This is a genomic window from Photobacterium sp. GJ3, assembly GCF_018199995.1.
Taxonomy (GTDB): domain Bacteria; phylum Pseudomonadota; class Gammaproteobacteria; order Enterobacterales; family Vibrionaceae; genus Photobacterium.
Window position 1 is genome coordinate 3,167,043 of the sequence record NZ_CP073578.1, and the last position, 57,671, is coordinate 3,224,713.

Here is a 57,671-nt window from a genome sequence, read left to right on the forward strand (position 1 = left end):
CACAGCATCCAGATATTGCAGCAAACTGTCAGATGACAGCTCCGCTTCTTCGCCCGGCTGAAAACGAACACGCAACTCCTGCGCGTATTCATCAAAAATACTGTGTATAATCTCTTCCTTATTACGGAAATGGTAATACAAATTGCCGGGACTGATGCCCATATGGGCCGCAATGTGGTTAGTGGTCACCTTAGGTTCTCCACTGTCGTTAAAGAGCTCCAGTGCGGCATGGATAATTTTATCGCGGGTTTTCATAGGCCTCTCACTTGCATCACCTTTGGCAGTCAGGGTTTGTTCACTTTGTGGGCTCAAAATCAAGATCAACAAACCCCGATGATGTTATCATAACTATTGACGAATTATTGACGCGGTGGTGTGGCTCGTCTGCTAGTTTACAGACCTCAGACCACCGTGATTCTCAGACAGAAAACTGGAAGTGCCATGATTATTGTGACTGGTGGCGCCGGCATGATCGGCAGCAACATTGTAAAAGCGCTGAACGAACAGGGGTATAACGATATTCTTGTCGTCGATAACCTCAAAGACGGAACTAAATTCGCGAATCTGGTCGATTTAGACATTGCCGACTACATGGACAAAGAAGACTTCATCACCCAAATCATGGCCGGTGATGACTTCGGCCCGATTGAAGCCGTGTTCCATGAAGGCGCCTGCTCTGCAACCACAGAGTGGGATGGCAAATACATGATGCTCAATAACTACGAGTACTCGAAAGAGCTGCTGCACTTCTGTCTTGAGCGTGAAATTCCGTTTCTGTACGCATCCTCAGCAGCCACCTATGGCGGCCGCGACAAAGACTTCATTGAAGAAAAAGCCTATGAAGGTGCACTGAACGTTTACGGCTATTCCAAGCAGCTGTTCGACAACTATGTTCGCCGCCTGTGGCAAGATGCAGAAGCCCACGGCGAAACACTGTCGCAAATCACCGGTTTCCGTTACTTCAACGTCTACGGCCCGCGTGAGCAGCACAAAGGCAGCATGGCCTCTGTCGCATTCCATCTGAACGAACAATTGCTCAAAGGTGATCATCCGAAGCTGTTTGAAGGCTCAACCACCTTCAAACGTGACTTTGTGTACGTCGGCGATGTCTGCAAAGTGAACCTGTGGTTCTGGCAAAACGGCGTATCGGGGATTTTCAACTGCGGTACAGGCCGTGCAGAAAGCTTCCAGGCCGTTGCAGATGCTGTGATTCAGTACCACGGCAAAGGCGAAGTGGAAACCGTCCCGTTCCCGGAACATCTGAAAGGCCGTTATCAGACCTATACTCAGGCAGATCTCTCGAAAGTTCGGGCCGCCGGGTATACGGAGGCCTTCAAAACGGTCGCAGAAGGCGTTGCTGAATATATGGCGATTTTGAATCGTTAAACCCACCTTATTACATAAAATCATCATTGAGTAATTACCTGTGAAATTGTCGCGCACGATACAGCCACTGACCAATCAGGGATACCGACCAAGATTTCAGTGGTCTTTCTTACACCCGAAGCATTGGGGAACTTGGATCAGTATTGGCTTTTTAATGCTTTTTGCGCTCATTCCCTGGCAAGTCAGGGATCCAATTGCAGGTAAACTGGGTAAATTCGTTGGCCGACGCGCTAAAAAAGTTCGCCAGCGAGCCCAGGTCAATTTAACGCTGTGCTTTCCTGAGCAGAGTCCTGCGCAGCGGGAAGCCATGATTGATGACATGTTTGCTGTGGCGACTCAGGTGATTCTCGCAATGGGTGAACTCACGTTCAAAAGTAAATCTCACCTGCAGAATCGCACACTTGTTGTTGGCCGAGAACATCTCGATCGATTGATTGAAGAAGATCGCCCACTCATTATGCTGGTTCCACATGCATGGGCGATCGATTTTCCAGGAATATACTGGGCATCACTGGGCTTACCTATCGCCGCTTTAATGAAGCCGCAACACCGACAGCCGGTCTATGACTGGCTCATCAGCAAACAACGACTGCAATATGGTGGCGCGTGTTATACCCGCGAAGAAGGCCTGAAGCCTTATTTGAAAGCAATCAAACAAGGCTACATGGGCTATTATTTGCCTGATGAGGATTTTGGACCTGAGCAAAGCCAGTTCACAGATTTCTTTGCCACCAAAAAAGCCACGTTTGCGGGCCTTGGTAAAATTGTTCGGATGACAGGTGCTGCTGTTGTCCCAATGATGCCTGTATATAATGCTGAAACAGGTAAATTCGAAATTCATATTTCGCCAGCACTGGAAGATCTGCCGACAAACGATTTGCAACGAGATGCTGACATTCTGGCTCATTCATTAGAAAGTATGGTAGCGCCAAATCCTTCACAATATATGTGGAATTTGCGCCTATTAAAAACCCGTCCGGATAATGAACCCAATCCCTATCAGACATTGAAGATCGACGGAATTTAATGACCATGAAAGCCAAGATTGCACCACATTTTGGAGCCTTGATTGCGTTTCTCACCGCAGCGTATCCTGCCTCAATTCTGATGTTTGGTGGCGGTTATAAGCCTGTGCCCGTCATTCTTTTGGTACTGGCACTGCCTTTTCTATTCGGCATCAAATCAGAACTGGTCACTCGGGAAATTAAGCAGATCTTAATGGCTTTTAGTGCTTACTTTCTTGTGGTTGTCGCTTCTCTACTGATCTATGGCGGAAATATCAGTGAAGCAGATATTCCAAGCCGGACTATACTCACTCTCCCTATCCTGTTCCTCCTGCTCCGCTACCCGCCACGAAAAGAGTGGCTGTTAGCTGGCATCGGAATTGGCGCATTCACAGCCGGTATGGTTGCGGTATATCATATTGAAGTGCTTCACATGAGCCGAGCTTATACCGGCAGTGTTGTTAAAGGTTACATGCCCATCCAGTCGGGCAATACCGCAATGACCTTAGGTTTGTTGTCGCTCTTTGCCATGTTTTACTACTGGGGCAAAAAACAATATCTTCTTAGTCTGATGTTTCTGGCTGCAGCCTTATCTGGTATGGCGGGTTCCATCTTATCCGGATCCCGTGGCGGATGGCTTTTTGCTCCCATTGTCTTGTTCTATATTATTTATCAGTTCCGCCACTTGCTCTCAAAGCGATTATTCGCGCTGATTTCTGTCAGTTTATTGCTGATTGGTAGCGCTGTGCTGCCTGAAGTTGAAAATCGCATCAACCAGGCCTACGCCGATGTTGAACTCTATACACAAAAGGATAATAGCGGATCATCACTTGGTGCCCGGTTTGAGATGTGGAAAAGTGCTTGGTTGAGCCTCTCGGAGAAACCCGTATTTGGCCAGGGTTTTCCAGGACGTGATCTGGCTGAGAAACGTTACGTTGCGGAAGGTAAAGTTTCTAAAGTTGTGACGCATTACGGCCGAGCCCATAACCAGTACCTGGAAGAAGCATCAACAAAAGGATTGATCGGCATCACTGCACTCATTTTGTTATTTGCAGTCCCGCTGGCAATTTTCTTGCGCTATAGCCGCCTGTATCAAAAGCATGACAGTCAATGGATCTTTGCCCAGTGTGGTGTTATCCATGTCATTCTGGTCGCCAGTTACTGTTTAACACAGAACTTCCTGAACCATAACTCAGGTCTCATGTTTTACACTGTGTTTACGGCTATCTTTTTAGCTGGATGTCTATATAAAAATCCAGTTGTAGCGACGACAGACAGCAACCAAAACACTTCATCATTATTATAAAAGCACTGAGCAATGAAAATTCTGATTATCGGCCCTTCCTGGGTTGGCGACATGGTGATGTCCCAGTGTCTCTATACCAGCCTGAAACAGCAGCATCCTGACGCTGAAATCGATGTGCTGGCGCCTGCATGGTGCCGGCCGATTCTGGAGCGTATGCCGGAAATCCATCGTGCGCTGGAGATGCCCATCGGCCACGGTGAATTCAACCTGACCGGCCGCTACCGGATTGGTAAGTCCCTGCGTGAAGCGGGATACGATCAGGCATTCATCCTGCCAAATTCTGCGAAGTCTGCGCTGATCCCCCTGTTTGCCAAAATTCCGGCCCGGACCGGCTGGAAAGGGGAAAGCCGCTATGGCCTGCTGACCGATTTACGGAACAATAAGCGCGATTTTGGTCTGATGATCGAGCGCTACTGTGCGCTGGCTTATCCAAAAGCGGCAATGACCAGCAGCGCAGCGCTCCCTCAACTGCCAAAACCAGCCCTGAGCGTGGATAAAGCAAACCAGTCCGCAGCCATGGCTCGACTCTCTCTGAGCGCAGAGCGTCCGGTCATCGGACTTTGCCCCGGTGCTGAATTTGGTCCGGCAAAGCGCTGGCCGGACGCGTATTTTGCAGAAGTTGCACAGCACATGATTGAGCAGGGCAAGCAGGTGTGGCTGTTTGGTTCAGCGAAAGACCAGCCTGTAACGTCCGCAATCAGAAATGCCCTGCCTGCGGATCTGCAGATTCACTGTCACGATCTGGCGGGACAAACCAGCCTGATTGAAGCCGTTGATTTGCTGGCAGCCTGCGACACTGTCGTCAGCAATGACTCCGGACTGATGCATGTTTCTGCTGCGGTTGGCTGTAAAGTCGTTGCCATTTATGGCTCAACGTCACCAGACTACACACCGCCTCTGGCAGAGCAGGTGGCCATCGTTCACACTGACATTGAGTGTCGTCCGTGCTTCAAGCGTGAATGCCCTTATGGCCACCTGAAGTGTCTGAAGGAATTACCACCACAACGGGTGATCCAGGCCATCGAGGCGCTGTCGGATAATCATTGAATGGATGTGTGATGCCATTAAAACATCAACGAAATAACAGTAAACTTGCTTTTTACAGTCGCAACCTGCTGCGCTCAATGACCCCTAAAGTCATTTACCAGCGTCAGTTGCGCTACCTGCTGAACACTCTGGATCAATACGACAAACACTATATTGCATCCAGAGTGGATTATTACCTCAAACATCATGCTCCCTTCACCCTGCCCGAAGAAAAAACGGTTCAGATCAAGCGCTACCGGAAACAAGGCCAGAGTGCGTATTACTATGATTTAAAAGAATACCTGAACTATTTTGATAGCAAACATCACCTGGCCTACCGGTTCGGCGACGAGACCCATCTCGAGCCTTTTCCCTTTCTGGTGAAGGCGCGTCCGATTCAGGGGGACAATGCAAATGCGGTGCTCTTTAAACTCAATCAGGTCCGTCATTTCAACTTCATCACCGATACCTTGTCATTTCGGGAGAAAAAGAACACCGCCGTCTGGCGTGGTGCGGCTTACCAGCCTCACAGAATCGAGTTCGTACAACAGTATTATGACCACCCGCTGTGTGACATTGGCCAAACCAATCATAGCGAGCCCGCAAAACCTTGGGACAAGGGTTTCCTGTCGATTTCAGAGCAGCTTCAGCACAAATTTATTCTGTGTATTGAGGGCAATGATGTAGCAACCAACCTGAAATGGGCAATGTCGTCCAATTCACTCTGTCTCATGCCCAAACCCAAATTTGAAACCTGGTTCATGGAAGGCACCCTGAAAGCTGGTGTACATTACGTTGAATTAAAGGATGATTTTTCTGATCTGGAAGACAAAATCCGTGATTACAGCGAGCACCCGGAAGCGGCAGAAGCCATCATTGCCAATGCTCATGAACATGTCCACCAATTTCGCCATCCGGGTCGGGAAAAGCTGATTGGTCTGCTGGTCCTGAAAAAATACTTTGAGCTGTCCGGCCAGTGGCAACCGAAGTAAAAGAGAGAATCGATGCTACGTTTTGTCTACACCTGCCTGCTGATGCTGGCCGCACCTTTCCTGTTGGCTTCCCTGTATAAAAAGCGCCCTGGTGTTCCCCCAATCGGAAAACGCTGGCAGGAGCACTTTGGCATCAGTCCGAAAGTAAACGGCCACCAGCCGTTATGGATTCACGCCGTCTCTGTGGGTGAAACGCTGGCGGTGACACCACTGATCAAAGCCTTGAAAGAGCGCTATCCGGATTTACCCATCCTGCTGACGACAACGACAGCGACGGGGGCAGAACAGGCAGCAAAACTCAGCGACTGGGTCGAACATCGCTACATGCCTCTGGATTTTCCCTTCGCGTTACGTGCGTTTATCCGCACGCAGCAACCCCGCGCGCTCTGTATCATGGAAACAGAGCTTTGGCCGAACACACTGGCCGCTGCCAAAAGGGCCGGACTGCCGGTGACTGTGCTGAATGCGCGACTGTCTGAACGCTCTTGCCAGCGCTATGCCAAGGTCCAGCCCCTGTTCAATTTGCTGGCAAAACATTTGGATCAGGTGTTATGCCAGCATCAGGATGATGCCAATCGATTCAATCAATTAGGCGTACCAGACAGCGTGGTGCAGGTGACTGGCTCGATTAAATTTGATCTGTCTTTGCCCGACGGGCTCGAGCAGGCCAGTGAGATCCTCAGAGATGAACTGGGCAAGCAACGACCGGTCTGGATTGCGGCCAGCACCCACAGTGGCGAGGACGAACAAGTGCTGGACGCACACCGCCAGGTACTGTCTCAGCATCCGGATGCCTTACTGATTCTGGTTCCCCGCCATCCGGAACGATTCGATGCCGTGGAAGCACTCTGCATGCAACGCGGATTCACCACAGCACGCCGAACACACACACAAGAAGTGCTGAGCGAGCCGTCGGTCTATCTGGCTGACACCATGGGAGAAATGATGCTGCTGCTGGGTGCCTGTGATGTGGCATTTGTCGGGGGCAGCCTGATTGGCGATAAAGTCGGCGGACATAACCTGCTGGAACCGGCAGCGCTGGCAAAACCTGTCCTGAGTGGCCCGAGTTACTTTAACTTCACGGATATCACCACCCAGTTATTGCAGGCTGGTGGAGCAAACATTGTTGAGAACAGCGAGCAACTGGCCGAAGCCGTCACCCGGCTGCTTTCCGATCCCCAGGCACAATCAGACATGGGCCAGGCGGCGTTCAAGGTTGTCAAAAACAATCAGGGGGCGATTCAACGCACACTGGATGCATTGGCCGCAACCCTGACGTTCCCTCAACCTTAAGCCTTACTGATAACCAGCCAGCAGGGCTTGCCAGTCGACTTCCTGCCAGTGAATACCCGCCTTATCGACTTCTTTGACAAAAGAACGATGCAGGCGGGACAAATTCTCCGCTTTCCATGACTCACCCGCTTCAACAGCACATTTATCAAAATCAATCAGCCAGATCTGCGCCTGTGCATCCAACAGAATATTATGGGCATTCAGATCAGTGTGATTCACCAGGCTGTCGTGCATCTTGCGGATCATTGCCCCCACAGCCTGCCACTGTGTGTCGGTCAGCGGTCCCTGTTGCAGGCGATCAACCAGATCGGTCGCCTCCGGGACTTTCTCCGTCAGTAAATCGGCCCGGTAATAAGGGCCTGACCTGCACACACGGGCAGCGACCGGACGGGGAACCCGCACCCCTTGCGTGACCAGATGCTGAAGCAAATTGAACTCAGCCATGCTGCGGCAGGATGCCCAGTCAGAAAACCAGTATTGATCTTTCACCAGCTTGCCAAACAACCCACCGCGATAATAATGCCGCAACGCCATGTCCAGCCGCGCCCCCGGACAAACCAGGTAGTGCCACGCCCGCGCGCACTGCCAATGACCGCCTGCTGAGCCTGCCAGAAATCCGGTTCAAAACACTGCCAGGGGTCTTCTTGCAATAGGTCCGGGTCGAACATGACCCGACAGTTATCCTGCTCCCGTATTTCCATCTTTCTGTATCTCAAGCGGTTGAAAAGCGCTATTTTACAATTCCAGCGTCGCTAATGCATAATTCATTGGCATTTTCCGGCAGAACCTTTGAAAAGCAGGTGTCATGACTTTATTCACTTCCGCTCCCGAGTCTTTGTGTATCCTTCGCCTGTCGGCGATCGGGGATGTCTGTAATAGCATTGCCATGGCGCAGGCCATTCAGCGTCAATGGCCGGAAACCCGGCTCACCTGGATTTGCGGCAAAGTAGAAGCACGGCTGCTGAAAGGAATACCGGGGATCCGGGTGATCGTGTTTGATAAAAAACAGGGCTGGGCTGGCTACAAAGCCGTCTGGCAGGCACTGAAAGGCGAACGATTTGATGCCCTGCTCCACATGCAGACCGCCATTCGTGCCAGCATTGTCAGCCTGGGGATCCGGGCAACCTATAAACTGGGATTTGATGCCGAGCGCAGCAGCGATCTACAGCAGCTTTTCACCAATGTGAAAGTACCGTCTCCGCAATCCCCACACGTTCTGGACGGCTTCATGCAATTTGCCGCCACACTGGGTGTCACAGATCTGACCCCGTCCTGGGACATTCCGCTGTCGGAAGAGGATCAGCGCTGGGCAGATCAGCAAATCCATCAGGACAACACGCTGGTCATCACGCCTGCAGCCAGCAAAGGCTATAAAAACTGGACACCGGAAGGCTATGCAGCTCTCGCCTGTCATGCCCATGCACAAGGTTTTGCCGTGATCCTTGCAGGCAGCCCGGCCCAGATCGAAGTGGACCTGGGCAATGCCATCGAAGAACGACTGGATTTTCCGGTCAATAATCTGATCGGCCAAAGCAGCCTGAAACAGCTGCTGGCACTGCTCCGTCAGGCAGCATTGGTCTGTGCCCCCGATACCGGCCCGGCACATATGGCCGTCGCCGTTGGGACGCCAGTGCTGGGCTTGTATGCGCACCATAACCCCAAACGCACCGGGCCCTACCTGTCCCGCCCCTATGTCGTCAGTGTTTATGATGAATGCATTGAGGCCGAAACCGGACAACCCGTCAGCCAGTTGCCCTGGCGCAGCCGGGTGAAGGATGAACAGGCCATGCAGCGCATCTCAGCGGAGCAAGTCATTACCATGTTTGACCGCATTGTTCAGGAACATTGCGCGTCACCAAGCATGACCCCCGTAAAGCGATAAACTGATTCACAGAAATCGGCCGGGATTTTACTTTGAGTGACCCGGTCGGCATAATCACTGGCATATTCGTACCGCCATCTTATTGAATTGGACGCTGAATGACCGCCGACACCTCCCGCAGCACTCTGGGCGTGCTGATGATCATCAAAAATGAAGCCAAGCATCTGGCAGCCTGTCTGGATACCGTCGCAGGCTGGGTTGACGAAATTGTCATTGTCGACTCAGGCAGTACAGATGAATCCGAACAGATTGCGCGCCGCTACACCGATCAATTTTACGCTTATGAAGACTGGCCGGGATTTGGCCTGCAGCGTCAGCGTGCACAGAATCACATGACCACAGATTGGGTGCTGGTGCTGGATGCTGATGAGCGCGTCACACCTGAACTCAAAGCTGATATTCAGGCTGCATTGAAAGCCAATCCAACCAAAACAGCGTACCGGCTGAATCGTCTGAGCGACGCCTTCGGGAAAACCATTCGCCATTCCGGCTGGTCGCCAGACTGGGTCGTTCGCCTGTATCGTCGGGAAGAAGCCCGCTATAACGATGCACTGGTACACGAAAAAGTGCTGACCAATGGGCTGGAGATTCGTCCGCTGAAAGGCCGTTTGCTCCATGACACCTATGACAATCTGCACCATTATCTCAATAAAACCACCAAGTATCTGAAAGCCTGGACGGATGAGCGGGAAGGCCGAAAAAAAGCCGGCTTAGGCACCGCCCTGCTCCATGCGCTGGCCAGCTTCCTGAAAATGTATATTCTCAAACGCGGCTTTCTGGATGGTCGGCACGGGTTTATTCTGGCGTGGTTGACCATGCACACCACATTTATCAAATACATTGATCTCTGGCTGAGGGAATATCAGCAAAGGAATTCCAAATGAAAGCGTCACTGATCATCACCACATACAACTGGAAAGAAGCACTCAGTGTCGTCCTGGACAGTATCAGACAGCAAAGTGTCCTGCCGGGAGAAGTCATCATTGCCGATGACGGCTCCCGTGAAGATACCCAGGCGCTGATTGCAGCGGCGGCATCAGATTTTCCAGTTCCCCTGATCCACAGCTGGCAGCCCGATGATGGCTTCCGGGCAGCGGAAAGCCGAAACCGGGCCATGGCCAAAGCACAGTTTGAGTATCTCATCATCATTGATGGAGATATGGTTCTGCCTCAACACTTTGTCGCTGCGCATCTTCGTCACGCCAAACCCGGACAATTTATTCAGGGCGGTCGTGTGCTCCTGAACGAGGCTTGCAGCCAGAAAGTCATTGCATCGAAAAAACTGCCTTACTGGTTCGCGTCCGGGCTGAAAAATCGGCACAACACACTGCAATGCCCTAAGTTAAGCCGCGCTTTTTCCAGAATCTCCAATACGGATAAATCCACCCGGAGCTGCAATATGTCTTTCTGGCGGGCGGATATCCTGCGAATCAATGGGTTTAATAATGATTTTGTCGGCTGGGGACGCGAGGACAGCGAATTTGTCCATCGGCTGCTGAATCTGGGCCTGAACCGCTTATATCTGAAATTTTCAGGTGCTGGCTATCATTTGTACCATGCTGAAAATACAAGAGCCTCGCTGGCGAAAAACGACGAAATTCTGGAGAACACCGTCCGTCAGAAGCTGACCCGCTGCGACAATGGTATTGATAAATTTATGGATGAAAACGCATGACAACCCGAGTCATTTACCCCGGCACATTTGACCCGATCACCAACGGCCATCAGGATCTGATAGAACGCGCCGCAGCCATGTTCGACCAAGTCGTCGTGGGCATTGCCTTCAGTCCAAGCAAGAAGCCGTTGTTCGACCTGCAGGAGCGTGTAGATCTGGCGAAAGCCGTCACCAGCCACCTGAACAACGTCGACGTCGTTGGCTTTTCCGGGTTACTGGTCGATTTTGCCCGCGAACAGCAAGCCAACATTCTGGTGCGTGGCCTGCGCGCGGTTTCCGACTTCGAATACGAATTCCAGCTCGCGAACATGAACCGACGCCTGATGCCGGAGCTGGAAACCGTGTTCCTGACACCCGCCGAAGAGAACTCGTTTATCTCATCGACCATCGTCAAAGAAGTTGCCCTGCACAAAGGTCAGGTCGATCAGTTTGTCCACCCGACGGTGGCTCAGGCCCTGAAAGCCAAGCTCGCAAAATAAGTGAATGATGGCGGACAGGATGTCATCCGGCCGCCACTTTTCCGCCAGCCTTCTGCCCGTAATAATCCAGATACCACGCCACAAATTTTTGCACGCCTTCAGGCACACTCACTTGAGGGTGAAACCCGGTCGCTTCAAATAAATCTTGGGTATCTGCATAGGTTGCGTAAACATCACCCGGTTGCATCGGCAGGTATCGTTTCATGGCTTCACGACCCAGCGCCTGCTCCAGCGCCGTAATAAAGTCCATCAGTTGAACTGGCTGACCATGTCCGAGATTGTACACTCGATAAGGTGCAGCGCTGGTCGCTGGCGTGCCGTTTTCCACCCGCCAGTTCGGATCCTCCGTCGGAATGTGATCCTGTATGCGCACCACCCCTTCCACAATATCATCGATGTAAGTGAAGTCGCGCAGCATGTCTCCGTGGTTGAAGACATCAATCGGCTCTCCGGAAAGAATCGCCGACGTAAACTTAAACAAGGCCATATCCGGACGTCCCCAGGGGCCGTAGACGGTAAAGAAGCGTAGCCCTGTTGTCGGAATGCCATACAGATGAGAATAGGTGTGTGCCATCAGTTCATTGGCTTTTTTGGTCGCGGCGTATAAAGAAACCGGATGGTCGACGCTGTCGGATGTTGACAGCGGGAGCTTGCGGTTGAGCCCATAAACAGAGCTGGAGGAAGCATAGACCAGATGCTCAATCTGATGACGGCGGCAGCCTTCCAGAATGGTCAGATGGCCGTTGAGATTACTGTCGGCATACGCCATGGGGTTTTCAAGGGAATAACGAACACCGGCCTGTGCGGCCAAGTGGATCACCCGATCAAACCGATGCATCAAAAATAACCGGGCAATGGCTTCCCGGTCGGCCAGATCGCAATCAAGCACCAATAAACTCGGATGCGCAATTTGCTGCACCCTTGCCTGTTTCAACCGGACATCATAATAGTGATTGAAGTTATCAATCCCGACCACATCATGGCCCATCTGGCACAGACGCTGTGCCACCGCACTGCCAATAAAACCAGCCACACCCGTTATCAGATAACGCATGCTCACCCCCATTGGAGGCTGCGATGGCCTCCTTACCATTCCCCAAAGAATTCCGAAGTGAGGCCTGACTAATCTTATATTTATCTAAAAATGTTGGCACTCACTACAATAGACTGTAGCACGCTGCCCGATTTTGACCTCATTGAGTTCCGTACCACACCGGGGGCAAGGTTTGCCTGCCTTCCCGTACACTTGCAGCTCCTGTGCAAAATAACCGGGTTTGCCGTCACTTTGTTTAAAATCCTTCAGTGTGGTTCCGCCCTGCGTAATCGCCTGAGCAAGCACCTGTTTGATGTCTGCCACCAGCCGGGTCAGCCGCGCCGGAGATAATGAACCCGCCGGGGCCTGAGGATGGATCCCTGCAGCGAACAAAGATTCATTGGCATAGATGTTGCCCACCCCCACAACAACCTGATTGTCCATAATGAACTGCTTCACCACAGTCCGCTTCCCTTTGGCTTTATCAATCAGATAATCCGCATGAAAGACTTCACTCAGCGGCTCAGGTCCGAGCTTACTCAGCACCGGGTGTTCCGTGTCCCGCGCCTGCCACAGCCAGGCGCCAAAACGACGCGGATCGTTGTAACGCAACACTTCACCACTGGCGAGTAAAACATCCACATGATCGTGTTTGGCTGGCGGGATCTCTGTCGGCAAGATACGCAGGCTGCCCGACATCCCTAAGTGAATGATGGCAAAACCAGCATCGGTTTCCAGCAGCAGATATTTCGCACGGCGCTCAACCCCGCGAATCATCTGCCCTTCAAGTAATTTCAATTCTGCGGGGATCGGCCAGCGCAGGCTCGGATTCCGCACCGTCACCCGAGTCACGGTCTGACCCACGACATGCGGGGTGATCCCCATCCGGCTGACTTCAACTTCAGGTAATTCAGGCATGTTTTCTCAGACTTCTTGATTGAGGGGAAATACTTTAAAGCGACGGGAACAGATAATCCGGTGCAACGGTCACCGCCAGCCAGTCGCCCTGCCAGTTTTGCAGCAGCCAGAATTGTGGCAGCTGATAAACCGTCAGACGATAAGGTTCTTCATGATCAGCCAGCCAGACTTCAACACTGCGCGGCGCGGTCAATTGCTCACTGAGCTGATTGAAGGTGCCCGAATCAACTTGAGTCCCTGCCAACTCCGCCCAGTGCGAAACCAGAACTGCAGGATCGCCGTTCATGACAGGCTCTGCCTGCCATTGGCCAGCGCTTTGCGTGAAAGCAACATTGGGTAAGGCCAGCCGGGTCACCCGGGCATCCGGGGGAGCAGCCGCACCAGGCCAGCAGTATTCGCCGCTTGCGGTTCATGACCGGCCATCCGCTCTTTCAGCAATGGCGGTAACTGGATGATTGCAACAAAAAGCAACACCCCGATAATGATGATGTTATTCCATCCTTTCCGTGACAATTTCATGCCGTCCTCTCCGCAATACACGTCAGTGATGGTAGCCCGCTTGCGGGCGATAGCCAAGCCACCTCAAACGGCAGCCATAAAAAAACCCAGCCTTGGCTGGGTTTTTATCAAAAAGCAAAAGGAACCAATTACTTGATTTTTGCTTCTTTGTACATAACGTGCTTACGGACAACTGGATCAAATTTCTTGATCTCAAATTTGCCTGGCATGTTACGCTTGTTTTTGTCGGTAGTGTAGAAGTGACCGGTGCCGGCAGATGATACCAGACGGATCTTCTCACGAATGCCTTTAGCCATTGTTTAGAATCCTCTTAAACCTTCTCGCCGCGAGCACGCATTTCAGACAGAACGGTATCGATACCTTTCTTATCAATGATACGCATGCCTTTCGCAGAAAGGCGTAGTTTAACGAAGCGTTTTTCGCTTTCTACCCAGAAACGATGAGTTTGCAGGTTCGGCAGAAAACGACGCTTGGTGGCATTACGTGCGTGTGAACGGTTGTTACCCGTTACAGGACGCTTACCAGTTACTTGGCATACTCGGGACATTACTGTCTTCTCCAAATCGTTTCAGCTCGATATCAACCGCGATTAACCGAACGCAAGAAGCATTCCATCTAACCGAAGCTATCAAAGGTCGCGCATTATACTAAGTCAAAACCAGTTGCTCAAGTCCCGAGCAGATCCTTTCTTGTCTTTTTGATCAATTTCGGCCTACTTTATAGCCAACCTCGTTCAGCAAAAGAAACCACTTCACCATCACCAACAACGAAGTGATCGAGGATCCGAATGTCCACCAGGGCCAGCGCATCGCTGATCCTCCGCGTAATTCGCCGATCGGCCTGACTTGGCTCCGCCACGCCTGAGGGGTGATTATGCGCTAAAATCACCGCCGCTGCATTAAGTTCCAGCGATCTTTTTACCACTTCGCGCGGATAAACACTCGCGGCGTCAATGGTTCCCTCAAACATCACCTCCCCCTCAATAACCCGATGCTGATTATCCAGAAATAAAATATAAAAAACTTCCCGGTGGCGATCCCGAAGCACCTGGCTGAGATATCGGCGAGTCGCCTCCGGGCTGGTCATGGCTTCCCCTTTTTTCAGTTGCTCAGACAAATACCGTAAACTCATCTCCAGTACCGCCTGCAATTGCACATACTTGGCAGGCCCCAACCCTTTATGCAGGCAAAACGTTTTATGATCTGCGGCCAGCAAGGCCCGTAAGGAGCCGAATTCTTCCAGTAAACGTCCTGCCAGCTCCACCACATTCAGGCCGGGAAGCCCGGTCCGCAGAAAAATGGCCAGCAATTCGGCATCCGATAATGCGCCAGCACCGCGTTGTAACAGCTTTTCCCTCGGCCGCGCTTCCTGCGGCAAATGCTTCAAAACCATCCTGTCTTCACCTCATGTTTATTTTGCCTCAGCAGAATGGAGTCTCAGCCGCATGGCAAAGCACTCGCACCGAAAATGCGACACTCCTGACACGTCTGACATCATGTTTCACACCGCCAGACAGGGTCTGTCGAGCCACGCCCCGGCGAGAAGGTGAGTTCGGACACAGAAAGCGTCATTTTTCTGGTGACTTAAGCGATGAATCTCTTCGGCTTTGGTGATATCGTGTTGCCAGTTTTTTCAGGAATCAGGCAATCGGATGAAAACACTGGCAGGAAAAAAAATACTTCTGGGGATCAGCGGTGGCATTGCAGCCTATAAGTGCGCCGAGTTGACCCGGCGACTGATTGAACGCGGCGCTGAAGTCCGTATCGTCATGACCCCGGCCGCCAAAGAATTCATTACACCGCTCACCCTGCAAGCCGTGTCGGGACAGCCGGTTGCCGAAAGCCTGCTGGATCCGGCTGCAGAAGCGTCGATGGGACATATTGAATTGGCAAAATGGGCCGATTTAGTCCTGCTGGCACCTGCCACAGCCGATCTGATTGCCCGCTTGCGCGCTGGTATGGGCAATGACCTGCTGACCACGCTGTGCCTGGCCACCCATGCACCGATTGCCGTTGCACCGGCGATGAACCAGCAGATGTACCGCCAGCCAGCCACTCAGGAAAACCTGACCGCACTGGCCAACTGGGGTCATCACATCTGGGGCCCAGCCAGCGGTGAGCAAGCCTGTGGCGATGTCGGCCCGGGCCGGATGCTGGAACCCATGGCGCTGGTCCATGAAGTCGAACATTTTTTTCAGCCGGACGATCTGGCTGGCCTCCGTATCGCCGTCACCGCAGGCCCGACACGGGAAGCACTGGATCCGGTACGCTATCTGACCAATCACAGCTCAGGCAAAATGGGATTCGCCATTGCTGCCGCGGCGGCGGCACGGGGCGCTCAGGTGACCCTGATCAGCGGGCCGGTTTCCCTGCCAACCCCGGCAGGGGTCACCCGGATTGATGTCGAGAGCGCCGTGGAGATGCATCAGACGGCCATGACGCAGGCGACCTGTCACGATATCTTTATCGGTTGCGCTGCCGTTGCGGATTTCCGGGCAGCAGAAGTGGCTGCACAGAAAATGAAGAAACAATCCGGGAAAGACGAACTGATCCTGAAGCTGGTGAAGAATCCGGATATCATCGCCGATGTCGCTGCACTGACGGAACAACGGCCGTTCACGGTCGGATTCGCAGCCGAAACGCAGGATGTGGCCCACTACGCTCAGGATAAACTGCAACGGAAGAACCTTGATTTGATCTGTGCCAATGACGTTGCTCAGCAAGGCCATGGATTCAATAGTGAGACCAACGCCCTCCACCTGTATTGGAAGACAGGTGACAAGGCTTTGCCGCTCACAGATAAGGTTTCACTCGGACGCCAGTTAATCGGCGAAATCATCCACTGCTACCGACAACAATCCTGACCCCGGCCCATCCAACCGCCGGGGGGTGACCCCATACACCGCATCACAGGCTTTTTTGGCAGCCAGCTCTCAAGCTGACACTCTGGCTGCCGATAGAGATAACACTGCCGGATTCAGACACTTTCCATGCCCTGTTTGCATGGCTAAGATACTCAGGTTTTTCTGTCCGGACACAGTCTTACATCGAAAAGGAACGGTTATTCATGGCTGGCAATAAAAAAAACAACCGCCGCGAAGAAATCTTGCAGGCTTTGGCTGAAATGCTGGAATCTAACCAGGGCAGCCAACGCATTACCACCGCGAAACTGGCCGCTCAGGTCGGTGTTTCAGAAGCGGCCCTGTATCGCCACTTTCCCAGCAAGGCCCGTATGTTTGAAGGCCTGATTGAGTTTATTGAAGATTCAATTACCACACGCATCAACCGGATCCTGGATGACGAAAAAGACACCATGACCCGACTACGTATGGTGCTGCAACTGCTGCTGGTATTCGCAGAGCGCAACCCTGGCCTGACCCGGATTATGACCGGCCATGCCCTGATGTTTGAACAGGACCGGCTGCAATCGCGTATCAACCAACTATTTGAGCGGATTGAAACCCAGCTGCGCCAGATTCTGCGCGAGCGTAAACTCCGTGAAGGCCGTGGCTTCCCGATTGACGAAAATGTTCTGTCTGCCCAGCTGTTGGGTCAGGTCGAAGGCAGCTTTAACCGCTATGTGCGCTCCAGTTTCCGCCATAAGCCGAATGACAATTTCGATGCTTACTGGGATCTACTGACCAATCAGTTGAGCTAATACCAATCGCAGTCAATCACTGGTCATCCTAGCTTGTTCAAATGTTCGATCACTGCGTTAGATTTTTTGATTGTAGAATGACTACTGATCTAAAAAATCTGCCTTGTTCTCAAACATTTTTCCTGCGCTATTTTTGATCACTGACTGACTTTGATTGGTATAACTTTCTCTCTTCCCTTTTCAGCTCGACGACCCGATCACCAAACGATCAAAAAAGGCTGGCATCGCTGCCAGCCCTTCGTGGTTCGTGCTGAAAGGGATTAGATCCCGTATTCAGCCCGGTATGCTTTCACCGCTTCCAGATGGGTTTCCATGCCGTCCTGCGCTTCCAGATAGCTGACGACATCACCCAGCGACACAATGGAAATGACAGCACAGCCAAAATCGCGTTCCACTTCCTGAATTGCCGACAGCTCGCCCTTGCCTTTTTCCTGACGGTCAATGGCCACCAGCACACCGGCCAGATCCGCACCATGGGCCTGGATGATTTCCATCGACTCACGAATCGCCGTGCCTGCGGTGATCACATCATCGACCAGCATGATACGCCCTGCCAGCGGGCTGCCGACCAGATTGCCGCCTTCGCCATGATCCTTGGCTTCCTTCCGGTTAAAACAGTAAGGCGTATCAACCTCATGATGGTCTGCCAGCGCGACCGCCGTGGTGGTCGCAATCGGAATGCCTTTGTAGGCCGGGCCAAAGAGCACATCAAACGCGATGCCGGAATCCGCCAGCGCCGCCGCATAAAAGCGCCCCAGACGCGCCAGATCACGGCCGGTGTTGAACAGACCGGCATTGAAAAAGTACGGGCTCTTCCGGCCAGATTTCAGGGTGAACTCACCAAACTTCAGAACACCTTTTTCCAATGCAAATTCAATAAACTGGCGTTGATATGCTTTCATTGTTTCTCCTCAAGCGGTTAATCGCATCACCGGCCGGATTCAGTTTCCGGCCGGCAAACCTGCAGATCCATGGGCTACAGGCAAAAAAAAGCGGCTCCAACAGGAACCGCTCCAAAAACATTAACTTTCCAGCGATGCCTGCTGGACTTTGATGATCTCTGCAATGCCGTCTTTCGCCAACGACAGCATGGCCATCAATTCTTCGGTACTGAAGGCTTCCCCTTCGGCCGTGCCCTGAATCTCAATGATTTTGCCTTCCCGGTTCATGATCACATTCATGTCGGTTTCGGCATTGGAATCTTCGGCATAATCCAGATCGCAAACGGCAGTGCCTTCATAAATTCCCACCGAGACCGCAGCAATGGTGGTTTTCAGCGGGTTTTTCTTCAGCAGGCCTTTTTCCATCATCACCTGGATCGCATCGGTCAGCGCAACCATCGCACCGGTAATCGAAGCCGTGCGCGTTCCGCCATCCGCCTGAATCACATCACAGTCGACCGTGATCATCTGCTCGCCCAGCACTTCCAGATCAACCGCTGCACGCAGGCTGCGGGCAATCAGGCGCTGAATTTCCAGTGTGCGCCCACCCTGTTTCCCATTGGCCGCCTCACGACGATTCCGGGAATGTGTCGCACGGGGCAGCATGCCGTATTCTGCCGTGACCCAGCCCTGGCCTTTGCCTTTCAGCCAGCGCGGCACGCTTTCTTCAACACTGGCGGTACAAATCACCTTGGTGTCGCCGAATTCAACCAGCACCGAGCCTTCGGCATGGGCTGTGAAATGACGGGTAATGGTAATCGGGCGAACTTGACTGGCACTTCTTCCGCTTGGACGCATCGGGCTTCACCTTGGTTGCTATTATGAGCTGGAACCGGACCACCGGAGGGCGGCCTGACATTAACCGGCGATTATAGCCAGATCTCCCCGCCCTTGCATCCCCGAACTTGCCTTCCCGCTGCGGATCAATTTCCATTATTCGTACTGGCACGTATAATCAAGCCATCATTTCTTAAGGGCCGATAGCCAATGATTCACAGCATGACCGCCTATGCCCGTCGCGAAGTAAAAGGCGACTGGGGCAGCGCCGTTTGGGAAATCCGTTCGGTAAACCAACGATATCTGGAAACTTACCTGCGCCTGCCTGAGCAGTTCCGCAGCCTGGAACCTGTGCTGCGCGAGCGTTTTCGTCAGCGTCTGGCACGCGGCAAGGTGGAATGCAGCCTGCGCTTTGAAGCCAACCCGGCTGCCAGCACAGAACTGCGCATCAATGAATCTTTAGCCAAGCAGGTGATCAAAGCCGCCAGCTGGGTGAAAGAAGCCGCCGGTGAAGGCAATATCGGCCCGTTTCAGGTGCTGAACTGGCCGGGCGTGATGGAAACGCCGGAGCAGGATATGGACGCCATCAATCAGGAACTGCTGACCGCATTTGACGGTGCAGTCGACGACTTCATCGCGGCCCGTGCCAGCGAAGGCGCCAATATGAAAGACCTGATCGACCAGCGTCTGGATGCCATCACAGCAGAAGCCACCAAAGTGCGCGCGCTGATGCCGGAAGTGATGCAATGGCAACGCGAGCGGATTCTGAACCGTCTGGAAGAAGCCAAGATCGAGCTGGACGCGAACCGCGTAGAACAGGAACTGATCCTGCTGGCCCAGAAGAGCGATGTCGCTGAAGAGCTGGACCGTCTCGATTCCCATGTGAAAGAAACGCACAAAATTCTGAAAAAAGGCGGCGCCTGTGGCCGACGTCTGGACTTCATGATGCAGGAATTCAACCGCGAATCGAACACTCTCGCCTCTAAGTCCATCAACACAGAGATCACCGCCTCAGCCGTTGAACTCAAAGTGCTGATCGAACAGATGCGCGAGCAGATCCAGAATATTGAATAATTTTCTCTTGTTTTCCAAAGCTTTCCAATGTTCACCAAAGCCCTGATTTATCAGGGCTTTTTATTTCCATTCTGTTCTTGTACGTTTCAATCTGTTTCATCCAAGCGGTGAGTTAACTGGTGAGTAATGCCTCGCTATACTTGCATCAAATGGTGAGTATTAGGAGGCACAATGGCATCTATGACAGCAAAGCAGGTGGCCGCACTTGCAAAATCAGATGAACCAATTAGAAAGTCCGACGGAAAAGGACTCTACTTTGTCGTTCCAGATTCAGGAGCGCCCTATTGGGCCCTTCGATATAGTGGAAATGGCAAACGTAAACAAATGACTCTGGGGCAGTACCCTGGTATGTCATTGGCCGATGCAAGATCAGAAGTCGAAGTGTTTAAACGTGACTTAAGGCAAGGAGTAGATCCCCTCATTGCAAAACAGCGTCAAAAGTGGACTGGTATCATATCGGTCGATGTGAAGTGGTCAATGAAAATTGGCCACAGTTTTGTATTCTTGCCAGTACCTTCATTCTGACTCGTTTGGTGTTAGACCACCGTTGTACTGATGCGGCCTGACCTGGCTGTAATAGCCAATAATGTATTCGGTAATTTCAGTTTTAGCTTCACTGAAGCTCCTGTAGCCTATTTCAGGTATCCATTCGCTCTTGAAGCTTTTAAAGAACCGCTCCATAGGACTATTATCCCAGCAATTACCTCGACGACTTAGGCTCTGAGTGATTTGGAAACGCCAAAGCTGCTGGCGATATTTTCTGCTTGTATAATGACATCCCTGGTCTGAGTGAAACATCACGCCATTAGGGCGCCTTCTTGATTCGAACGCCATTGAAAGTGCTTTACATGTCAAAGCGCTGTCAGGCGACAATGACATTGCCCAGCCAATGGGCTTCCTGGAAAAAAGATCAATAACAACAGCTAAATAGCACCATCTGTTACCAGCCCACACGTACGTCACATCGCCACACCACACTTGATTAGGCTGAGTTACTGCAAATTGACGGTCAAGCCTGTTGGGAATTTCTAGGTGCTCTCGCTCTGCTTTTTTGTAAGCGTGTTTGGGGAGCTGGCAACTGGTCATATTCAACTTTTTCATGAAGTTACGTGCGCGATAGCGACTCAGATGTACTCATCTGGCCGTGACTATTTCCGCTATTGTGCGGGCGCCCGCTGAACCGCGACTATCATTGTGCACCTGCCGAATTTCAGCTATTAAGCGTACATCTTGGGTTAATAAGTCCTTTTTAGGGCGCTCAACCCAGTATTTAAAGCTGCTGCGATGGATCCCGAACACGTTGCAAAGCAGCTTGACTGAATGGCTCTTCTTAAGCTTCTCGACTATCGAGAATTGTTCAGGGAGTCCGACATTAAGAGAGCCGTAGCCTAATGGGATGGTCTGCTCCCCCCGAACTTCTTATGCTGAATGTAGGGCTGATGAAGGAGATATATGATGACCAACTCAAACGTGTACATTTATGGTATCGACCTGGGCAAAAACTGTTTTCACATGATTGCGATGGATAAGCAGGGACACATTCTCTCCAGACAAAAGCTAACTCGAAGCCAAATGAAAGAGTTTGTCATCAATACGCCGCCAACAACCGTGTGTTTTGAAGCATGCCCTGGCTCTCAGTATTGGGGGCGCATGTTTGCTGATGCTGGCTTTGAAGTGAAGATAATCCCGGCACAGTTTGTAAAACCTTACTTGAAATCAAATAAGAACGACTTCAATGACGCCGCTGCGATTGCCGAAGCTGGTAGTCGTGGCTCTATGCGCTGTGTGCCATTAAAAACTGATGAACAGCTTGCGTTGCAGGCAACACACCGAGTCCGACAGAGATTTATTACGGAACGAACAGCTGTTGTTAATCAGATGCGCGCACTTTTGTTGGAATACGGGATAACAGTACCTGTAGGACGGAAGGTATTTGAGCGAGCCCTTCCAAGTATTTTGGAAGATGCTGACAATGGATTGCCAGATTTCATGCGTGCGTTAGTTTTTCGTTTACGAGAACGCTGGCAGTACCTTGATGTTCAGATAGACGAGATGAGTGAATTATTGAAACAGGCGGCAATCGCGTCCGAACAATGCAAGTTGATAAGCACAGTACCCGGCATCGGCCCAATCGTATCAACGGCTTTGATTGCGGCTGTTGGCAGCGGAAACCAGTTCAAACGAGCAAGGGATATGTCAGCCTGGTTGGGGTTGGTACCGAAGCAATATTCGACCGGAGGAAAGTCTAACCTCGGGAGCATCAGTAAACGAGGTAACACCTACTTACGAACGTTGGTTGTCCAAGGAGCAAAAGCATTGAAAATTCACATGAATCGAGAGCAGTCTTCCCTTGGGAAGTGGATTGGCAGACTGGAGGCCTCACATCATCACCATGTGGTTCTTATTGCGCTGGCAAACAAACTCATTCGTATCTGCTGGAAGGTATTAACCTCTGGTCGAGAATATCAGGCATACCCGAGCACGGTATAAAGCATCCACTACAACAATAGCTATCCTATGTTTTGCGGAAGAAAACTGATGAAAGAAGCGTTCATCCCACATCACTGAAGCCTGGCTAAAAAAGCAGTCTATTGTGACTGAAAGCTTTATTAGGACGGTGATGTGCGGATCCCATCAAGGCCAGAGCACAAAGATTGCTCGCGAATAGGCCGGATACATTGACGCAAACGACTTCTGAAATCGAACTTCTCTTGCAATTCAGGAGCAGACCATACATTTTTCAAGATTTCCTTTTCTTCTTCAATGGTAACCGTTCACCAGTAGGTAATTGACTTTGGTCTACAGGCTCAGAACGTTTGGATATGGCTGACGCGCAGTGACCGCCTGTACGCTCTCTGTTAGTACAGACAAGCTTGATAGCCCACGTTTCTTGCAGGTTTCTACCAACGTGTGCATTCGGCCTCTGAACTTATCACCCGCATCTGAGGTGGTACCAAAGCTGATTTTGCGTTGAATGACGCTGCCACGTATTCGCCGTTCAGCTTCATTGTTGGTAAGCGGGATGGATTCATGTTTCAGGAACAGCCACAAGTTTTGCCGATGCTGCTCCAGCTTTTTACAGCGACCTTTATACCTTTGAACCACAATCGACCGGCCTTTCTCAAGCCAGTAGTCGAACGCTTTTTGAAGCCTGAGCATCCGACGGATGTATCGCTTATGGCACAGCTCATTCTCTTCGAAGCGATGACGCGTTCTGAAGATAGCGCAGGTGATAAGAGTCAGAGCCCGGCCAACTCTGGCGGAAAAACGTCCGCCACTGTAATCAGCGATTTGCTGCAGGTTTCGCTTAATATGGGACCAGCAGAGCTGGCGTTGGCCCTGTGGTATCTAGTTGTAACTCGGACACTGGTCACTGACGACAACACCGGAATATTCATCGCCCAGGATAACCTTCGCTGAGTGACTTGAACGTGAGTACAGGATTTTCTCGTAAACCAGGTCGTCACTGGTCGCCAGCCAGCACCAACGCAGGCTGGATTCATCGTTTCTCGGATGAGAGGTTTCATCGATATGTACCAGAGGTGCTTTTTGGATGCCGTCCCGAATAGCCTGATGTAGAGGAGTCAGCATTGAAGCAACTTTGGTTTGTGCTTCACTGATGGTTCCGATGGAGAATGTGGTGCCCAGTTGCTCTTTGAGCAGAGACTGGATTTTACGGACACTCAGGTGATACTGCCCGGCCAGAACGGCTGTATAGCTGAGCAGGTTTGGCCCCATGATGCCTTGCGGCGTTCCTTCCGGTAAGCGGGCTCTGTTCACTTTTTGGCAATGTTGGCATTGCCCTGAGTAAAGCTGGTATTCCGTAATATCTACGCAGGGCTTCGGTATTTCATGGACTTGGTGACGATAAAAGGGTTTCTTGTGATAAACCATCTCCGATTCACCACAGCAAGGGCAACAGGCATCAGGCCAGCACTCAACAACCGAGTCTGTTTCCTTCAGCGTTGAGAGTTGTCGTTGATGCCCTGTGTGACCCGGTTTAGCTCCTCTCGAATTGCGACCACCAGAGCTTTGAGCTTTTTTCGTTCAGCCCGTTCTTTGGGTCCATCGGATGAAGGCGGCTTTGAAGAATTGGAGCAACTGGTCTTGAGTTTATCTTCATATTCACGAAGCTGCGCCCACAACTCTTCAATGAGTGCGTTCGCTTCGTTGATATCTGAGGCAACAGGTGGGTGTGCTGCAAATTTGGATTTTTTCTTTTTCATGCTTTTAGCATGAAGCCTCAAAAGGATCACTCAACAGGCAAATGTAGATCCAGTGCTGTTAGTCACACTTTATAGGCTGTCAATGGGGGGACTGGTGAACGGTTACCTTCAATGCGTTGGATCTTTTTCTTCAGCGCCTTGATTTCGAGCTGTTCAGGTGTCATTGGTGTTCCAGTTGGTGCAATGCCGTTCCGCTCTTCTTTGAGTTGGCGAATCCATTTATCCTTGGTTGATTTGCCAACATTCATTGCTTCAGCTGCTTCTTTCACCGTGTAATTCTGGTCGAGGACTAGTTGTGCGGCCCCATGCTTGAATTCAGGACTAAATCTTCTTCTTGTTTGCTTGGTCATTGTGTCACCTGATAAGAGGTGATGATATCACCTCTTATCAGGTGGCCAAATTCACCGTACCACTACAATGACTGATATCTCTATAAGAGTCATTGATTTCTCGTATGGTAACCCCTCGTTCGGCTGGCATTCTGACTAACAATTTCTAATATTTGATTTAGCAATCTGAGGGTTGGCAAGTTTCCCTTGAACTGGGCATATAATTTATATAAATTATATAAATTATATGCCACAGATGACTCACTATGGATGATCAAACTATTTTCAATAAAATCCGGGAAGCCCTAGAACGTGCTCCAAGGAATCATTACACGCTCGAACTGCATCTTCAAATGCTGAAATATGCTGATGATCTTAACCACATAACCGCAAAGGAGTTCTGTGAAGGAGTTCGCATCAGAGAAAGTTTAGGGACGGAATTTTCTAAGATGCGTAATCTTACTCCAAGATTGAAAGCTGCTGGTTTAGTAACAGATCTAATTTAACCAGAATGAATAAAACAAAAAGGTAATCAGCATTAAATGAAGCTTTATTATAAAACTGAACTTGGAAAACTCTATCTAGGTGACTCTTTGGAGACACTGAACGAGGACGATATAAATAATTACAAAGGGAAGGTTAATTTAATAATTACTTCCCCACCGTTCCCATTAAATAATAAGAAGAAATACGGCAATGAGATTGGGGATGCTTATCGTGAATGGTTTAGAAAACTAACACCAATATTCAATCAGCTCCTCGCTGAGGATGGCTCACTTGTTATTGAGATTGGGAATGCTTGGGAGCCTGAGAGACCTGTTCAGTCTACTTTACACTTAGAGTGCCTTTTTGAAATGACTAAGCAGGAAAACTCCGAGTTACGACTAATCCAAGAGTTTATTTGTTATAACCCTGCCAAACTTCCCTCACCTGCTCAGTGGGTTACAGTAAATCGCTGGCGAACTGTTGACAGCTATACTCATGTTTGGTGGTTGGCAAAAACAGATTTTCCCAAAGCAGATAACCGTAAGGTCTTACGTCCTTATAGCAAAAGTATGAAAAAGCTTTTAGAACGCCAGAGCTACAATGCAGGCGTAAGACCTTCAGAACATAAAATTAGTGAAACAGGGTTTCTGAAAGACCATGGTGGCAGCATTTGCCATAACTTCTTTGAGATGGAACCTTTAGACGAGTCGCGAGAAGTTCGTCTACCACATAATGTAATGTCTTTCTCAAATGTGTCATCAAATGACTTCTTTACAAAGAAGTGCAAAGAGCTAGGTATTACACCTCACCCAGCAAGAATGAACAAAGGTATTGTAAACTTCTTTATAGAATTTCTAACTGATGAAAATGATATAGTTTTTGATCCCTTTGGCGGTAGTAATACATCTGGATTTTGTGCTGAGTTGAAAAATAGAAAATGGTTGTCTATTGAAGCGGACTGTAAGTACGCAGAACAATCAAAAATCAGATTTGAAGACCCTGACTTAAAAAGGAAATAATATGAATTTGAACGAAGCTTTATCGACGGATTTGTTAAAGGAAGGCAAAAACAAAGAACAGTTTGTTGGGCGCCCGTTCTATTTGTCATATGACATAGTGAGGTTGTTAGTCTGTGATGCTTGGAAGGCTCAGGTAAAAGGTATTCCAGCTGGTTGTTTCCTTCTAGCATTTTACGATGGTGAGGACGGTGTTGAAGAAGCTGTGCTATTGAGAGCTCTTTCACAGACAAAGTTACCGACTGATAACGATGTAATATCATCAATGATCGAATATTATAAAGATAATTTAGATATATCTGGTCGAGCTGGCAGTGTAAAAGGAGGAAAGCTAGATGAGTTCACGCGATACGAGTTTAGTTTTTCAGGGCTTGAATGTCGCGTTCTTGGCGTATTTTATCGAAACCAAAATGGGAAAATAGAGTTCGGCGCTGATCTTGAAAACTTCTATTCGGCTAACAATTATAGTGTTTACAAAGCAAGTGGTGATGTCCTTGAATTCATTGTAAATCAGAGGGATGATGATGGTTTAGCTGGTCAAGACTCTGATTTTAAAATTGGTAGTGTCAGATATTCTTCCAGCCGCAGGCACCAAACACAAGAACAAGATGTTGGTGTATGGGTAAATCCTAAAGACTTTTTAGGTAAGAGATCTGCGATGTTTGGTATGACTCGTACTGGTAAGTCTAATACCGTAAAGAAAATCATAGAAGCTACCGAGGAAATATCGGCAAAAGCCAAAACGGAACTTCTTACTGCCCCTGTTGATACATTGGAGTTTTCTGCTTCCGGTAGCCCTACATTCCCTGTCGGCCAAATTATATTTGATGTTAATGGTGAATACGCCAATGCTAATAGACAAGATTCGGGAACAGCTATTTATGATCTATATAAAAATAAAGTAGTTAGATATAGTGTTTTGGAGAAAGGTGATAATTTCAAGGTAATGAAGGTTAACTTCTTTAAAGATATTGAAAGTGGTTTTAGCCTGATATCTAGTTATCTTCAAGAGCAATCAATAGGTGGGGACTATGTTAATAACTTTACTGCAGCTAATTTTGAAACACCAGAAAGCACTAATGTAAATGGATCTGAATGGACTAGACACAATAGGTTAATTGCTGCATATAAATGCTGCCTGTATAGAGCTGGCTTCAAGGTTCCTCAGGGTTTAAAGGTAAAATTCACTGGAGCAGCTGAGATAAACAGCACTATTCTTGAGGAAAAAGTACTAGACCCAAAACAAGGCTTAACTCTGGAAGAGGCATGTACTTGGTTTGAAAGAGCTTGGGAACAATACGACGAATTAAGTTTTTTTAGGGATTATATAAACAAAAAAGGATATGAATGGGCAAATGATGACTTGAAGTCTATGATGGTTTTCTTATCTACATATAAATCACCAGGGAAAAAGAATCAAGTCAGTGGTTACAAAAAGATTCGTGTAAAGCAGCTGCACAATTTGCATACAATAAGTATGGATGAATCATTTGAAGTTGAAATTCCTAAGCTATTGCAAGAAGGTAAGATTGTTATTGTTGATTTGTCTCAGGGGGAACCTGTCGTACAAAGGCTTTTTTCGGAGAAAATATGCCGTTCCGTCTTTAATATTTCCATGGATAGATTTATAAAAAATCTTCCTAACAATTTCATTCAGTTTTACTTTGAAGAGGCCCATAACCTATTCCCCAAAAAGGATGATAAAGACCTCAGTCAAATATATAATAGGATCGCAAAGGAAGGAGCAAAACTTCACTTGGGAATGATATATGCGACACAAGAAGTGAGTTCAATTAGTTCTAATATTTTAAAAAACACACAAAATTGGTTTATCGCTCATCTTAATAATATTGATGAAACAAGAGAGTTAGAGAAATATTATGATTTCAAGGATTTTACACAATCATTAGTTCGCTTCTCTGCCACAAATGACAAGGGATTTGTGAGAATGAAAACCTACACAAACCCATTTATTGTTCCTGTTCAGATTGATAGATTCTTGGCGAATAGGGGAATGTGATGAGCTACAGTTCAAAGGGAAATCGTCCATTTGAATGGGCCAGTAAGTCACAACATTCTCATGTGATAAACGATCCGTATGTTCAGAGTTTGATGAAAAGATGTAAGTTTCCATCTACTAATGAGGAGGCAGAGAATGATGTTAGAGACTTTGCTTTTGATATAGAAACAGGTTCTTATCGCAATATAACAACTATTATTGCGGTAGATGGTGGATACTCTGAAGTAACAGTGCGAAAAAACTATCCCAGTTCTAAGGTTGCATTTTTTCAGTTTGGTGGTTTAGAGTTTAGTCTCGATGATTTGAAGCAATTGGGCGAGTCACCATTTATTCACCCAGAAAAAATGGAAAAATTTAAAAAGTTAGAACGTTTTAAGCTTGCAATACCAACAAAAGCAACCTCTTTAGACTCTTTATCAATGATCGACTCGGTAAGAATTCCATTAATTGAGTTCTTTAATGAGATTCGTGATGAAAAAAAATATATAGATACCTTAAAGTGGCTTGTCTTTCATGAGTTTAAGAATAAAGGTATTGGAAATGATGAGTCTTTGAAGAATATCACTTTTGGAAGCTTGCCAAAAAGAAATGATAAAGTATTTAAAGATATAGAAATAGAAAAGTCAGAGATTGACTCTAGTGGATATTTCGAATACGACGGTGAAAAGTTCAATCTTATTGACATACTAAGGTTTCATGAGGTTGTAGATGAAGAACTTGGTGCTAGTGGTATTTTAGGTTATCTAACAAATGTTATAGAGCACATAATTATAGTTCATTGCATCAAAGAAATTGTCACTAGAAAACCTTCTTTTTTGAGGCGCTTCCTCTTTATTAAAGATGGACCTCTTGGTTTCTTTGGTCAAACAGCTAAGTTGCATAAAGATATGAGGGAATTATGTAATATTTATACTCGGGAATATTCGTTAAAGTTGGTTGGGTTAGAAAAGTCAGGCTCTTTTGTTGAACATGCAGAGCATATATCTTCAGGAGAAAATGCTTGCCTTAAAAAGGGTCAAGTCCTACCGCTGTTTAATAATTATATTTATAAACATATTCTACCTGGACCATCTACAGAGGAAGAACTAGACAAACTTTCGCCATACGCATCAACATCATATTATAGTGGAAAGTTGATTTATCGTAGTCAAACAGATCGAACTTGGGTATTAACTATTCCAATACATGACAGTAACGAAGTAAAAGTATTGAATAGAAATTCGTTCTCAAATCTTGATGAAATTCTAAATGTAGTGGATTACTTAAAATGTGATATGTACGAGAATTCTATTGTGCCTATTGCTTTGGTAAATCAGCTAGTATCTCTCGCGAATCACCCTTCTTCCAAGATGTTGGAGAAATTTGCTATCCAATCTATGAGTGAGTAGATTTTCACATCTAATTAAAAATAGAGGCGTGCTATATACGGCGCCTCTATTTCAAACGAATTTACATTCATACTATAGTTTTATTCCTCTTTGATACATGTACGTAGCCACTATTACTTGATCTTGTTTTGTCCAAAAAGGGCAGTTTGGCGTGCCATTTATCCCTCTATTACCTGAGAAAATATTAGCTCAAAGAGAGTAGAGATAAATGAGGTGTAGTGGCACACTAAGTTTGGCCACCTGATAAGAGGTGATATCATCATCTCGCATAATTACAGGTGACAAAATGACTAAGAATTCACTGTAAACCTCCCCTAATTAGTTACATGCATAATTAGAGTTTTCAGCCTGAGAATGTCGTGCCAGAAGATCATTCAGTGAGTCATGAGGCCGCTCTTCGTTATATTCACGTACCCAGTTTTCTGTTAATTCTCGAATCTCGGTCAGTGATTTGAACACATACATGTTCAGGATTTCATCGCGATATGTGCGATTGAAGCGCTCAACATATGAGTTCTGAGTTGGTGTTCCTGGCTGTATAAATTCAAGTTGGATATAGTGTTCTTCAGCCCAATCAGCAAGCACGGTAGAAATAAACTCAGGGTCATTATCCATACGAAACTTTTTGGGATAACCCCGCCAGGCAACGACTCGCTCTAATACCCGAATGACTCGTTTGGCCGGTAAGCTGAGGTCAATTTCAATCGCCAATGCTTCGCGATTGAAGTCATCAACGAGATTGAATGTCCTGAAGCGCCGGCCACAGAACAGACTATCGCTCATAAAATCCATAGACCAACAATAATTGGCTGTGGCAGGTACGGATAGTGGCTCAGGGCAGCGTGTTGGCAAACGTTTTTTGCCTCGCTGCCGTTTGTTCAAATTAAGGTCGCAATACAGACGATAGACTCGTTTGTGATTCCACTGATGTCCCCAACGGCGCAGGATTTTGAACAGCTTACTGAAACCATAAGCGGGGTATTGTTCAACTGCTTCCTGCAGTTTCAGAATAACATGATCATTCCTATTGGTATCCGGCTGATAACGATACACAGAGTCACTGATGCCAACAGCGCGACAGGCCATACGAAGGCTTACTCCATGCTCTTTCCGGGCATAGTCGACAAGCTCCCGCCTGATCGCTGGCTTTACAGCTTTTTTTCTATGATGTCTTTCAGAATACGGTGTTCAAGGCTGAGATCAGCGGACATAGATTTCAGTCGCCTGTTCTCGTCTTCAAGCTCTTTTAAGCGCCTGATATCTGAAGACTCCATGCCACCGTACTTGGTTTTCCAGTTATAATACGTGGCATCCGAGATACCGTACTCTCGACAGACTTCCTTAACCAGTCTGCCTGCTTCTACTCCTTTCAAAATCTTGACGATTTGAGTTTCCGTATAGCGAGATTTCTTCATTATTAGTTCTCCATGATGTCCTAGTATAGGCGGGAGGACTCTAATTGCATATGCACCTAGTTTGAGGGAGGTTTACAGGGCGCCACAGCTGCTCACTCACAATCGGCCGCGCAGTCCGCCGCCACCGATACCCCGTAGCTGACCCGCACCGATATTGGGACGATTGATCGTGCCGCGCTGGATAGCCGGACGGTTCGTGCGAATCGTTGCGCGATCGACAGGTCCCTGCGCTCGCCGGGTTTGCAATTGTTGCTGCACACGCTGCTGGGTTTCCGGCGGCAGGCTTTGCCATTTGCTGTCCAGCTGTGCTTTCACGGCAGGCAGATTACCGGCAATATCTCCCGGATTGCCCTGCCAATCACTGATTCTATCTTTGATTTCCTGTTGTTTATCCGAATCCAGGCTCTGCCACCAGTCGCTGATCATGGCTTTGTACTCCCCGTCACCATGGCAGCAGTCCGGATAATAATGGTGCCAGTAATACAGATAATCGTCGTACCACCAATCTTCACTGTAGTGATATGCAGCAGGTCCGGCTGGCACTGTGCTGGTGCTGCCACACCCAGTCAGCATTAGTAAAGCGCTCAAAAAAGCCAAATGAATCGCTTTCATCTCAAACGTCACCTATCCATCAATCATGCATATCAACAGCTTATCACCCCCCGCTTGAGTTCGCTTGATTTCAGTCTGAGCCAGGCAATACATCACACAACAGATTAAATAAAAACCACTGATTTTTCAGTCAAATATCCAAATATGAACCGAACTCACGATATAAGCACGATTTTGCCGTCATTCATTTTTTTGTCATTTGCATAATGGTAAATTTGTGCTTGTTCACCAGAAGACACAGCGATGTAGCAACCCGCTCCTGAATTAAACCTATAAAAATGGCTGCTAAAGCAGTCACGGGGCGTCTTTGACCCGATTTATCACTGATAAATTAATTAATATATTCACATAAGCAGTCAAAATATGGATATTTCATTAATTGTAACCACCTATAACTGGCCGGAAGCTTTGAATAAAGTTCTGGAAAGTATCGAAAGACAGAGTCTGCTCCCCCGCGAAGTGATTATTGCCGATGATGGGTCCGGTCAGGATACCCGAGACGTCGTCCATTACTGGCAGCAGAAACTGAATATTCCGGTGATCCACAGCTGGCAGGAAGATGAAGGTTACCGGCTCTCCGCCAGCCGGAATAAAGCCATTGCCCGTGCCAATGGCGATTACCTGGTGATGATTGACGGCGACATGGTGCTGAATCAGCATTTTCTCCGCGATCATACCCAAATTGCTCAACCTGGCTTTTTTATTCAGGGCTGGCGAGTCCGACTGAATGAACAGGGGAACCAGCATGTGTTTGAACACGGCGTGATCCCTCATTGCCGCATGCAGGGCATTCTGGATTTTAAAAACCGCTGTTACGGACTCCGCCTGCCGTTGCTGAGAGCCCTGAGCCATGGTTCACCGACCTCAATTTCCGGCACCAAAGGCTGCAATATGGCGTTCTGGAAACAGGATGTGGTCGCCATTAACGGCTTTAATGAAGATTTCGTTGGCTGGGGCAAAGAAGACAACGAATTCGCGACCCGGATGATCAATCATGGCATTCGCCGAAAGCGCCTGCGTTTTGCTGCTGTGGCCTATCACCTCTATCACGATGAAAGCCCAAGGGATATGGTGGCCTGCAACCATGACATTCTGATGCAAACCAAAGAAAATCGTCTGGCCTTCTGCCACAACGGCCTGTCTCGTTATCAGGCTGGCTGATCACGCCGCTGCCTTATTTCGGCGCTTAACATTTTTTTGTGTGAGCGCCGCTACCAGATCAAGCATTTAGCCTTTTTCTGCCGTCAACTTTCGTATGACTTTATCCCTCGCATCTCCTGTGCTGCCGCTTCGCTGACTATAGTTAAAAAAAGACAAAACGAACCTGAGATAAATATCCGATAAAACAGGTTTCTCCATGGCTGGGTTTTGAATTTTTTAAGGAAGTGGCAATGAAAACACAGGCAGACCACAAAATTATTTTGATCGGTGCCGGCTTTATTTCCGGGGTGCACGCCAAAGCCATTCAATCGCTCCCAGATTGTCAGATTGCAGCCATTGTTGATCCGAATCTGACAGCCGCCACAGCGCTTGCCGTGCAATTTGAGATCCCCCAGTGTTTCAGCCACCTGGAAGAAGCGCTGGCTGAAATCACTTTTGACACCGCCCACGTCCTGACCCCGCCGAACACCCATTTTGAACTGGTCCAGACTCTGCTGCATCACGGCAAACATGTGCTGGTCGAAAAGCCACTGGCGGAGACTATCGCAGCCTGCGATACCCTGAATGCACAGGCACAGGCGCAAGGGCTGACACTGGCGGTGAATCAAAACTTTGTGTTTCATCCAGTGATGGACAGAGCCAGACAGTTTCTGGATACCAATGCCATCGGACCGGTCAAATCGGTCTCGCTGAATTATGAAATGCCGCTCCGTCAGCTGGACAACGGCCAGTTCGGGCACTGGATGTTCCGAAAGCCAGTCAACCTGCTGCTGGAACAGGCTGTCCACCCGCTGTCTCAACTGCTGAGTTTATTCGGCGCTCCGAGCGGCCCACTGATCAGCCGGATCAGCCAGATCAAAACACTCAACGCCCAGCCCTGTATCCTGCGATTGGATGCCATGGGCGATCTGGCTGTCCCCTTCCATTTATCTTTTGCGTTGGGCCAGTCGTTTCCCGTCTGGCAATTACAGATCACCGGTGAGGATGGCAGCCTGCATCTCGATTTTATCCGCCAGCGGGTGATCCTGAACGAACGCAGCCGCTTTCTGCCCGCACTGGATACAGCCGTCACCGCCAGCACCATGGCTGGCAGTCTGCTGTCTCAGGGCTTCCGCCAGCTGATGGATTACGCGGGCGCAATCACTGGATTCAAGCCCTCGAAAGACCCGTTTTTCATGTCGATGCAGGCCAGCATTCGTGCTTTTTATCAGTCGATTGAAACCAAACAACACCCGATTCACAATGCAACCTTTGGCCGCACGCTGGTGGCCCTCTGTCACCAACTGGCCGATAAGAGTCAGGGGGCGCAGCATCTGCAAACCACCCAAGCACCCGCCGCCAAACCACAGGCAATGCCGCTGACAGACCAGCGTCCATACGACGTGCTGGTCATTGGTGGCACCGGCTTCATCGGCCGTCATGTGGTCCGCCAGTTACTGACGGCTGGCTATTCCGTCGGCATCATGGCCCGGCATCTGGACGCACTACCCGACTTTTTCCAGCACCCTGCCATTCAATGGATACAGGGGGATGTCTGCGATCAGGCCACCGTCGACCATGCTGTCAGCCGGGCGACCTATGTGATCAATCTTGCCCATGGGGGTGGCAGTGGCGACTGGCAGGCAATCCAGCACGCCATGGTCGACTCAGCCCGCTATGTCGCGCTGGCCTGCCAAAGCCACGGGATCACACGACTGGTTCATCTGGGCTCCATCGCGTCTTTATATCTGGGGAATGACCGGACCGTGATTCACAACGCATCTCCGGTTGACAGTGCGCCCCACAACCGCGCCCATTACGCCAGAGCCAAAGCCATGGCCGATCAGATGCTGATGCATGAATTCAGCACGCTGGATGTCGTGCTGCTCAGGCCCGGTATTGTGGTTGGTGAAGGCGGCCTGCTCCAACACACCGGCATTGGCTTTTTCAACAACAGTCAGTATTTCATCGGCTGGAATCTGGGCCAGAATCCATTGCCCTTCGTGCTGGTGCAGGATGTCGCCTCTGCAACTCTGGCCGCCATGACCCAGCCCGATGCCAAAGGGAAAACATTGAACTTAGTCGGAGATGTCCGTCCCACGGCCCGGGAATATGTGGCCATGCTCAGAAAAGGGCTGTCACGCCCCTATCGCTATGTGCCTCAGTTGACGCTCTGGCTCTATCTGCAGGAACTGGGAAAGTGGGCGATCAAACGCATGGCTGGCCGGCATCCCGAGATTCCATCCCTGCGAGATCTGCGCTCCCGCGCCATGAATGCCCGCTTCGATACCAGCGGGGAAAAACGGCTGCTCAACTGGCATCCGGTCAATGACTGGCAGGTGTTCTATCAGCAGGCTGTGCTGGTCCATCAGCCACCGTCAGCAACAGCGATCCACTCTCAGGCCGATCAAGCGACTCCGGCAATGCACAACGCCTTGACCCCTGACTCGTCTTCAAAAAAGGTCAGCGCACTATGACGACAGTGCTGAACGTGTTCTCAACCTTTGCACTGGGCGGGCCACAGGTCCGGTTTGCTCAGTTGGTGAATGCCCGCTCAGCACGGGAGCGCCATGTGGTGATTGCGCTCGATGGTCAGCTCGAAGCCGCCAGCCGGATTGACCCGCAAAAGCAGGTGATCTGCATCGGATTGCCTGAACTCAAGGCGCTCCCGTTGCCGGCCAAACTCCGGCGAATTGCCGGGTATTTGCGGCAATACCGGCCCGATGTCCTGATGACCTACAACTGGGGCGCGATCGAATGGGCCTTGTGTAACCGTCTGCTGACTCATTGCAAAGGGATTCACTGGGAAGACGGATTCAACCCGGAAGAATCCGCACGTCTGCTACCGAGACGCAATCTGTTCCGCAGGCTGGCGTTGGGCGGCCGGACGCAAGTGGTGGTGCCGTCGCAAACACTGATGAGCATCGCCAGGCAAAACTGGCACATTCCTGCCTGCCGTCTGGTTTATTTTCCCAACGGTATCCGGATGCCGGAACAACCGGCAATATCCGCCACCACTCGCTTCCCGACACTGATCACCCTGGCGACGCTCAGAAAGGAAAAAAACCTGATCCGTCTGATTGATACTGTGGCAGAACAGGCGCCTCAATGCCGCCTGCTGATCGGGGGCGACGGCCCGCTGAAGCCGGACATTGAAGCCTATCTCAACCATCATCAGCTGGGCGGGCGAATTCAGCTGGCGGGCCGTATTGAGCAAGTCTGGCCCTTTCTGGCTCAGGGCGATCTCTTCTGCCTGTCTTCCGATACCGAACAGATGCCACTGTCGGTTTTGGAAGCCATGGGCGCAGCCTTACCCGTCATTGCAACAGATGTCGGCGATGTAAAAACCATGGTCGCCCCGGCCAATCAGCCTTTTGTGGTCCCGCCCTCCGGATACAGCCGGGCAATGCGGGGATTACTCTCCTCCCCCGAGCTGTGGTCGGAAATCGGCCAGGCCAACCGCCGCAAGGCGCAGGAGCAATTCAGCTTTCAAGTCATGCAGGAGAACTTTGCGCGTCTGCTGACCACACCATGCTGACCGATCCCGCGTGCTATTTTATAAAGACAAAGCCTGTAAAAGCGGTACAGGCCAGACTGGCAGGGAACAGCAATCATCGGTTGTGAGGCTGAGGACGAAACTTCCACTTGTCGATTCAATTTCACAGCAGTTCGTGATACCCTGCGCGCCCTTTCTTCCACTTGAGTGACAGCGGTAATGAGCAAAGGCACGTTATATATCGTTTCGGCCCCAAGCGGCGCAGGCAAATCCAGCCTGATCAACGCCCTGCTGGAAACCAACCCGACTTATGATATGAAGGTTTCGGTTTCCCACACCACACGCGGCATGCGCCCGGGTGAAGTTCATGGTGTTCATTACAATTTCGTCAGCGTTGAAGAATTCAAAGAGTTGGCCGAACAGAGTGCTTTTTTAGAGCATGCGGAAGTGTTTGGTAATTTCTACGGCACATCGCGCCTGTGGATTGAACAACAGCTCGAGAAAGGCATTGACGTCTTTTTAGATATCGACTGGCAGGGCGCGCAGCAAATTCGCCTGCAAATGCCCCAAGCCAAAAGTATTTTTATTCTGCCCCCATCGAAAGATGAACTTGAGCGCCGCCTCAACGCCCGTGGTCAGGACAGCGAGGCCGTGATTGCCCGCCGCATGCAGGAAGCCCAGTCTGAAATCTCGCATTACACCGAGTATGACTATGTGATCGTAAACGATGACTTTGACGTGGCCCTCATGGATTTTAAGGCAATCATTCGGGCTGAGCGATTGAAGCAAGACAAACAAGCTGCTAAATATAGCAGCATGCTTTCTGCGCTACTGGCGCAACAGTAAGTAATTTTGTACAATTTTCCATCTTTTTATTAAACCCACTGGAGTCCTCGATGGCACGTGTAACTGTTCAAGATGCTGTTGATAAAATTGGCAACCGTTTCGATCTGATCCAAATTGCTTCTCGCCGTGCACGTCAAATGCAAACTGGCGGTAAGGATCCATTGGTTCCTGAAGAGAACGATAAGTACACCGTCATCGCACTGCGCGAAATCGAAGAAGGCCTGATCACGAAAGACATCCTGGATGCACGTGAGCGTCAGGAAATGCAAGAGCAGGAAGCTGCTGAACTGGCAGCCGTGAGTGCCATTGCAGGTAACCAGCGCTAATTCAAGGAAGCGGGCAATTTGTATCTCTTTGATAGCCTGAAAGAAGTTGTAATTGAATACCTGCCTGAGACTCAGATTGAGGCGCTCAGGCAGGCCTATTTAGTCGCAAGAGACGCCCACGAAGGTCAGACCCGCTCCAGCGGTGAGCCTTATATCATCCACCCGATCGCCGTCGCTCGGATTCTGGCCGAAATGCGCCTGGACTATGAGACGCTGATGGCCGCATTGCTCCACGATGTGATCGAAGACACCGAAGTCACCAAAGATGACCTCGACAGTCGATTCGGTTCCACAGTCGCCGAGCTGGTGGATGGCGTGTCTAAGCTGGATAAACTGAAATTCCGCGATCGGAAGGAAGCCCAGGCGGAGAACTTCCGCAAGATGATCATGGCCATGGCCAATGACATCCGGGTCATCCTGATCAAACTGGCCGACCGGACCCACAACATGCGCACGCTGGGTGCACTTCGCCCGGATAAACGCCGCCGTATTGCCCGCGAAACGCTGGAAATCTTCTCGCCCCTTGCCCACCGTCTGGGTATTCACAATATCAAGACTGAGCTCGAAGAGCTGGGTTTCGAGGCCCTGTATCCGAACCGCTATCGGGTGCTGAAAGAAGTGGTTGCCGCCGCACGCGGTAACCGGAAAGAAATGATCAACCGGATCCACGCCGAGATTGAAGGCCGCCTTCACGACGCGGGGATCGACGGCAAAGTTGTCGGTCGCGAAAAGAACCTGTACTCCATCTACAACAAGATGAAGAACAAGGAACAGCGCTTCCATTCCATCATGGACATCTATGCCTTCCGGGTACTGGTGAACGATCTGGATACCTGCTATCGGGTGCTGGGACAGGTGCACAATCTGTATAAACCGCGTCCGAGCCGGATGAAAGACTACATCGCCATCCCGAAAGCCAACGGCTATCAGTCGCTCCACACCTCTCTGGTCGGCCCGCACGGGGTGCCTGTCGAAGTCCAGATCCGTACAGAAGACATGGATCAGATGGCGGACAAAGGGGTTGCAGCTCACTGGACCTACAAAGACCGGGAAAGCTCCGGTACCACAGCACAGGTGAAGGCCCAGCGCTGGATGCAAAGCCTGATGGAGTTACAGCAAAGTGCCGGTAACTCATTCGAATTCATTGAAAACGTCAAATCGGATCTCTTTCCGGACGAGATTTACGTCTTCACACCGAAAGGCCGGATTGTGGAACTGCCGGTCGGTGCAACCGCCGTCGACTTTGCCTACGCCGTCCATACCGATGTCGGCAATACCTGCGTCGGTGCTAAGGTCGATCGCCAGCCTTACCCGCTGAGTAAGCCGCTGAAAAACGGCCAGACGGTCGATATCATCAGTGCGCCGGGTGCCCGACCCAATGCAGCCTGGCTCAACTATGTGGTGACCTCGCGTGCCCGGACCAAAATCCGTCAGGTGCTGAAAACCATGCGCCGCGCCGAATCCATCACCCTGGGTCGTCGCCTGCTCAATCATGCGCTGGGTGAGCTGAATATCGATCAGATTGACCCGGTCACACTCGACAAAGTTCTCAAAGATCTCCGCCTCAAGGATGCCGAATCCCTGCTGGCTGCGATCGGTCTGGGTGAGCTGATGAGCGTGGTGATTGCCCGCCGTTTACTCGGCACGCTGGAAGAAGAGCCACAGAGCGACGACAAACGCCGGATGCCGATCCGGGGTGCCGACGGTATTCTGCTGACCTTTGCCAACTGCTGTCACCCGATCCATGGCGACCCGATCATGGCCTATGTCAGTCCGGGGAAAGGTCTGGTGATTCACCGTGAGGAATGCTCGAACATCCGCGGTTATCAGAAAGAACCGGACAAATACATGCCGGTGGAATGGAGCCGCGACTTCGAGCAGGAGTTTGTCACCAACCTCAAAGTGGATATGCAGAACCATCAGGGAGCGCTGGCCGATCTGACCAATACCATCGCCAATACCGGTTCGAATATTCAGGGCCTGTCGACGGAAGAAAAAGACGGCCGCCTGTATACCATCACCGTTCGCCTGACGACCAAAGGCCGGGTGCATCTGGCCAACATCATGCGCCGGATCCGGGTGATGCCGAACGTGGTCCGGGTTGCCCGGCAGAAGAACTGATCGGGCAACGATGCCCGACTGTGAATGAACTGACAAACGCCCGAAACGGGCGTTTGTGCTTTCCCGAGTGCTGAACAAATCAGCCTGAACTGTAACAAGAACGAAGCCCATGACCCCAGAACGCTTTGCGCGGATTCAGTCCGTCCTGGCCACCCGTCAGACCGATTTAACTTTGTGCCTGGAAGAAGTGCACAAGCCCAATAACGTCTCTGCCATCATTCGAACCGCAGACGCCGTGGGCGTGCACAAAGTCCATGCCGTCTGGCCAAACGACATGCGGGTACTGAGCCATACCTCGGCAGGCGCCCGGAACTGGGTCGAACTGCAAACCCATGACACCATGGCCAGCGCGGTCGGCCAGCTGAAAAGCGAAGGGATGCAGGTTCTGGCCACTCATCTTTCTGATCGCGCAGTTGATTTTCGCGAGATTGATTACACAAAACCCACGGCCATCATTCTGGGCGGCGAAAAAAACGGGATCACACCCGAAGCCTTAGCACTGGCCGATCAGGACATCATCATTCCCATGGTGGGTATGGTACAGTCGCTGAACGTCTCGGTTGCCAGCGCACTCATTCTGTATGAAGCGCAGCGTCAGCGACACAATGCCGGGATGTATGAACGGGAACACACACAGTTGCCGCCGGAAACCGTTCACCGTATTCTGTTTGAGCGCGGACACCCGGTGCTGGCCAAAGTTGCCAAACGCAAAAAACTGCCTTACCCGCCTCTGGATGATGCGGGCCAGATTGTCGCTGATGATGCCTGGTGGCAGGCCATTCAATCCCGGGATAAATAACCCCCGGATCTGACGGAGCACAGAGAACACAGGCATGAGCGGACAAATGCTGGAGACCATCGCCCTGACCGAATTGTCCGGCGTGGGCGCCAAAATGGCAGAAAAACTTAACAAGATCGGCCTGCATACCGTGCAGGATCTCCTGTTTCACCTGCCGCTCCGTTACGAAGACCGGACCCGGATCTGGCCAATCGCTGAAATTCGGCCCGGCCAGCACCTGACGGTTCAAGGAGAAGTGCTCAGCAATGCCATTTCCTTCGGCAAACGCCGGATGCTGACCGTCAGAATCAGCGACCAGTCCGGCGCTCTGACCCTGCGCTTTTTCAACTTCAATGCCGCGATGAAAAACGCCCTGTCCGAAGGCAAACAGGTGAAAGCCTATGGTGAAATCCGCCGTGGCCAGCACGGGCCTGAAATCATTCATCCTGATTACAAAGTTTTTTCCGAAACGACGGAACTGGCTGTCGAGGAAACCCTGACTCCGGTCTATCCCACAACAGATGGTCTGCGTCAGCTGACCCTGCGCAATCTGACCGACCAAGCCCTGAAACTGCTGGATAAAGCCGCCGTCACCGAGCTGTTACCGGAAGGCTTGTACGACCGCCAGATGACACTGGCGCAAGCCCTGCATGTGATGCATCGCCCCACGCCGGACGTGTCGCTGGATCAACTGGAAAAAGGGGAACACCCGGCGCAGAAACGCCTGATCCTGGAAGAATTGCTGGCGCAGAACCTGTCGATGCTGGCTGTGCGTGAAAAAGGCCAGCAGCATCAGGCCTGGCCCCTGCCGCCGAGTGAAACCCTGAAGCAGCAACTGCTGGCGGGTCTGCCATTCAGTCCGACAGGTGCACAGCAACGGGTGACCGCCGATATTGAAAGCGATCTCGCCAAACCCGTGCCCATGATGCGGCTGGTACAAGGCGATGTCGGCTCCGGAAAAACCCTGGTCGCCGCTTTGGCTGCGATCCGTGCGATTGAGCATGGCTATCAGGTCGCCCTGATGGCTCCGACCGAACTTCTGGCAGAGCAACACGCCCTGAATTTTGCCCAATGGCTGGCACCGCTGGATATTCAGGTTGGCTGGCTGGCCGGTAAACTCAAAGGCAAAGCCCGGGAAACCGAGCTGGCCCGGATTGAAAGCGGCGAAGCCAAAATGGTGGTCGGCACACATGCGCTGTTTCAGCAACAGGTCATCTTCAGCAATCTGGCATTGGTGATCATTGATGAACAACACAGGTTCGGGGTGCATCAGCGGCTGGAACTGCGGGAAAAAGGCGCCAATGAAGGCCGTTATCCGCATCAGTTGATCATGACCGCCACCCCCATTCCCCGCACGCTGGCAATGACCGCCTATGCCGATCTTGAAACCTCGGTGATCGACGAACTGCCACCAGGCCGGACGCCAATTCAGACCGTTGCCGTTTCAGACACCCGTCGTGCCGACATCATTGAGCGTATCCGGGCCGCCTGTCTCAGCGAAGGCCGGCAGGCCTATTGGGTTTGTACCCTGATTGATGAATCCGAAGTGCTGGAAGCACAGGCAGCGTCAGACACCGCCACCGAACTAACCGCTCAGTTACCGGAACTGAAAATCGGCTTGGTCCATGGCCGGATGAAAGCCGCAGAGAAACAGGACGTGATGCAGCGTTTCAAAGCCGGTGAATTGCACTTACTCGTCGCAACGACAGTGATTGAAGTCGGGGTAGACGTCCCCAACGCCAGCCTGATGGTGATCGAAAATCCCGAGCGATTAGGTCTGGCCCAGCTCCACCAGCTGCGTGGCCGGGTTGGCCGGGGCAGCGTCGCCAGTCACTGTGTGCTGCTTTACCATGCGCCACTGTCGAAAACGGCACAACAGCGTCTGGGCGTCCTCCGGGAAAGCAGCGACGGCTTTGTGATCGCACAACGCGATCTCGAAATCCGGGGCCCCGGTGAACTGCTCGGCACCAAGCAAACCGGCATCGCCGATTTCAAAGTAGCCGATCTGGTGCGTGACCAGCACTTAATCCCGCAAGTTCAGAAAATGGCGCGCTACCTGCACGATCAGTATCCCAGCAATGCAAAAGCCATTATCGACCGCTGGCTGGGTAATAAAGAAAACTACTCCAACGCCTGAGCGATACATCCAACTTGCGTCACTTTGGCGGCATGATGCCGCCATTTTCTGCTTTTATTCCGAAACAAATAACTGCGCAAACGTTTGCTAAATTGTGATGCGTCATTAAAATAGGGCCAATTTTGACCCAAGGGTCTTTTCCGGCTTCGAACTTTATCTGTTCAGATCTCCGTTTTGAAGCCGATCTGTCGACGTATGAAGGAATGCCCATGACCGGCCAGCACCGAGAAATCGAGCGTCCACGCTCTTCCGACCTCATTTACCGCCTTGAAGATCGCCCGCCGCTGCCACAAACCCTGTTTGCCGCCCTGCAGCATCTGCTGGCGATGTTTGTCGCTGTGGTGACGCCCTCGCTGATTATCTGTCAGGCGCTTGGATTACCGGCCAGTGATACCAACACCATTGTCAGCATGTCCTTGCTGGCTTCCGGTGTGGCTTCTTTCATTCAGATCCGCACCATCGGCCCGGTCGGCTCTGGCCTGCTCTCTATTCAGGGCACCAGCTTCAACTTTCTGGGTCCGATTATCGGCGCCGGACTGGCGATGAAAGCTGGCGGGGCTGATGTCCCAACCATGATGGCCGCTATTTTTGGGACGATCCTGGCCGCTTCGCTGACAGAAGTCGCCATTTCACGGATTTTACAGCACACACGTCGCGTGATTACGCCGCTGGTGTCCGGGATTGTGGTGACCCTGATTGGCCTGACGCTGATTCAAATCGGTCTGACTTCCATTGGTGGTGGCTATGCCGCCATTGAAAACGGCAGCTTCGGCAGTCTGGATAAACTGCTGCTGGCTGGCATTGTGCTGGGACTGATTGTGCTGATGAACCGGATGAAGAATCCTTACCTGCGGGTCTCTTCTATTGTGATCGCCATGGCTGCCGGAACGCTGGCCGCCTGGCTAATGGGCATGATCGAGTCCGACCGCCTGGCCGAGACCTCGCTGATGGCAATTCCAGTTCCGATGCAATACGGCCTGGGGTTTGACTGGTCGCTGCTGATCCCGCTGATCATCGTGTTTGCGATTACCTCGCTCGAAGCCATCGGTGATATTACCGCCACGTCTGAGACCTCTGAACAGCCGGTTTCCGGCCCGGTTTACATGAAACGTATCAAAGGTGGTGTACTGGCCGATGGCATCAATTCCGCGCTGGCCGCCGTGCTGAACAGCTTCCCGAATTCGACGTTCAGCCAGAACAACGGCATCATCCAACTGACAGGGGTTGCCAGCCGTTATATCGGCTATTTTGTGGCAGGCATGCTCGTCTTGCTGGGTCTGTTTCCTGTGGTCGCCAATCTGGTTCAGTTAATTCCAGAACCTGTACTGGGCGGCGCAACCATTGTGATGTTCGGCACTATCGCGGCTTCTGGTGTCCGGATTATTTCCCGCTGTGAACTGGACCGTCGGGCGATTCTGATTATGGCGTTGTCGTTCTCAATGGGCTTAGGTATTGCGCAAAAGCCGGAAATTCTCCAGTTCATGCCTGAGTTTGTGAAGAGTATTCTGTCTTCCGGCATGGCCGCTGGCGGCCTGACTGCGATCCTTCTGAACCTGATCCTGCCGGAAGAGAAGAAAGACTGATTCTGTCCGATCCCTCTTTGCCATGGGGAGGGAATTTCGGGATTTCAGCACGCGCGATTCGATCCCTCCCCCTTTTCAAGGGGGAGGCTAGTAGGGGTTATCGGACACACATGCCAACTCCGTGCTCGCTGCACGAACCCCACCCTAACCCTCCCCTTGCCAAGGGGAGGGAAACTTCGGGATTTCAGCACGCGCGATTCGATCCCTCCCCCTTTTCAAGGGGGGAGGCTAGTAGGGGGTTATCGGACACACATGCCAACTCCGTGCTCGCTGCACGAACCCCACCCTAACCCGCCCCTTGACAAGGGGAGGGAATTTCGTGATTTCAGCACGCGCTAATCGGTCCCTCCCCCTTTTCAAGGGGAGGTTAGGAGGGGGTTACCAAACACCAGCGCCAAATCCAAATCTGAGCGCGCTATACGAACCCCACCCTCACCCTCCCCTTGCCAAGGGGAGGGAATTTCGGGATTTCAGCACGCGTTAATCGATCCCTCCCCCTTTTCAAGGGGGAGGCTAGGAGGGGGTTATCGGGCACACATGCCAAGTCCGTGCTCGCTTCACGAACCCCACCCTAACCCGCCCCTTGCCAAGGGGAGGGAATTTCGGGATTTCAGCACGCGCGATTCGATCCCTCCCCCTTTTCAAGGGGGAGGCTAGGAGGCACACATGCCAACTCCGTGCTCGCTGCACGAACCCTACCCTAACCCGCCCCTTGCCAAGGGAAGGGAATTTCGGGATTTCAGCACGCGCGATTCGATCCCTCCCCCTTTTCAAGGGGGAGGCTAGGAGGGGGTTATCGGACACACATGCCAACTCCGTGCTCGCTGCACGAACCCTACCCTAACCCGCCCCTTGACAAGGGGAGGGAATTTCGGGATTTCAGCACGCTCGATTCGATCCCTCCCCCCTTTTCAAGGGGGAGGCTAGGAGGGGGTTATCGGACACACATGCCAACTCCGTGCTCGCTGCACGAACCCCACCCTAACCCTCCCCTTGCCAAGGGGAGGGAAACTTCGGAATTTCAGCACGCGCGATTCGATCCCTCCCCCTTTTCAAGGGGGAGGTTAGGAGGGGGTTACCAAACACCAGCGCCAAATCCAAATCTGAGCGCGCTATACGAACCCCACCCTAACCCTCCCCTTGCCAAGGGGAGGGAAATTTCAGAAGTGCAGCACGCGCGATTCGATCCCTCCCCCTTTTCAAGGGGGAGGCTAGGAGGGGGTTATCGGACACACATGCCAACTCCGTGCTCGCTGCACGAACCCCACCCTAACCCGCCCCTTGCCAAGGGGAGGGAAGTTTCAGGAAATCAGGACTTACTGCCCCGTTTACCGTTCTGTTTCACCGTGCGCACAGGCAGGCTGACTTGTACCCGAAGGCCACCTTCACTGCGGTTGCTGAACTGAATCTCGCCTTCATGTTGATCCACGATGCGCTTCACAATCGCCAGACCAAGTCCGGTACCTTCTGCATCACTCCCCCGGGCACTGTCGCCGCGGGTCAGTGGCTGCAGCATTTTGGCAACCTGATCCGGCTCGATGCCCGGACCATCATCTTCAACGCAGAACCAGGCCATTTTTCGATCCGCCGTCATCCCACTGGTGACATGCACCCAGCCGTGACCATAGCGTAATGCGTTGATCACCAGATTGGTAATCAAGCGTTTAATCGCCACTCCATTGACGTAAACTTTGCCGCTCACAGGACCCAGTACAGTTTCAATGCCCCGTTCGATCCCCCCTTCGGCTTCCACCACATCTTCGACCAGAATATTCAGATCATGCAGTTCCTGCTCCAGCAGATGGGTTGATTTCAGATACTCCATGAACTGATTGATGATGGCATTACACTCTTCCGTGTCTTTAATCATACTCTCAGCCAGATAAGCATCTGCCGGGGACATCATTTCAGTCGCCAGACGGATCCGGGTCAACGGCGTACGCAAGTCATGACTCACACCGGCCATCAGCAGTGCCCGATCATCTTCCAGTTGCTTGATGCCTTCACCCATCCGGTTGAAGGCTTTAGTTACCGCCCGAATTTCCGACGCGCCCTGCACTTCCAGATGCGGTGGCGATCCGCCTTTCGCCACTTCCAGCGCAGCCTGCTCCAGCGCAACCAAGGGACGATTCTGAATCCGGATGAACAGCCAGCCGCCAGCAATTACCATAAAGGCGATAAACAAGCTGTAACCAAACAGCGGCGCGAAATCATCTTCCTGTAATTCAGACAAAGGCACCCGCATCAGAAAACCCGGCATTGCATCGCAATCGAGCCACAGCACATAACTGTCGGCCCCCAGCACCAACCGGACTTCCGTTGGCGTGCCCAGCTCCCGGGTCATCTCATCACTCAGGTAATCAATCTTGCTTGCAGCACGGAACTCTTCTGACTCCGGGCTGTTATCCGCATGCAGCGTGACGCCCAACTGTTCCAGCAACTGACGGCGTAAAGGGGTATCGAGATGAAAGGTATGGCCATCTGCCAGCTCAACATCTTCTTTGAGCATCAGCCGGACTTCGTAGGCCATGATCCGGTTGAACTGCTGCAAACTGGGCAGCAAGGCATAGTTCAACACAGCCAGATAAGAAAAAATCTGGCTGGCAATCAACAGGCCAGCCAGCAGAATGAGTGTGCGGGTAAACGTCGAGCGCGGCGACAGGCGCATCGGCATAATTTACGCCTCACTGCCATCGGGAACGAAAACGTAACCCAGTCCCCAAACGGTCTGGATATAACGCGGACGGCTCGGATCTTCTTCAATCATGCGGCGAAGCCGAGAGATCTGCACATCAATGGAACGCTCCATCGCTGAATATTCGCGGCCACGGGCCATATTCATCAGCTTATCGCGCGACATCGGCTCACGGGCATTGGTCACCAGCGCTTTCAGCACGGCGAATTCACCGGATGTCAGTGGCATCGATTCTTCGCCACGGAACATTTCACGGGTGCCCAGATTCAGACGAAACTCACCAAAGGTGATGATTTTGCCTTCCACACTCGGCGCGCCCGGCGCCTCAACGGTCTGACGACGTAACACGGCACGGATACGGGCCAGCAACTCACGCGGGTTAAACGGTTTTGGCAGATAGTCATCGGCGCCGACTTCCAGCCCGACAATTCGGTCGACTTCGTCGCCCTTGGCAGTCAGCATCAGGATCGGCAGCATGTTGTTGGCGTTCCGCAGACGACGGCAAATCGACAAGCCATCCTCACCCGGTAACATTAAATCCAGGACCATCAGGTGGAAATTCTCACGCGCCAGCAGGCGATCCATCTGTTCGCCATTCGCTACACTGCGGACCTGAAAACCCTGCTCAGACAGATAACGCTCCAGCAGCGCACGCAGGCGCATGTCGTCATCGACCACTAAAATCTTGAAATTGTCTTGCATCGTTACACCTTATGGTTCGAATTCCGGATGTCGCCGGGACGATATTTTACGCGACCCTTGCCTTTTCTGACTGAAATGGTGCGCAATTCTTCACCGTAAATTGTTACCGAGTATGTCAACTCAGTGACCGTTCTGCACAGTTTAGTCGTTGAGATAAGTTATCGTATTGATGAACCAGATTTTATCCCCTTCCGGAGTCCGGACCACGACTTCATCGTCCACTTCTTTTTTCAGCAACGCCCGTGCCATCGGCGAATCAATCGAGATATAGTCCTTGCGGCCAAAAATTTCATCATACCCAACGATGCGGAATTTCATACAGGTGCCAGCCTCATTTTCAACTTCAACCCAGGCTCCGAAGAAGACTTTGCCTTCCTGAACCGGGGAATAATCGACAATTTTCACGTTCTCCAGCGTTTTACGCAGATAACGCACCCTGCGGTCGATCTCCCGCAGGCGTTTTTTGTTGTACTGATAATCGGCATTTTCCGAACGATCCCCAAGACTCGCGGCCCAGGTCACTTTCTTCGTCACTTCCGGACGTTCTTCCTGCCACAGAAAATCCAGCTCCTGCTTGAGCCGGTTGTACCCTTCCCGGGTGATCAATGGGGTTCTCATGCTGTCTGACCCTGATGCGATGATAATGGCTTGATTATATGACGTTGACGGGAATGACAGCGAGACATGATTCAGGAAAATGGCAGGTTGAGCGCCAGCACGCATGCAACCTTCAGGCGATGATATCCAGTTGATACAAAACAACACTGCTGACAATGATGGGTAAACCCGAGAGCAGCATCAGGATAAAAAACCGAAAATTATCCCTGTCATTCTCTTCATCATCCACACTGATGCTATCTTCCCGTGTCAGACGAGATCCACCCAGCAACGCCATCCCACCGATCAACCAGAAGACAAACCACTGTAAAAGAGATCATCGACCAGCCTGACTTGAGCCAAGAACGCAACATGAACTCGCAACACCCCACAGACAGCAAACAACAGGACAACGTTGATGATGATCCATTGCAATATAGTCAATCTCCAGCAAGTCTCATTCAAATGATTGACACTTCATTTTTTCCTGAATAAATACATGAAAGATAAAAGGCACAAAGCAGGAATAAATATGAGAACCCATGATGTCGTCCCCAAATGTTCACGAGTCGCTATAGAACAATCATGATGAAGACAATAAGGAACCCAAACATGATAGAACAATGTATAAAGTCCGTTATACATACAATGAATAAAAAGAACATTCCTGAATGACTGCGTCTTGATATAAATAAGATGCATAGTCAAAGCAAATATAAAACTGAGATAAAAATCATGATGCTGACTGGCAAAAATTGTTGCGCTAATCAATATGGAGACCCAACTACCAACAAACTGACCAAGTTTTTGATATAACCATACTCGGTAAAAAATCTCTTCAAACAGTGGAACGATCACAACAAGTAGAAAGGCGACAAACACCGCCCATTCTAGCGTTTGTTCTGAAGAGAGAATGTAATTCAGGTAGTAGTCTTGACGTACAAAACCATCGGTAGTTATAAATCCCCTTAAATACTCCACATCCAAAAAGTGTAATAAAGCAAAACCCATTGCCACAAAGACAACTAATTTATAATTAAACTCTTTATCATTAAAATATTGGAACTGATACAGCCTGAAGACAAAGGGAATCAAAATAATTACAGGTAACACAAAACTTCTGATATCGTAGTTTAAAACTGTTCTCGCATAAGGATCTACCCCCTCCAAAACTAACATACTGATAAAATATATAATTATCACTTCAACCCAAGTGACCTTTAATACAGCATGACAAAACAAACCAACAGGGTTATTATAGGTTTCTTTCATGATAAATCGCATTCATTTCATCCACAATTGACCCGCGTATTAATGAACTTATAATCTGACTCGTTTTTATCTTATGAGACAGAAAACAAACAAACTCAGCGGCGCAACACTTTAACAAGTCGTCAATCCTTGATCACTTAAGTTCCTATGCTCTCACCCTGCATTCAGTTCACCAACTGTGAGTGTCGGTGGTGAGTGGAAATGTCCATCTCATTCACAAAACCTCAACTCGCATCCACATGAACCGAAACCGGGACTTCAATCTTACAGTGCGGCAGAAAATCATCTTCGCCGAACGGAGAAACTGCTAATTCAATTTCGCCATGGTTTGTATACACATCGAAGTTACGATTCATTTCAGTAATATTCGATTCATGCACATCGATTAAATCCTGTACAGTTTCACAACCGTCACGCTGACCTTTTTTGATCAATTGATAAATGGCATGGAGTTGCGATAAAGCGATCGCACAATGACGCTCTTCATGTGCATAAAGCTGTTTCATATATGCCAAATGCTTATTCATGAACTCATTATTTGCAGGAGACATTCTTAACTGCGGCAGCGTATACTTCACATCAAGCAGAAAAAATGAAATCTCACAGGTATGGTCATCATAATAAAAATCATAATACCTTGTTACAGAAGCATCAAAATTACTCTCTTTTAAATGAGAAGGTCTTTTTTCATAAGAAGCATCAATTTCTGCATCACTGTGACCAGACACAGAATAAATTTCATACGCTTTATGAAAAGGAAAAGGGAGTACTTCATCTGCATGAGCAAGATGAACGGAACAAAGAAATAGCAGGTAAGATATATGTCGGTGTGTCATTTATTATTCCCCAAAAGCACGACTCTGTGTCGCAAACAAAAATAAAGTCCATGTTCCTTACATCTTCGTCAATTAAAAATAAGAACATAAAATCAATAAATTGAATTGAATCGCAGTTTTTAATAAGTCATGTGTTACTAAAAGAGATGTACGTTTATCTTTGTGCCCCCCTCAAGCACCAACATAAACTACCCAATCGGGTAGGATACTTCGCTCAACAAATCAATACTATATGTCCGAGACATTCACCTGATAATCACATTGAAAATAAACATGATCATCAAAAAACACTTTTACAGTACATTAGAATACGATCTCGGTTCGCTGATCAAACATGTGCTTTTTGTAAAATTCACATTTTTGACTGCGATTGCGTTGATATCGATTATCCAGCTCATCTTGATAGATACAGACCAATCAGTCGGCACTCAATACAATGAAGACAGAACAGTCTTATCCGTTATGTTTTATTGTATGTTCGAGACGATATTATTCTTTTTCATCTTACAAAATATGTGCCGATTCATTTTGCGTGACATCTATGTTTCCGCATTCATTGTCACAATATTATTCTCATCCATGCACCTTTTAAACTCAGTCACCAATGCTGTATTCACACTTGGATTAGGCTATATTTTCTGTATTTTATATGAATATTTCAGAATCCGATTTGGCAGCATGATTTCAATCATCATTAATTTCGCCTACCATTTTCTATGGAACATGTTTGCCATCTTTACTTTTCCGGTACTTATTGATGGACTTTAACCTCACCTCAGGAATTCCATAGAAGTTGGATACTAACCAATCATCTTTTCAACGTCTGAGATCAAAGTGCTCCGTTCAACATACCGGATCGCATCAAGATGCAAGCCAACTCAGTTCTTGTGTTGACCCCATAGGTACTAAAAAGCTGTTTACAGTGATATTTCACGGTATTTTCTGAAATAAACAGTTGTTGTGCGATCTGCTTGTTTGTCATCCCTGACATGATCAAAGCGGCAATTTGCTGTTGTCTTCCTGTCATCTGATTTGATTCTTCGATGGGGTGATGCTTGATTCTATTCATCCCGACCCTGATGCAAATTATTGCTTATCATGTCATCGATCACATCGGCAATAAATCAAGCGCCGGGCTCATCTATGGGGTAACTTCGACACGTTTCAGCATTTTGTCCGGCTGCCACTGCTTGTATACAGATCACACCCACTGCTACGACTGGCAAACTCCTGACATTTTGCGGGGGCTTGGGCGCTGACTGGCGTGCGGAATTGTGGTTAGATGGACCCCCTGAGAAAACTGTAGCCAAAGGAAATCTATGACCGCGAGTATCCATCACCTGATTGCGTCTGAACTGAACGTCAAAACGCAGCAGGTTGCCGCAGCCGTGGCGCTACTCGATGACGGCAATACCGTCCCTTTTATCGCCCGTTACCGGAAAGAAGTCACCGACGGGCTGGACGATACCCAACTGCGTAATCTGGAGTCCCGCCTGGGCTACCTGCGCGAGCTGGAAGACCGCCGTCAGGTGATCCTCAAATCCATCACGGAGCAGGATAAACTCACACCGGCCCTGGAAGCCGAAATCTTATCCGCCGACAGCAAAACACGGCTGGAAGATCTGTACCTGCCGTACAAACCCAAGCGCCGCACCAAAGGTCAGATCGCGATTGAAGCCGGTCTGGAACCGCTCGCGGATCTGCTGTGGTCACAACCAGGCAACGATCCGGAAACCGCTGCCGCAAGCTATGTGTCTGCCGACAAAGGTGTGGCCGATACCAAAGCGGCACTGGATGGCGCGCGTGCGATTTTAATGGAACGTTTTGCCGAAGACGCCGCCCTGCTGGATAAAATCCGCCGCCACTTGCAATCCAATGCCGAGCTGACCGCGCGCGTGGTGGAAGGTAAAGCGCAGGAAGGCGCGAAGTTCAAAGACTACTTCGAGCACAATGAAAAACTGTCTCAGGTGCCGTCGCACCGGGCGCTGGCCATGTTCCGTGGCCGTAATGAAGGTGTGCTGCAACTGGCACTGAATGCGGATCCAAATCAGGAAGAAGGCGTTCGTGGCTCTTACTGTGAAGTCATGATTGCCGATCACTATGGCGTCAATCTGGGCAGCCAGCCAGCCGACAGCTGGCGCAAGCAGGTGATCAGCTGGGCCTGGCGTATCAAGATTCTGATGCACATGGAAACCGAGCTGATGGCCGCCCTGCGTGAGAAAGCCGAAGACGGCGCCATGCAGGTATTTGCCGATAACCTAAAAGATCTGCTGATGGCCGCCCCTGCCGGTCCGCGCATGACACTGGCGCTCGATCCGGGCCTGCGTACCGGGTGCAAAGTCGCTGTCGTTGACAGCACGGGTAAGCTGGTTGATACCGCCACCATTTATCCGCACCAGCCGCAGAAGCAGGTGGCTCAGTCGGCCGCGACGGTGCTGGCGCTGATCACCAAACACAATGTCGATCTGATTGCGATCGGGAACGGAACTGCTTCACGTGAAACCGACAGCTTTGTCGCCCAGCTTCTGAAAGACAACCATCTGAAGATTCAGAGCGTCATGGTCAGTGAAGCGGGCGCATCGGTGTATTCCGCATCTGAACTGGCGGCCAACGAATTCCCGAATCTGGATGTATCGCTGCGTGGCGCAGTTTCCATTGGCCGTCGCTTGCAGGATCCGCTGGCCGAGCTGGTGAAAATCGATCCGAAATCTATCGGTGTGGGCCAGTATCAGCACGATGTCAGCCAGAGTAATCTGGCGAAACGTCTGGATGCCGTGGTCGAGGACTGTGTGAACGCCGTTGGTGTGGATGTGAATACCGCCTCACCGGCACTGTTAACCCGCGTTGCAGGTCTGTCGGCCGCCATTGCCAGCAATATTGTGGCTTACCGTGACGAGCACGGCCGGTTTGAATCGCGCACCACACTGAAAAAAGTCTCCCGTCTGGGCCCCAAAGCTTTTGAGCAGTGTGCTGGTTTCCTTCGGATCATGCAGGGGAAAAACCCGCTGGATGCCTCTGCGGTTCACCCGGAATCATATGATGTCGTTAAAAGCATTGCCGCGAAAAACAACAAGCCGCTGGATGCTCTGATTGGCAACAGTGAATTCCTGCGCGGTCTGAAAGCATCCGACTACACCACCGAAGACGTTGGCCTGCCAACGGTGACCGACATTATTAGCGAGCTAGACAAACCGGGCCGCGATCCGCGTCCTGAATTCAAGACCGCAACGTTTGCCGAAGGCATTCATGAAGTGAAAGATCTGGTGCCGGGCATGGTGCTGGAAGGCGTGATCACCAATGTGACCAACTTCGGCGCCTTTGTTGATGTCGGTGTGCATCAGGATGGTCTGGTCCACATTTCTGCGCTGTCGGACAAGTTTGTTTCAGATCCGCGCGAAGTTGTGAAAGCTGGTGATGTGGTGAAAGTGAAAGTGATGGAAGTCGACTTGCAGCGTAAGCGCATTGGCATGTCGATGCGCCTGAGCGATGAACCGGGTCAGGAAGCCGAGCGCAAGCCGAAAGGTGGTGCCCGTCCAAACGACCAGCGTCGCACGCCCCGCCAGCCGCGCGAGAATCAGCCAGGTAACAGTGCTATGGGTGGCGCCTTTGCCGCGGCATTTGCCAAAGCGAAAAAGTAACACGATTTGCATTCAGGCAAGATGACAAAGGCGGGCACTCCCCGCCTTTTTCAGTTCTGTATGAAAGGCACCAATCCCTTCTGATCATCAATCGCCATTCTCAGCCACCAGAAAAATCATATTTGTATCCATCTTAATTTGGGAACAACCTATTCTATCTCTCGTTCTGGTGCCTTCTGATGAAGCGAAAACTCATCGCTCAAGTGCAACACGCTCTGACTCAGCCAAGTGTCATTCTTAATAAATTCGCGAGGCTACTTGAACACAAAACATGCCCTAAACCTTATCCATAGACAGGATCTTTAGCTCTAACCCCATATTTTAGATAGAAAAAAGGCTTCACTTATGATCTGATAATCGTCGCCAAACAAACAACCAGAATCAACCGTGAAGCCGATGACGATTATCTCTTTAAAAAAGCAACTGGTGCAATTCTTCGATGCCAGTTTTCTCGAAAAAACTGCAAGAAAGTGTGGTTTTACTCAGCGGGCCAGAGCAATTCAGCCTCAACAATTGGTACTCAGCCTTCTCGCGGCTTTGAGCAAGGGCAATTGCCACGCCATTGCCGACCTTCATCGCCAGTTCAACGGGATGTGTCTGAGTGAAAAGCAAAATGTGGCTTATAAGCCTTTTCATAACCAGTTGCGAAAAGATAGTTTTGCCGACTTTATGAAAGAGCTGGTCAAATTTGCAATAGTTCAGCTGTTCCAGAAGAGTTCGCGTTCAATGCCAGCAAATTTATCTCATTTCGACGATGTTATTCTGCAGGATGGCAGTTCTTTTCGAGTTCACGACGGACTTCGTGAGGTTTTTCCAAGCCGCTTCAAAAACTATCCTGCTGCGATTGAATGTCATATGACCATGTCGCTGTTTGACCAGTCACCAAAAACGATGACAGTAACGGCAGATACAGCATCTGAGCGGACGTACTTGCCCACACCTGGCAACCTAGAGAAAAAATTGCTTTTAGCCGATGCTGGCTATGTGGATTTTAGCTATTTCGAGCAACTTTCTCGTCATAACGGCCATTTTATCGTCCGTGGCGGTAAATCACTGAACCCAACAATTGTTAGTGCCCACAATGGCAATGGTCGGCGTTTACCAAGATTAATAGATATGAAACTCAAGGATATTAGCCGAAAAACTAACCGCTCCGAAGTTCTTGACCTGAGATGCAAGCGAGGAAAGTACGAGTTCCGGGTGGTGCGTCGATGGTTCGCTGAAGAAAAGCGTTTTTGTCTGTGGTTGACAAACTTGCCGACATCACAATTTTCAGCAGACGATATCATGGCGCTCTATCGGTGCCGATGGCAAATTGAGTTGCTATTCAAGGAGTTAAAGTCGCATACGAATTGGCGTCGTTTTGTAACGGCACAAAAAGCCATTGCTGAGGGGCTGATTTGGGCCAGTTTGCTAGCGCTGATTGTTCGGCGAAGTATTGCCATAACCAGCCTGCCGTCAGTATCTGTATTAAAAGCGGCAAAAAATGTTGATGTTTGGCTACTTCCAATATTGGAAAGCTTGATGCACCAAGCAAGGTCTGAAATATCAGGGCGACTGGAATGGGCTATGGTATATATATCAATGAATGCTCGCAAAGCAGCTCAGAGAAAATCCAAGAAAGACAGAACCTTAGATGGAATTTATGAAAAGCTTAATGCTTAAGGTCCTGTCTATGAAACCTTATCTATTTGCGTTTAGGCTTGTTCGATAGACCCGTCGCTGAATGAGCTTAGAACGGTGCTTTTTTGGATATACCTCCAGAGAAAGCTATTCAAATTTTTGTTCAGTGCTCTGTTCATACAATGTTGCTTTCGGTCAACAAGCAGTGGATAGAAGAAATCAGTATTGGCTTTACTCATACATCCAATTTTCATCACTCTTCAGAGGTAATTTCTGAAATTTCGTGACAGAAATCCAATAAAGCGAAATTGTTAATATCATCAATTTCATCGAACCTTACATATAAATCATGTTATTTAATAACCACTCAATAAAGATAATTTATTTAAGAACAAATATTCGTTAGTTTTATTTGCCAATTGAGACAGGAGCAATTATGAATACTCACTACTTTCAATTGGTTACTTCGATATTCAGTTTGTATTTGAATCTGACATATAACACAACAATTAAACCATAAGGGAATACTGTTCTGGTGGTTAGCATTCAATCTCAACCATCTGATCAATCACGGTAAAGTCAATAAAAACAGTCGTGGTTGAGGTTAAGGCGCACGCTATGAATTTGAAGTGTTCATTTTTGATGAAGTTGGAAATTTCTTCCAAAGATCATCCCCCGACTCCTTGCTGAAATAAATGAGTTCTTTGCTCAAAACTCAGCCAGCAGCACACAAGATAAGGCGTAATTTTTGTATATAAGAATCAGTGAACTCGAAGGTTTCTCAACCGTTCTACAGACCCGTTAATTTTATCCACGCCAAAAAATCAGAACATGACATCCAAAATGTATTGTCTGATCATAAACAACAAAAGCAATAGGCATACCATGTTCATGATTGATATCCAATGTCTGAGCAAGACATACCTCATAAAAAAAAGCGTCTCTCTATTCTCATCAGAGACGATTGAAATCACTGGAATCAGTGATGTTAACTTGCAAGTAAATCAAGGGGAGGTTATTGGTATCGTTGGAAATAACGGTGCAGGAAAATCCACCCTTCTTAAGTGCATTGCAGGTCTGATTCATCCGACCTGCGGAACAATAACCGTGATGGGATATAATCCTCATGAAAAGTCTAAGAATTTCCTCTCTGAAATATCGTTTATCTCTGGAAGACGGGATTCTCTGCTGTGGGACCTGCCTGTTATTGATTCTTTTAAGCTTCATTGCCATGTATACCATATCCACAAACCATTGATAAATACACGTATTGAGCAAGCCCTTGAAGCGTTTGATCTAAAGACGCTCATCCAGCGGCAAACGAAGACCCTTAGTCTTGGGGAGCGAATGCGAATCGAACTGGCTAAGGCCACTCTGCATGACCCTGAAATTTTTATCTTGGATGAACCAACACTTGGCTTAGATTTGAAGTCTCAAACGCGTTTACGAAATTATATCAAAAACCTTTCGAGTCAACGTAACCGTACCATTTTAATCTCATCTCATAATATGGATGATATCAAAAGCCTATCTTCCCGCATCGTCGAGATTGATGGTGGCCAACTCAAAGAATTACGCCGTGGTTTGGAAGAATACACTCAAAAGTACGTAAACATGAAGGAGGCATAAGGTGGCTCATTATTTCCCAATGATACTTCTTCACTGCAAGGAGATATTTTTCCTTAAGATTAACTATCTATCTTACTTGTCATATGGCTTGTTTCCTTTGCTGATGTTTGCTGCTTCATCCAGCATTTTCCCTGATATGCCCTCGATGAGTCTGTATTACTTATCAATTTTCATAACGTCTCAGTTAGTGAATGGATGGACATCCACGGTTGTTGCGACAGAAATAATGACGGGAAAAATTGGTAACCGCCTTTTGTATCCCGTGAATTACAGATTGCAGCACGCTCTATTTCGTGTGGCTTCAGTGATGACAGTCATCCCTGTCATTGCAGTGGTGATAATCCCACTTATATTGCTTGGGAAGATGCCTGAGTTTGCATCGGAGAACCTCCCTATATGGTTTTTATCAATAATTATATCTATTGTGATTCAATTTCAAATATCCATGATATTGGGATGGATAACGACTTGGAGTGAACGATCTCGCAACGTGACTATGCTTTGGTTTTCATTACTGCAGATCTTATCTGGAGTCATGTTCCCATTGAGTTATTTCCCTAAAGCGATATTAGAAGCGCTATTCTATACGCCTTTCCCTTATTTCTTTTATATTCCGACTGTCATATTGATTGAAGGCGATCACCATCTACTATTACCACAGCTGATTTGTCTTGGGGATGTATGATTTTGTCTCGGCTTGTGGAGCGAACCGCGAATAAGAAGATTATTTGTTATGGATTTTAAGATTATCATACTGTTGACTCGCATTAGACTGATGAGCATCAAAGACTATAAACT

The 57,671-nt window shown here is 49.8% G+C and carries 54 protein-coding genes and 4 pseudogenes (2 of these 58 cut by a window edge); 34 read left to right on the top strand and 24 right to left on the bottom strand.

Annotated elements, in window-relative coordinates:
• Positions 1-255, bottom strand: partial view of a TetR/AcrR family transcriptional regulator gene (locus tag KDD30_RS14710; RefSeq protein ID WP_211646498.1) — the beginning only. The gene continues 393 nt to the left of window position 1, outside the view; 255 of the gene's 648 nt are visible here — the first part of the coding sequence; it begins with the start codon at positions 253-255; the stop codon falls past the left edge of the window.
• Positions 256-441: 186 nt separating this feature from the next.
• Here KDD30_RS14710 and rfaD point away from each other — a divergent pair, with 186 nt between their 5' ends.
• Genes rfaD through waaA form a run of 6 tightly spaced genes read left to right on the top strand, consistent with a single transcriptional unit; the run spans position 442 to position 7,007 of the window.
• Positions 442-1,386 carry an ADP-glyceromanno-heptose 6-epimerase gene (gene rfaD / locus KDD30_RS14715; RefSeq protein WP_211646499.1) on the top strand — a complete coding sequence of 315 codons (945 nt, stop codon included), beginning with the start codon at positions 442-444 and terminating at the stop codon, positions 1,384-1,386.
• A gap of 40 nt (positions 1,387-1,426) precedes the next feature.
• Positions 1,427-2,413, top strand: a complete 987-nt coding sequence (gene lpxM / locus KDD30_RS14720; protein WP_211646500.1) for a lauroyl-Kdo(2)-lipid IV(A) myristoyltransferase — start codon at positions 1,427-1,429, stop codon at positions 2,411-2,413.
• 5 nt (positions 2,414-2,418) lie between these two features.
• On the top strand, positions 2,419-3,696 hold the full coding sequence (locus tag KDD30_RS14725) for an O-antigen ligase (protein WP_211646501.1): 1,278 nt from the start codon (positions 2,419-2,421) through the stop codon (positions 3,694-3,696).
• Between the two features lie 12 nt (positions 3,697-3,708).
• On the top strand, positions 3,709-4,743 hold the full coding sequence (gene waaF, locus KDD30_RS14730; RefSeq protein WP_211646502.1) for a lipopolysaccharide heptosyltransferase II: 1,035 nt from the start codon (positions 3,709-3,711) through the stop codon (positions 4,741-4,743).
• Positions 4,744-4,754: 11 nt separating this feature from the next.
• The gene (locus KDD30_RS14735; RefSeq protein ID WP_211646503.1) at positions 4,755-5,714 is read left to right on the top strand and encodes a glycosyl transferase family 90; all 960 of its coding nucleotides are present in this window, start codon (positions 4,755-4,757) and stop codon (positions 5,712-5,714) included.
• A 12-nt stretch (positions 5,715-5,726) separates the two neighbouring features.
• Complete coding sequence (waaA, locus tag KDD30_RS14740; RefSeq protein WP_211646504.1) at positions 5,727-7,007, top strand: lipid IV(A) 3-deoxy-D-manno-octulosonic acid transferase; 1,281 nt, start codon at positions 5,727-5,729, stop codon at positions 7,005-7,007.
• 3 nt (positions 7,008-7,010) lie between these two features.
• Here waaA and KDD30_RS14745 read toward each other — a convergent pair.
• Positions 7,011-7,708: pseudogene (locus tag KDD30_RS14745) on the bottom strand (3-deoxy-D-manno-octulosonic acid kinase).
• Positions 7,709-7,812: 104 nt separating this feature from the next.
• Between KDD30_RS14745 and KDD30_RS14750 the strand changes: the two are divergent.
• The 4 genes from KDD30_RS14750 to coaD all read left to right on the top strand — a co-directional run bounded on the left by KDD30_RS14750 (position 7,813) and on the right by coaD (position 11,043).
• The gene (locus tag KDD30_RS14750) at positions 7,813-8,889 is read left to right on the top strand and encodes a glycosyltransferase family 9 protein (protein WP_211646505.1); all 1,077 of its coding nucleotides are present in this window, start codon (positions 7,813-7,815) and stop codon (positions 8,887-8,889) included.
• A 98-nt stretch (positions 8,890-8,987) separates the two neighbouring features.
• Positions 8,988-9,773, top strand: a complete 786-nt coding sequence (locus KDD30_RS14755) for a glycosyltransferase family 2 protein (RefSeq protein ID WP_211646506.1) — start codon at positions 8,988-8,990, stop codon at positions 9,771-9,773.
• The gene (locus KDD30_RS14760) at positions 9,770-10,564 is read left to right on the top strand and encodes a glycosyltransferase family 2 protein (RefSeq protein ID WP_211646507.1); all 795 of its coding nucleotides are present in this window, start codon (positions 9,770-9,772) and stop codon (positions 10,562-10,564) included. The genes KDD30_RS14755 and KDD30_RS14760 overlap by 4 nt, the downstream gene beginning before the upstream one ends.
• Positions 10,561-11,043 (top strand): pantetheine-phosphate adenylyltransferase, encoded by a 483-nt coding sequence (gene coaD / locus KDD30_RS14765; protein WP_211646508.1) that lies wholly within the window; start codon positions 10,561-10,563, stop codon positions 11,041-11,043. The genes KDD30_RS14760 and coaD overlap by 4 nt, the downstream gene beginning before the upstream one ends.
• A 22-nt stretch (positions 11,044-11,065) precedes the next feature.
• Here coaD and KDD30_RS14770 read toward each other — a convergent pair whose 3' ends face one another.
• From KDD30_RS14770 to radC, 7 genes are all read right to left on the bottom strand, one after another.
• Entirely contained in the window at positions 11,066-12,097 is a 1,032-nt protein-coding gene (locus tag KDD30_RS14770; RefSeq protein WP_211646509.1) for an NAD-dependent epimerase, read from the bottom strand.
• A gap of 84 nt (positions 12,098-12,181) precedes the next feature.
• The gene (mutM, locus tag KDD30_RS14775; RefSeq protein WP_211646510.1) at positions 12,182-12,994 is read right to left on the bottom strand and encodes a bifunctional DNA-formamidopyrimidine glycosylase/DNA-(apurinic or apyrimidinic site) lyase; all 813 of its coding nucleotides are present in this window, start codon (positions 12,992-12,994) and stop codon (positions 12,182-12,184) included.
• A gap of 34 nt (positions 12,995-13,028) precedes the next feature.
• On the bottom strand, positions 13,029-13,349 hold the full coding sequence (locus tag KDD30_RS14780; protein ID WP_249199152.1) for a hypothetical protein: 321 nt from the start codon (positions 13,347-13,349) through the stop codon (positions 13,029-13,031).
• Positions 13,346-13,513, bottom strand: coding sequence for a hypothetical protein (locus tag KDD30_RS24595; protein ID WP_249199153.1), 168 nt, complete (start codon positions 13,511-13,513; stop codon positions 13,346-13,348). The genes KDD30_RS14780 and KDD30_RS24595 overlap by 4 nt, the downstream gene beginning before the upstream one ends.
• Positions 13,514-13,641: 128 nt before the next feature.
• Positions 13,642-13,809: a 50S ribosomal protein L33 gene (gene rpmG, locus KDD30_RS14785; RefSeq protein WP_004405486.1), complete on the bottom strand. Its 168-nt coding sequence runs from the start codon at positions 13,807-13,809 to the stop codon at positions 13,642-13,644.
• A 14-nt stretch (positions 13,810-13,823) separates the two neighbouring features.
• Positions 13,824-14,060 carry a 50S ribosomal protein L28 gene (gene rpmB / locus KDD30_RS14790; protein WP_036754752.1) on the bottom strand — a complete coding sequence of 79 codons (237 nt, stop codon included), beginning with the start codon at positions 14,058-14,060 and terminating at the stop codon, positions 13,824-13,826.
• A gap of 170 nt (positions 14,061-14,230) precedes the next feature.
• The gene (gene radC / locus KDD30_RS14795; RefSeq protein WP_211646511.1) at positions 14,231-14,905 is read right to left on the bottom strand and encodes a DNA repair protein RadC; all 675 of its coding nucleotides are present in this window, start codon (positions 14,903-14,905) and stop codon (positions 14,231-14,233) included.
• Positions 14,906-15,164: 259 nt separating this feature from the next.
• Here radC and coaBC point away from each other — a divergent pair, with 259 nt between their 5' ends.
• Both coaBC and slmA read left to right on the top strand, forming a co-directional pair.
• Complete coding sequence (gene coaBC / locus KDD30_RS14800; RefSeq protein WP_211646512.1) at positions 15,165-16,376, top strand: bifunctional phosphopantothenoylcysteine decarboxylase/phosphopantothenate--cysteine ligase CoaBC; 1,212 nt, start codon at positions 15,165-15,167, stop codon at positions 16,374-16,376.
• A 203-nt stretch (positions 16,377-16,579) separates the two neighbouring features.
• Complete coding sequence (gene slmA / locus KDD30_RS14805) at positions 16,580-17,170, top strand: nucleoid occlusion factor SlmA (protein WP_211646513.1); 591 nt, start codon at positions 16,580-16,582, stop codon at positions 17,168-17,170.
• Between the two features lie 260 nt (positions 17,171-17,430).
• Here slmA and pyrE read toward each other — a convergent pair whose 3' ends face one another.
• Together pyrE and rph are read right to left on the bottom strand one after the other, a co-directional pair.
• On the bottom strand, positions 17,431-18,072 hold the full coding sequence (gene pyrE, locus KDD30_RS14810) for an orotate phosphoribosyltransferase (RefSeq protein ID WP_211646514.1): 642 nt from the start codon (positions 18,070-18,072) through the stop codon (positions 17,431-17,433).
• A gap of 120 nt (positions 18,073-18,192) precedes the next feature.
• On the bottom strand, positions 18,193-18,909 hold the full coding sequence (gene rph, locus KDD30_RS14815; protein ID WP_211646515.1) for a ribonuclease PH: 717 nt from the start codon (positions 18,907-18,909) through the stop codon (positions 18,193-18,195).
• Positions 18,910-19,098: 189 nt separating this feature from the next.
• Between rph and KDD30_RS14820 the strand changes: the two genes are divergently transcribed.
• Positions 19,099-19,962 (top strand): YicC/YloC family endoribonuclease, encoded by an 864-nt coding sequence (locus tag KDD30_RS14820; protein ID WP_211646516.1) that lies wholly within the window; start codon positions 19,099-19,101, stop codon positions 19,960-19,962.
• A gap of 171 nt (positions 19,963-20,133) precedes the next feature.
• Positions 20,134-20,487, top strand: coding sequence for an Arm DNA-binding domain-containing protein (locus KDD30_RS14825; protein ID WP_249199154.1), 354 nt, complete (start codon positions 20,134-20,136; stop codon positions 20,485-20,487).
• On the opposite strand, the pseudogene KDD30_RS14830 reads toward KDD30_RS14825, so the two are convergent.
• Positions 20,479-21,351, bottom strand: a pseudogene (locus KDD30_RS14830) (IS3 family transposase); the annotation flags it as partial. The gene KDD30_RS14825 and the pseudogene KDD30_RS14830 sit on opposite strands and share 9 nt — an antisense overlap.
• 63 nt (positions 21,352-21,414) lie before the next feature.
• Here KDD30_RS14830 and KDD30_RS14835 point away from each other — a divergent pair.
• Positions 21,415-22,452, top strand: a complete 1,038-nt coding sequence (locus KDD30_RS14835) for an IS110 family transposase (RefSeq protein ID WP_249199155.1) — start codon at positions 21,415-21,417, stop codon at positions 22,450-22,452.
• Between the two features lie 309 nt (positions 22,453-22,761).
• Here KDD30_RS14835 and KDD30_RS14840 read toward each other — a convergent pair.
• The 3 genes and pseudogenes from KDD30_RS14840 to KDD30_RS14845 form a co-directional block, all read right to left on the bottom strand.
• A pseudogene (locus KDD30_RS14840) lies at positions 22,762-23,925 on the bottom strand (IS66 family transposase).
• A complete protein-coding gene (locus KDD30_RS24880) occupies positions 23,922-24,188 on the bottom strand; it encodes a DUF6444 domain-containing protein (RefSeq protein ID WP_031852812.1) in 267 nt (88 codons plus the stop codon). Before KDD30_RS24880 ends, KDD30_RS14840 begins: the two are co-directional and overlap by 4 nt.
• Positions 24,189-24,295: 107 nt before the next feature.
• Positions 24,296-24,538, bottom strand: a pseudogene (locus KDD30_RS14845) (transposase); the annotation flags it as partial.
• A gap of 245 nt (positions 24,539-24,783) precedes the next feature.
• Here KDD30_RS14845 and KDD30_RS14850 point away from each other — a divergent pair.
• Genes KDD30_RS14850 through KDD30_RS14865 form a run of 4 tightly spaced genes read left to right on the top strand, consistent with a single transcriptional unit; the run spans position 24,784 to position 29,427 of the window.
• Positions 24,784-25,023: a transcription factor gene (locus tag KDD30_RS14850; RefSeq protein ID WP_211646518.1), complete on the top strand. Its 240-nt coding sequence runs from the start codon at positions 24,784-24,786 to the stop codon at positions 25,021-25,023.
• Positions 25,024-25,059: 36 nt separating this feature from the next.
• A complete protein-coding gene (locus tag KDD30_RS14855) occupies positions 25,060-26,022 on the top strand; it encodes a site-specific DNA-methyltransferase (protein WP_211646519.1) in 963 nt (320 codons plus the stop codon).
• 1 nt (position 26,023) lies between these two features.
• Positions 26,024-28,039, top strand: a complete 2,016-nt coding sequence (locus tag KDD30_RS14860) for an ATP-binding protein (protein ID WP_211646520.1) — start codon at positions 26,024-26,026, stop codon at positions 28,037-28,039.
• Positions 28,039-29,427 (top strand): hypothetical protein, encoded by a 1,389-nt coding sequence (locus tag KDD30_RS14865; RefSeq protein ID WP_211646521.1) that lies wholly within the window; start codon positions 28,039-28,041, stop codon positions 29,425-29,427. Before KDD30_RS14860 ends, KDD30_RS14865 begins: the two co-directional genes overlap by 1 nt.
• Positions 29,428-29,745: 318 nt before the next feature.
• On the opposite strand, the gene KDD30_RS14870 is transcribed toward KDD30_RS14865, so the two are convergent.
• Both KDD30_RS14870 and KDD30_RS14875 read right to left on the bottom strand, forming a co-directional pair.
• Positions 29,746-30,842 (bottom strand): IS3 family transposase gene (locus KDD30_RS14870; RefSeq protein WP_371826049.1). Its coding sequence is split into 2 segments (ribosomal slippage): positions 29,746-30,581 and positions 30,581-30,842, totalling 1,098 coding nucleotides; the frame shifts between segments, so codons are not numbered across the junction.
• Between the two features lie 96 nt (positions 30,843-30,938).
• Positions 30,939-31,454, bottom strand: a complete 516-nt coding sequence (locus tag KDD30_RS14875) for a hypothetical protein (protein ID WP_211646522.1) — start codon at positions 31,452-31,454, stop codon at positions 30,939-30,941.
• A 363-nt stretch (positions 31,455-31,817) separates the two neighbouring features.
• Here KDD30_RS14875 and KDD30_RS14880 point away from each other — a divergent pair, with 363 nt between their 5' ends.
• The 9 genes from KDD30_RS14880 to KDD30_RS14920 all read left to right on the top strand — a co-directional run bounded on the left by KDD30_RS14880 (position 31,818) and on the right by KDD30_RS14920 (position 43,881).
• Positions 31,818-32,615, top strand: coding sequence for a glycosyltransferase family 2 protein (locus KDD30_RS14880; protein ID WP_211646523.1), 798 nt, complete (start codon positions 31,818-31,820; stop codon positions 32,613-32,615).
• A gap of 230 nt (positions 32,616-32,845) precedes the next feature.
• A complete protein-coding gene (locus KDD30_RS14885) occupies positions 32,846-35,071 on the top strand; it encodes a Gfo/Idh/MocA family oxidoreductase (RefSeq protein WP_211646524.1) in 2,226 nt (741 codons plus the stop codon).
• A complete protein-coding gene (locus KDD30_RS14890) occupies positions 35,068-36,132 on the top strand; it encodes a glycosyltransferase family 4 protein (RefSeq protein WP_211646525.1) in 1,065 nt (354 codons plus the stop codon). The genes KDD30_RS14885 and KDD30_RS14890 overlap by 4 nt, the downstream gene beginning before the upstream one ends.
• A 177-nt stretch (positions 36,133-36,309) precedes the next feature.
• The gene (gene gmk, locus KDD30_RS14895) at positions 36,310-36,936 is read left to right on the top strand and encodes a guanylate kinase (protein WP_211646526.1); all 627 of its coding nucleotides are present in this window, start codon (positions 36,310-36,312) and stop codon (positions 36,934-36,936) included.
• A gap of 50 nt (positions 36,937-36,986) precedes the next feature.
• On the top strand, positions 36,987-37,262 hold the full coding sequence (rpoZ, locus tag KDD30_RS14900) for a DNA-directed RNA polymerase subunit omega (protein WP_027250547.1): 276 nt from the start codon (positions 36,987-36,989) through the stop codon (positions 37,260-37,262).
• A gap of 18 nt (positions 37,263-37,280) precedes the next feature.
• Positions 37,281-39,383 (top strand): bifunctional GTP diphosphokinase/guanosine-3',5'-bis pyrophosphate 3'-pyrophosphohydrolase, encoded by a 2,103-nt coding sequence (gene spoT / locus KDD30_RS14905; RefSeq protein WP_211646527.1) that lies wholly within the window; start codon positions 37,281-37,283, stop codon positions 39,381-39,383.
• 109 nt (positions 39,384-39,492) lie between these two features.
• Complete coding sequence (gene trmH / locus KDD30_RS14910) at positions 39,493-40,182, top strand: tRNA (guanosine(18)-2'-O)-methyltransferase TrmH (RefSeq protein WP_211646528.1); 690 nt, start codon at positions 39,493-39,495, stop codon at positions 40,180-40,182.
• Between the two features lie 34 nt (positions 40,183-40,216).
• Entirely contained in the window at positions 40,217-42,298 is a 2,082-nt protein-coding gene (recG, locus tag KDD30_RS14915) for an ATP-dependent DNA helicase RecG (RefSeq protein ID WP_211646529.1), read from the top strand.
• Between the two features lie 209 nt (positions 42,299-42,507).
• Positions 42,508-43,881 (top strand): uracil-xanthine permease family protein, encoded by a 1,374-nt coding sequence (locus KDD30_RS14920; RefSeq protein WP_211646530.1) that lies wholly within the window; start codon positions 42,508-42,510, stop codon positions 43,879-43,881.
• A gap of 1,309 nt (positions 43,882-45,190) precedes the next feature.
• On the opposite strand, the gene envZ is transcribed toward KDD30_RS14920, so the two are convergent.
• The 6 genes from envZ to KDD30_RS14950 form a co-directional block, all read right to left on the bottom strand.
• Entirely contained in the window at positions 45,191-46,549 is a 1,359-nt protein-coding gene (gene envZ / locus KDD30_RS14925) for a two-component system sensor histidine kinase EnvZ (protein ID WP_211650069.1), read from the bottom strand.
• Positions 46,550-46,558: 9 nt separating this feature from the next.
• On the bottom strand, positions 46,559-47,278 hold the full coding sequence (gene ompR / locus KDD30_RS14930) for a two-component system response regulator OmpR (RefSeq protein WP_211646531.1): 720 nt from the start codon (positions 47,276-47,278) through the stop codon (positions 46,559-46,561).
• Between the two features lie 141 nt (positions 47,279-47,419).
• Positions 47,420-47,896: a transcription elongation factor GreB gene (gene greB, locus KDD30_RS14935; RefSeq protein WP_211646532.1), complete on the bottom strand. Its 477-nt coding sequence runs from the start codon at positions 47,894-47,896 to the stop codon at positions 47,420-47,422.
• A 112-nt stretch (positions 47,897-48,008) separates the two neighbouring features.
• Positions 48,009-48,173 (bottom strand): hypothetical protein, encoded by a 165-nt coding sequence (locus tag KDD30_RS14940; RefSeq protein ID WP_211646533.1) that lies wholly within the window; start codon positions 48,171-48,173, stop codon positions 48,009-48,011.
• Between the two features lie 179 nt (positions 48,174-48,352).
• The gene (locus KDD30_RS14945; protein ID WP_211646534.1) at positions 48,353-49,147 is read right to left on the bottom strand and encodes a CPBP family intramembrane glutamic endopeptidase; all 795 of its coding nucleotides are present in this window, start codon (positions 49,145-49,147) and stop codon (positions 48,353-48,355) included.
• 224 nt (positions 49,148-49,371) lie between these two features.
• Complete coding sequence (locus KDD30_RS14950; protein ID WP_211646535.1) at positions 49,372-49,983, bottom strand: DUF922 domain-containing protein; 612 nt, start codon at positions 49,981-49,983, stop codon at positions 49,372-49,374.
• Positions 49,984-50,445: 462 nt separating this feature from the next.
• Here KDD30_RS14950 and KDD30_RS24885 point away from each other — a divergent pair, with 462 nt between their 5' ends.
• Entirely contained in the window at positions 50,446-50,751 is a 306-nt protein-coding gene (locus KDD30_RS24885; RefSeq protein ID WP_371826098.1) for a type II CAAX prenyl endopeptidase Rce1 family protein, read from the top strand.
• A gap of 61 nt (positions 50,752-50,812) precedes the next feature.
• Here KDD30_RS24885 and KDD30_RS14955 read toward each other — a convergent pair whose 3' ends face one another.
• Positions 50,813-51,052: a response regulator transcription factor gene (locus KDD30_RS14955; RefSeq protein WP_211646536.1), complete on the bottom strand. Its 240-nt coding sequence runs from the start codon at positions 51,050-51,052 to the stop codon at positions 50,813-50,815.
• A gap of 250 nt (positions 51,053-51,302) precedes the next feature.
• Between KDD30_RS14955 and KDD30_RS14960 the strand changes: the two genes are divergently transcribed.
• The 5 genes from KDD30_RS14960 to KDD30_RS24890 all read left to right on the top strand — a co-directional run.
• A complete protein-coding gene (locus tag KDD30_RS14960) occupies positions 51,303-53,621 on the top strand; it encodes a Tex family protein (protein WP_211646537.1) in 2,319 nt (772 codons plus the stop codon).
• 396 nt (positions 53,622-54,017) lie between these two features.
• Positions 54,018-55,286: an IS4 family transposase gene (locus KDD30_RS14965; RefSeq protein WP_211646538.1), complete on the top strand. Its 1,269-nt coding sequence runs from the start codon at positions 54,018-54,020 to the stop codon at positions 55,284-55,286.
• Positions 55,287-56,129: 843 nt separating this feature from the next.
• A complete protein-coding gene (locus tag KDD30_RS14970) occupies positions 56,130-56,873 on the top strand; it encodes an ATP-binding cassette domain-containing protein (protein WP_211646539.1) in 744 nt (247 codons plus the stop codon).
• Position 56,874: 1 nt separating this feature from the next.
• The gene (locus KDD30_RS14975) at positions 56,875-57,558 is read left to right on the top strand and encodes an ABC-2 family transporter protein (RefSeq protein WP_211646540.1); all 684 of its coding nucleotides are present in this window, start codon (positions 56,875-56,877) and stop codon (positions 57,556-57,558) included.
• A gap of 90 nt (positions 57,559-57,648) precedes the next feature.
• On the top strand, positions 57,649-57,671 hold the 5' end (the start) of the coding sequence (locus KDD30_RS24890) for an ABC-2 family transporter protein (RefSeq protein ID WP_371826099.1). It continues 700 nt past the right edge of the window; only the first 23 of its 723 coding nucleotides appear in the window; its start codon is at positions 57,649-57,651; its stop codon lies beyond the right edge, outside the window.

Excerpts from the sequence above, each read along its gene's own strand:
- rfaD (WP_211646499.1), top strand. The coding sequence starts at position 442 with ATGATTATTGTGACTGGTGGCGCCGGCATGATCGGCAGCAACATTGTA.
- KDD30_RS14725 (WP_211646501.1), top strand. The coding sequence starts at position 2,419 with ATGAAAGCCAAGATTGCACCACATTTTGGAGCCTTGATTGCGTTTCTC.
- waaF (WP_211646502.1), top strand. The coding sequence starts at position 3,709 with ATGAAAATTCTGATTATCGGCCCTTCCTGGGTTGGCGACATGGTGATG.
- KDD30_RS14735 (WP_211646503.1), top strand. The coding sequence starts at position 4,755 with ATGCCATTAAAACATCAACGAAATAACAGTAAACTTGCTTTTTACAGT.
- waaA (WP_211646504.1), top strand. The coding sequence starts at position 5,727 with ATGCTACGTTTTGTCTACACCTGCCTGCTGATGCTGGCCGCACCTTTC.
- KDD30_RS14750 (WP_211646505.1), top strand. The coding sequence starts at position 7,813 with ATGACTTTATTCACTTCCGCTCCCGAGTCTTTGTGTATCCTTCGCCTG.
- KDD30_RS14755 (WP_211646506.1), top strand. The coding sequence starts at position 8,988 with ATGACCGCCGACACCTCCCGCAGCACTCTGGGCGTGCTGATGATCATC.
- KDD30_RS14760 (WP_211646507.1), top strand. The coding sequence starts at position 9,770 with ATGAAAGCGTCACTGATCATCACCACATACAACTGGAAAGAAGCACTC.
- coaD (WP_211646508.1), top strand. The coding sequence starts at position 10,561 with ATGACAACCCGAGTCATTTACCCCGGCACATTTGACCCGATCACCAAC.
- KDD30_RS14770 (WP_211646509.1), bottom strand. The coding sequence starts at position 12,097 with ATGCGTTATCTGATAACGGGTGTGGCTGGTTTTATTGGCAGTGCGGTG.
- mutM (WP_211646510.1), bottom strand. The coding sequence starts at position 12,994 with ATGCCTGAATTACCTGAAGTTGAAGTCAGCCGGATGGGGATCACCCCG.
- KDD30_RS24595 (WP_249199153.1), bottom strand. The coding sequence starts at position 13,513 with ATGAAATTGTCACGGAAAGGATGGAATAACATCATCATTATCGGGGTG.
- rpmG (WP_004405486.1), bottom strand. The coding sequence starts at position 13,809 with ATGGCTAAAGGCATTCGTGAGAAGATCCGTCTGGTATCATCTGCCGGC.
- rpmB (WP_036754752.1), bottom strand. The coding sequence starts at position 14,060 with ATGTCCCGAGTATGCCAAGTAACTGGTAAGCGTCCTGTAACGGGTAAC.
- radC (WP_211646511.1), bottom strand. The coding sequence starts at position 14,905 with ATGGTTTTGAAGCATTTGCCGCAGGAAGCGCGGCCGAGGGAAAAGCTG.
- coaBC (WP_211646512.1), top strand. The coding sequence starts at position 15,165 with ATGAAAACACTGGCAGGAAAAAAAATACTTCTGGGGATCAGCGGTGGC.
- slmA (WP_211646513.1), top strand. The coding sequence starts at position 16,580 with ATGGCTGGCAATAAAAAAAACAACCGCCGCGAAGAAATCTTGCAGGCT.
- pyrE (WP_211646514.1), bottom strand. The coding sequence starts at position 18,072 with ATGAAAGCATATCAACGCCAGTTTATTGAATTTGCATTGGAAAAAGGT.
- rph (WP_211646515.1), bottom strand. The coding sequence starts at position 18,909 with ATGCGTCCAAGCGGAAGAAGTGCCAGTCAAGTTCGCCCGATTACCATT.
- KDD30_RS14820 (WP_211646516.1), top strand. The coding sequence starts at position 19,099 with ATGATTCACAGCATGACCGCCTATGCCCGTCGCGAAGTAAAAGGCGAC.
- KDD30_RS14825 (WP_249199154.1), top strand. The coding sequence starts at position 20,134 with ATGGCATCTATGACAGCAAAGCAGGTGGCCGCACTTGCAAAATCAGAT.
- KDD30_RS14835 (WP_249199155.1), top strand. The coding sequence starts at position 21,415 with ATGATGACCAACTCAAACGTGTACATTTATGGTATCGACCTGGGCAAA.
- KDD30_RS24880 (WP_031852812.1), bottom strand. The coding sequence starts at position 24,188 with ATGAAAAAGAAAAAATCCAAATTTGCAGCACACCCACCTGTTGCCTCA.
- KDD30_RS14850 (WP_211646518.1), top strand. The coding sequence starts at position 24,784 with ATGGATGATCAAACTATTTTCAATAAAATCCGGGAAGCCCTAGAACGT.
- KDD30_RS14855 (WP_211646519.1), top strand. The coding sequence starts at position 25,060 with ATGAAGCTTTATTATAAAACTGAACTTGGAAAACTCTATCTAGGTGAC.
- KDD30_RS14860 (WP_211646520.1), top strand. The coding sequence starts at position 26,024 with ATGAATTTGAACGAAGCTTTATCGACGGATTTGTTAAAGGAAGGCAAA.
- KDD30_RS14865 (WP_211646521.1), top strand. The coding sequence starts at position 28,039 with ATGAGCTACAGTTCAAAGGGAAATCGTCCATTTGAATGGGCCAGTAAG.
- KDD30_RS14875 (WP_211646522.1), bottom strand. The coding sequence starts at position 31,454 with ATGAAAGCGATTCATTTGGCTTTTTTGAGCGCTTTACTAATGCTGACT.
- KDD30_RS14880 (WP_211646523.1), top strand. The coding sequence starts at position 31,818 with ATGGATATTTCATTAATTGTAACCACCTATAACTGGCCGGAAGCTTTG.
- KDD30_RS14885 (WP_211646524.1), top strand. The coding sequence starts at position 32,846 with ATGAAAACACAGGCAGACCACAAAATTATTTTGATCGGTGCCGGCTTT.
- KDD30_RS14890 (WP_211646525.1), top strand. The coding sequence starts at position 35,068 with ATGACGACAGTGCTGAACGTGTTCTCAACCTTTGCACTGGGCGGGCCA.
- gmk (WP_211646526.1), top strand. The coding sequence starts at position 36,310 with ATGAGCAAAGGCACGTTATATATCGTTTCGGCCCCAAGCGGCGCAGGC.
- rpoZ (WP_027250547.1), top strand. The coding sequence starts at position 36,987 with ATGGCACGTGTAACTGTTCAAGATGCTGTTGATAAAATTGGCAACCGT.
- trmH (WP_211646528.1), top strand. The coding sequence starts at position 39,493 with ATGACCCCAGAACGCTTTGCGCGGATTCAGTCCGTCCTGGCCACCCGT.
- recG (WP_211646529.1), top strand. The coding sequence starts at position 40,217 with ATGAGCGGACAAATGCTGGAGACCATCGCCCTGACCGAATTGTCCGGC.
- KDD30_RS14920 (WP_211646530.1), top strand. The coding sequence starts at position 42,508 with ATGACCGGCCAGCACCGAGAAATCGAGCGTCCACGCTCTTCCGACCTC.
- envZ (WP_211650069.1), bottom strand. The coding sequence starts at position 46,549 with ATGCGCCTGTCGCCGCGCTCGACGTTTACCCGCACACTCATTCTGCTG.
- ompR (WP_211646531.1), bottom strand. The coding sequence starts at position 47,278 with ATGCAAGACAATTTCAAGATTTTAGTGGTCGATGACGACATGCGCCTG.
- greB (WP_211646532.1), bottom strand. The coding sequence starts at position 47,896 with ATGAGAACCCCATTGATCACCCGGGAAGGGTACAACCGGCTCAAGCAG.
- KDD30_RS14940 (WP_211646533.1), bottom strand. The coding sequence starts at position 48,173 with ATGGCGTTGCTGGGTGGATCTCGTCTGACACGGGAAGATAGCATCAGT.
- KDD30_RS14945 (WP_211646534.1), bottom strand. The coding sequence starts at position 49,147 with ATGAAAGAAACCTATAATAACCCTGTTGGTTTGTTTTGTCATGCTGTA.
- KDD30_RS14950 (WP_211646535.1), bottom strand. The coding sequence starts at position 49,983 with ATGACACACCGACATATATCTTACCTGCTATTTCTTTGTTCCGTTCAT.
- KDD30_RS24885 (WP_371826098.1), top strand. The coding sequence starts at position 50,446 with ATGTTTTATTGTATGTTCGAGACGATATTATTCTTTTTCATCTTACAA.
- KDD30_RS14955 (WP_211646536.1), bottom strand. The coding sequence starts at position 51,052 with ATGAATAGAATCAAGCATCACCCCATCGAAGAATCAAATCAGATGACA.
- KDD30_RS14960 (WP_211646537.1), top strand. The coding sequence starts at position 51,303 with ATGACCGCGAGTATCCATCACCTGATTGCGTCTGAACTGAACGTCAAA.
- KDD30_RS14965 (WP_211646538.1), top strand. The coding sequence starts at position 54,018 with ATGACGATTATCTCTTTAAAAAAGCAACTGGTGCAATTCTTCGATGCC.
- KDD30_RS14970 (WP_211646539.1), top strand. The coding sequence starts at position 56,130 with ATGTTCATGATTGATATCCAATGTCTGAGCAAGACATACCTCATAAAA.